This window comes from Pseudomonas sp. NPDC089918, from assembly GCF_050280605.1.
GTDB lineage: Bacteria > Pseudomonadota > Gammaproteobacteria > Pseudomonadales > Pseudomonadaceae > Aquipseudomonas.
The window spans coordinates 1-52887 of the sequence record NZ_JBNNVP010000043.1 but is presented as its reverse complement, the minus strand read 5'-3'; the positions used below and the strand labels follow the sequence as shown (position 1 = coordinate 52887).

The following is a 52887-nucleotide window of genomic DNA, read 5'->3' as shown; positions in this document are numbered from 1 at the left end:
TCACCGAGGAAGCCCAACTGCTTGGCGCGCTCGGTGGCAAAACCGGCGGGCGCCACCGAATTGACCAGAATCTGGTCCTTGGCGCAGGCCTGGGCAAAGGATTTGGTCAGGCTGACAACGGCCGCCTTGGTCGCGGCGTAATGAGCATTCTGCGGGTGAGCCTTGAAGGCATCGACCGAGGTGACATTGACGATGCGACCGGTCACGGCAGGCGCCGCCACGTAGGCCTGCATGTGTTTCACTGCGGCCACCATCATGTGGTAAGTGCCTTTAATGTTGACGGCATTCTCCAGATCCCACTCCTCGTCAGTGATCTCGAAAATATCCTTTCGTGGATAGATCGCGGCGCTGTTGACCAGGCAATCCACGCGCCCCAGTGCATCGACGATTTGCTGGAAAGCACCATGGGCAGACGCCTGACGGGAGATGTCACCCGCCGCCGTGGCAACCTCGCAACCGTCGGCGCGCAAGATCTCTGCCGCGGCCGCCATCAACTGCTCATTTCTGTCAATGATGCCGATCTTGCCTGCGCCACGCTTGCGCATCAGCTTGGCCGTTTCCAGCCCAAGCCCCGAAGCGCCACCTACGATTACGACCGTTTGCCCATCCATAAAACACCTCCGCGATTAGTCTTTACGTAAGATGCCTGTTGTCTTACATTTGGTCAAACGCGATTTGCTCGACCAAGGTCGACAGACTCCCAGTTCGAGAACACAGGACTCACAATGCGTGCGGGCACCCTCTCCTCAAGACCAGTACCAAACAATCCCCGCGACCGTCTTCTCGATGTAGCGCTGGAACTCTTCGCGACACGCGGTTATCAGGCGATAGGTTTACGAGATTTGGCAAGCCCGTTGGGGCTACATGCAGGATCGCTTTACGCCCATATCGAGAACAAGCAGTGCCTGCTGTTCGAGCTGATAGAGGGCGCACTCTCCGATCTCCTGGCAGATACGAAACGCCGCATGCGCGGTGCCAGGACCCACCGTGATCGCTTGCACAGATTTGTCCATGCGTTCGTCGCGTTCAACCTGGCAGAAAAGCACCGGTTGCTGTTGGTGACCCGAGAATTCATCAATCTGACGGACGAGCAAAAGCAGGAGATCAACCACCTGAAGACTAGTTACGCCGCCTTGCTGAACACAATTATCGCGGCCGAATGTGGTGAGAAAGGTTGTATCAGCAAACGGACGGGGCTGATTACAGAAGCAGTCATTGGGATGCTTTACGGACAATCCCAATGGCGAAGTATCGAGCTCACTGAGCAGAACCTGACTGACACACTGACCAAATTTGTCATAGGCATCATCACCTGCGATAAAGACACAGCGCTCCGGGCTTAAACACAATGCGCCCTCTACGACATTCGCTGCTCAACGAATTGTAGACCCGGCTGTCACTGTATTTCAACGAGCCGGGCTATCTCATCGAGCGCAACCTCTGACGTTTAACAACATCGAACAACCCGTTTAAAAACCCAAAACCACTCAGCTTTCGTGGACTGAGTGGTCTTGGGGCTGTCTTGCGACAACTCGTTCAGGGCTGCGTTTCTAACTCACGGGCACACCCCTTGTGCAATTCGGCCGCGAGCTTCTCCTCATCCAGTGCCCCTTCCCACTTGGCAATGAACAGCGTGGCGACACCGTTACCGATGACATTGATCAACGCCCCGCCCTCGGAAATAAACCGGTAGACCCCAAGTACCAACACCAGCCCCGCCGCCGGAATCACATCCAGGCTGCCGAGAGTAGCCGCGAGGGTGATGAATGCACCGCCGGTGACACTGGCCGCGCCTTTGGAGGTCAGCAGCAGAATCAACAACAAGGTGACCTGGTGCCACAGGTCAAGCGGGATATCCAACGCCTGCGCGATGAAAATCGCCAGTACCGTCATGTTGATGCAGCTGCCATCGAGGTTGAAGCAGTACCCCGAAGGCACCACCAGTCCCACCACCGATTTTTCGCACCCCAGGCGCTCAAGCTTGCCCATCAACCGAGGCAATGCCGACTCCGAAGATGAGGTACCCAACACCAGAAACAGCTCATCGCGGATGTACTTGAGAAACTGCCACAGGCTGAAACCGGCCAGGCGCGCGACCAGATTGAGGATCACGAACACAAAAAACAGCGCCGTGACGTAGTAGCAGATCAGCAAATTGCCATAGGCCGCCAGGGAACCAACGCCGTACTTGCCGATGGTAAAGGCCATGCCGCCGAAGGCCCCGAGCGGCGAGACATACATCACGATCTTGACCATGCGGAAGAACGCCTGGGCCACCAGATCGATCAGGTTCAGCAGTGGCTTGCCGGCAGCACCGAGCATCTGCAAGGCGAAGGCAAACAGGATGGAAATGAACAGCACCTGGAGAATATCGCCTTCGGCAAACGCGCCAAACACGGTACTGGGAACGATATGGGTGAGAAAGCCCACCACACTCTGTTCATGGGCCAACTTGCTGTAGCTGTCGATGGCATGGCTATCGAGGGTCGCCGGATTGATGTGCATGCCCGTACCAGGCTGCATCAGGTTGACCCCGATCAACCCGATCACCAGCGCCAGTGTGGTCAGCACTTCGAAGTACAGCAACGACTTGAAGCCGACCCGACCGATGCGCTTGAGGCTCTGCATACTGGCAATGCCGCTGACCACGGTGCAGAAGATGATCGGTGCAATCAGCATCTTGATCAGCTTGATGAACGTATCACCCAGGGGCTTCATTTCTTCGCCGAGGCTGGGGTAGAAATGACCGAAGATGATGCCCAGCACAATCGCCAGCAGCACCTGCACATACAGGTGGCGGAACACTCGGCGCAGTCGTGAATGGCTCGGTTTTTTTTCGGCAATCGAGGGTGTAATTGTTGTTGTCATGATGGCTTCCTCGCAGGCGTGATGCATTTCCCCAGGCCGCCGACCGCCACATCGATGCACGACCGATCGTCTGGGAAAGAGTGTTTCGGGGGGATGATTACTTCTGGACGTACTCGGAAATCTCGATCAGGTTGAGATCGGGATCACGCAGGTACACCGAGCGAATGGGCCCCCTGGCCCCGGTTCGGCTCACCGGGCCGTCAACCAGCGGCCAGTTCACCGCTTTAAGGTGGGCGATGACCTGGTCCAGCGGCACGCTGGCGATTACACATAAGTCCAGCGAGCCTGGTGCCGGCAGATGGGCCTTGGGTTCGATTTCATGACCGCGCACGTGCATGTTGATTTTCTGGTTGCCGAAGGTGAAGGCCACCCGGCCCTCGCCGAATTTTTCCAGGTGCATGCCCATCACCTCGGTGTAGAAGTGAATGGTCGCTTGCGGGTCGGTGGCGGTCAGGACGATGTGGTCGACGTGATCGATCATCCCTGCCACCGGGGCACCGGGCGGCACGATGGCCGCCGCCCCGGCAGGCGTCACCTGCAACAATGCGCCCAGGGACAGTGTGGCAATGAATAACGAGACAAGCTGACGGACCGGTGTGATTGTTATTGTTTTCATGAGTGGACCTTATTGTTGGGTGGTGAAGCATTTACGACACGAGGTTGATCAGGTTCCCCGAGTGGTAGCCCTCCAGGTTTCCAAGGATGCCGTCGGCCAGCCGTTGCAGGCTGCTCTGGCTGGCCCAGGCCACGTGGGGAGTAACGATCAGGTTGGCATGGCGGCTATTGAGCAAAAGGTGATCGGCCGCAGGTGGCTCCTGGCAAAGCACATCAAGGGCCGCGCCACCGAGGCGGCCGCTGTCCAGCGCATCGAGCACCGCCGCTTCATCCACCAACGGCCCGCGAGCGGTATTGATCAGCAACGCGCCGGGTTTCATCTGCGCCAGCTCCAGGGACCCGATCAGGTGTCGGGTACGCTCGGTCAGCGGACAGTGCAGAGAGATCACGTCGCTTTGTGCGAGCACCGTTTCAAACGACTGGTACCCCTTGCGCACCGGGACCACGCCACGGTGTTCGGCAAACAGCAACTGCATGCCCAGGGCGCTCGCCAGACGTGCCGTGGCCAAGCCGATACCACCTCGGCCGATGATGCCCAGCACGCTGCCCTGAACATCCCGGATCGGCGCGCGATGGACGCAAAAATGCCGCGAATCCGGCCAGTCCCGCAGCGCGGCGGCCTGATAGACGAACAACTGTCGACGCAGGGCGAAGATTGACGCGATCACCGACTCGGCGACGCTTTGCGCCGAGTAGGCCGGGACATTACACACCGTCACGGCAAAATCGCGGCAAGCCGCCAGGTCAATGCAGTCGTAACCGGTGGCCGCGACGCAAATGAATCGCAGGTTCGGCAGTTGCTCAAGTTCGGCCCGGCCAATGCGCACCTTGTTGGTGATCACGGCATCGGCATCCCGGGCGGCGTCCACCACTTGGTCCGGCGTCGTGTCGGGGCGGTCCTGCCAGTCCGTGACCCAGGCCGGGCGAGCAATGCTCACGGGCAGGCTGTCGCTGTCGAGAAACACTACTTTCATGCTGCACGCTCCGGCTGGGCGGGTTCGGAAATCTCGATCAGGTTCAGGTCCGGATCACGCACATACACCGAACGGATCGGCCCGGTGGCACCGGTGCGCAACACCGGGCCTTCGATGATTGGCCAGTCGACACGCGCCAGGTGAGCAATCACTTGGTCCAGGGGGATCGAGGCGATAAAACACAGGTCCAGCGCTCCCGGCACCGGCAAGTGCGCCTTGGGCTCGAACTCGTGGCCACGCACGTGCAAGTTGATTTTCTGCTGACCGAAAGCGAACGCCTTGCGCCCACCGGCGAAGGTTTGCACCTGCATGCCCATGACCCGCACGTAAAAATCCTCGGCAGCCACGGGGTCGATGGTGGTCAGCACCAGATGGTCGAGATGATCGATCATGGGTGCAGCTCCGGGGTGCGGGCCGACGGCACCTGTTTTTCCAGGCTGGCGACGTGGGCGGGTATCGGGTGCAAGTCCAGGCGTTTGCCGGCCTTGAGGATCTGGCTCGGAATGTCGTGACCGACCAAACCCGGCAACTGCTCGGCAACCGCCAGCACCCGGTCCAGATCAACCCCGGTGTTGAAGCCCATCAACTGCAACATGTGCAACAGGTCTTCGGTGCACACATTGCCGCTGGCCCCCGGCGCATAAGGGCAACCGCCCAAGCCGCCAAGGGACGAATCGAAGCGATCGACCCCGGCCTCAATGGCCGCCAGCGCATTGGCCAGGGCCATGCCACGGGTATTGTGGAAATGCAGGGTCAGTTGCAGCGCCGGAAAACGCTCACGGACTGCCCGGGACAGCGCCTCGACCTGACTCGGGTACGCCATGCCCGTGGTGTCGCACAGGGTCACGCCGCGAGCACCCAGGTCGGCAAAACGCTCGACCCAGTGCAACACCTCCCCCACCGGCACATCGCCCTGCATCGGGCAACCGAACACTGTCGACAACGACACATTGATCGCCACCGGCCCCTGACCGATGACGCTGACCACTTCGCTGAGCTGGGCAAACGACTGCTCGCGGCTCATGCGCAAATTGGAACGGTTGTGCGGTTCGCTGACCGACATCACCAGGTTGGCTTCATCGATGTTGCACGCCAGAGCCCGCTCGGCGCCGCGCACGTTAGGCACCAGCACGGTGTATTCCACCGCCGGGTTGCGGCGGATGCCTTGCATCACCGCCTCAGCATCGCGCAGCGCGGTAATGGCCTTGGGCGAGGTAAACGAGGTGACCTCGATCTTGGCGAAACCACACTGACTGAGGGCGTCGATCATGGCGATCTTGTCGACGGTTTCGATAAAGCGCGCTTCATTCTGGAAGCCGTCACGGGTCGCGACTTCCTGCAAGAAAAGACGTTGCATGTTCATTCTCCGGTTCAAATGATGCCGCGTTGGCGCCAGTCGGCTTGCTGTGCAGCGTCGATGCCGAGCTCGCCCAGAATCTCGGCGGTATGCTGGCCCAGGGTCGGTGCCGAGCGCGTCACGCTGCCAGGCGTGGTACCCAGCTTGGGGACGATGCCGGGCAAGGTCACCGGCGTGCCGTCTTCCAGCTGGCTGTCGAGCAGCATGTCGCGCGCCCGGTAATGCGGGTCCTGGGCAATGTCGGCGGCGTTGTAAATCCTGCCGGCCGGAATGCGCGCCTCGGTCAGGATCGACAAGACTTCGTCGAGGCTGAGCCGCGCGGTCCATTCGGAGATGGCGGCATCGATGCGCTCGACCTGCAGCACTCGGCCGTGATTCTGCGCGAGCTCGGGATCGGCCCCCAGATCACGGCGACCAATCACTTCCATCAGGCGCTGATAGATGCTGTCGCCATTGCCGGCGATCAAGGCAAAACCACCGTCACGGCAGCGATAGGCATTCGTCGGGGCGATACCCGGCAAACTGCTGCCGGCGGGCTCACGAACGGCATTGAACACCGAGTATTCGGGCAACAGGCTTTCCATCATGTTGAACACCGACTCGTACAGCGCCACGTCGATCTGCTGGCCGTCACCGCCGTTTTGCTCGCGATGACGCAGGGCAAGCAAAATGCCGATCACCCCGTGCAAGGCCGACAACGAGTCGCCAATGGAAACGCCCACCCTGACCGGCGTGCGCCCGGGCTCGCCGGAAAGATGCCGCAGCCCTCCCATCGCTTCACCGATCACGCCAAATCCGGGGCGGTCACGGTAAGGCCCGGTCTGGCCGTAACCGGAGACCCGCAGCATGATCAGTTTCGGATTCAGGGCGTGCAGTGTGTCCCAGCCCAGCCCCCAGTTTTCCAGGGTGCCTGGGCGAAAGTTCTCGATCAGCACATCCGCATCGGCCAGCAACTGGCGCACGACCTGCTGGGCTTCACTCTGGCGCAGATCAAGGGTCAGCGAGCGTTTGTTACGAGATTGCGCGGCCCACCAGACGGAAGTACCGTCATGCAGCAGGCGCCATTTGCGCAATGGGTCACCGGTGACCGGAGGTTCGATCTTGATCACGTCGGCGCCAAACTCACCGAGCATTTTCGCCGCAAATGGCCCGGCAATCAGTTGACCGAGCTCCACGACCTTGACACCTTGCAGAGGTAACCTCATGACGTTTCCCGTTCTTGTTGAGTGCTTGTGGCATGGATAATCGACACAAACCGGGCAGATGAAAATTTCATATTTCGCCACTACTCTTTCCAGAATGGAAAACCTTGGATCCCTTTGATGATCAACCCCCTGCATTTCGATCTGCTGTCCTTACGCCTGCTGATCTTCGCCGCCGAATCCGGCAACCTGACCCGTGCCGCCGAAAAGGCCAACATGACGGTCTCGGCGGCCAGTAAACGGTTAGCCGAGCTGGAGCGAACCACCCAGTGCCCGCTGTTCGTGCGCCTGCCAAGGGGGCTTGAACTGACTGCGGCGGGACAAGGGATCGTTGAACATGCCAGAACGATTCTGGAAGGCGTGAACCGGATGGCGTGCGACGCCAGTGATTACGCGGTCGGTGTGCGCGGGCATGTGCGCTTGTTCGCCAACACATCCGCCGTCGTCCAGTTTCTGCCGGATGACCTCGCGTCGTTCCTGCGCGCCAACCCGAACGTGCGTATCGGATTGGAAGAAGCGCTCAGCGAACCCATCATTCAAGCCGTGGAAAACGGGCGTGCCGATATCGGTATTTTTGCCGATAACGTACCGGCAGAGGGACTGTACAAACTGCCCTACCGTGATGACCGACTCGTGCTGTTGGTGCCGGTCGGCCATGAACTGGCCAATGAGCGCTGCGTGTCCTTTGCCGACACGCTTGGCTTCGATTATGTAGCACTCAACCAAGGCAGCTCGTTGCTGCGCAGAATCACCGATGCCGCCGTGAGTGCGGGCAAGATCCTCAAGGTGCGGATTCAGGTCAGCAGCTTCGACGGCATCTGTCGCATGATCGAAGCAGGCTTGGGTATCGGGATCTTACCGTTGCCATCCGTGCGTGCCGAACTGCTCGGTACACGGCTGATGGCTGTCGACTTGAGTGATGACTGGGCTCATCGCACCTTGTTCGTGGGGGTCGCGAGTCAGGCGCAACTTGCGCCGGAAGCGGCCAAATTGTTTGAGTATCTGAGCAGCGTGCATGGCTGACAGTGGCGTAAAGGTCCCTGTCCACGCACTTGGATTACGGGTGGCCAAATCATCAAAAAACCACTGCCTCATGTGTGCGTGGCACATGCGACAGTGGCAAAAGCGCAGTAGTTACCTCACGTCTAATTTACGAGTGCACACTACGACCGTACCCAGGCGACTTCGCGAAATTGTCCTCGACCGTTCCAGTGCCATCCAGATACCCGTGTTTACGCAAATCAGGCATTAATACCGAAGCAATGAACGTCACGCATACCAATGCAGCTACGTAATAGAAGAAGTAACTTTCAATCCCCATCGACTTAAGCATCAACGCCACGTACTCCGCGGTACCGCCACACAATGCATTGCCGATCGCATATGGCAGACCAACGCCCAACGCCCTGACCGAGGCGGGATAAAGATCCGCTTTAAGTACACCTGTGACGGGCGTATAAAATGCAGCAACAAGAAGACCAGACATAATTAGCACAAAGGCCGCATACGGGCTCGATACCGTCTTTAACGTGGTTAAGATCGGCACAACTAACACTGTTGCCAAACCACCAAATATCATCATGCTTTTTTTCACGCCAATACGGTCTGCCAGCAGGCCGAAAAATGGCTGACAAATCATGAAGCACACCAAGGCAGACGTCATGATAAAACTTACTGTCCCTGCATCCATCCCCACTGACAGCACTAGGTATTTCTGCATATACGATGTGAACGTATAGTAGTACAGCGAACATCCCATGGTGATAGCCACCGTTAAAATGACGGCCCGCTTATGCTTTAACAACGCGCGAATAGAGCCGGCTTCCTTACTCTTCATTTCTTTTACTGAGGCTGTTTCAGTCATGGATCGACGTAGAAACACGACTACGATGGCGCTAATCGCTCCGATAAAAAATGGAATTCTCCAACCCCAGGCTTTCAAATCTTCCGGAAGCAATACGTGCTGAAGAACAGCAACCGTCAGCAGCGCAAGCAGCTGACCTGCAATGATTGTGGTGTATTGGAATGAACCGAAAAATGATCGGCGCCCGGCAGTCGACATTTCACTGATGTAAGTGGCACCCGTTCCGTACTCCGCGCCCACTGAAAGGCCCTGCATCAGCCTGGCTATAACCAACAGGATGGGAGCCGCGACACCAATCGACTCATACGTTGGCATGATCGCGATCATCAAAGACCCACCGCACATCATGAAAATCGAAATGATCATTGATATTTTTCGACCGCGCGTATCCGCAATGTAACCAAATATCCAGCCACCGAGGGGGCGCATAAAAAAGCCGACAGCAAAAATCCCCGCGGTCGCTAACAGTTGACTGTTTTGATCTCCTGCCGGAAAAAACAGCGAAGCAAAATAGATAGACGTATAGGCATAGATGAAAAAATCATACCATTCAACCAAATTGCCCGAGCAAGCTCCGAGTATCGCTCGAACCCGTGTTTTATTGGTGACGGGAGGACATTTGACAGCACTGTTATCAGCATTACTTATTATTATCATTTCAATCTCCACGAGCGGAAATAATCTGTTGACGCACTTACGCGCCAAACCACCAGCCCAACAACAGTCTGCGCGAAGACAAAAGCCACTCGCACAGACTGCCTGCTTGATCATCTAATCAACTAACAAAACCATTTAGGATAAAGTCCACTTCAACTGAAACGTCAAACGCCTTGATGTGACTTCATCGTGTATTTTTCACTGCAATGCAGATTCAAAAACTGGCGCGCGCCTGCATCGAAACTGCGCCATCAGGAAAACTGACCCATAACAGCAAGTCGTCACCTTCATGGACAGCATTTAATGTTAGCGTTGCTCCCAGTAAGGCAGGACGAACGCCTCGATAATTAAATAGTTTTACTGGTTTTCCCGCAATACGCTCGGCATAGCCTGCCAGCAAAGTCGCGTTCAGTGGACCGTGTATTACTTGACTCGCATAACTTTCAACATCTCGACAGTAATCAGCGTCATAGTGAATACGATGACCATTGAAAGTCAGTGCTGAATAGCGAAACAACGTGGTTGAGGTAGGCAGCCATTCATAAGAATGAGTGGCTTGCGGCATCTCGGCGAAAGGTTTGTTTGAGTCGGCTGGAGTTGCCTCCTTGTAGACGATGTCGTGATGTTCAGAAATGGCAACTTCACCGGCATGCAAAATTTCATGCAATACGGTGACAAACACCAGCTCGCCACTACGACCTTGTTTGTGCTCGATCGAAACAATACTGGAGCGTTTCTCGACGCTTCCATCCAGCGGCAACGCTTTCTTGAATTCAAGCTGTCCACCGGCCCACATACGATTCGGCAACGGCACGGGAGGCAAGAAGCCGCCTCGCGCGGGGTGACCGTCACGCCCTAACTCTTCAGGCGGCAGTCCGTCAAGAAAATACAACCAGTGCCACAATGGCGGCAATGGATAACCCGAGACCAAATCGCTTTGTGGGATGCCCAGCGTTGCAGCCATCAAACGCGCATGGCGTGAAGACAGGACATCGTGGTCGACATGGGTCTTGCCGATCCATTGGCGCAGGTGTTGAAGATCAATAGTGCTCATGCAGGGACCTCCTCTTGTTTGTTCTGTGTTGCTGTCGCCTGGAACTCTTCGCGCAAGCGATCACTGTGTTCGCCCAGGAGCGGAGCTTTTTCGAATCGTTGTTCGTCCCAAGGAGCGCGTACCGGAGGAGCAATCATCTCGACGTCACCGGTCTCGACTGCCATCGGCCATTTACGAAGGCCCGGATGTTCTGCCATCTCGGCGACGGAGCGCACCTGACCAAAAGCGGTATTGGCCTGACCCAGTTTGTGAATCGCCTGTTCGGCGCTCAGGCTGGCGAAGGACGCGCTGATAAGCGCATCCAGAGCGTCTCGGTTACGGACGCGTTCTGTGTTGGATGCAAAACGAGGATCAGTAGATGCGCCAGTGCCTTCAAGGAACAGGTTAGAAAACTGCTGCCATTCGCGTTCGTTCTGAATGCTGATCACGATGTCTCGCTGATCGCCAGTGGTATAAGCGCCGTATGGAGCAATTGAGGGGTGGCGCAGACCCTGGCGTGTAGGAGCGCCATTGCCATAAATCTCGTGCAGGTAGGGAATTGTCATCCAGTCCGCAGCACCATCGAACAGCGAAACGGAAATCCCGGAGCCCTGCCCGGTTCGCTCTCGTAACTGCAACGCCGAAAGCACGCCAATCGCAGCATTCAAACCTGCCCCGATATCGCAAATCGACACGCCGATGCGGCCATAGCCCTCAGGTGAACCGCTGATGCCGGCCAGACCGCTTTCGCATTGGACCAACAGGTCATACGCTTTCAAACCACTAGCGGGCCCCTCAGTACCGTAACCACTGATGTCGCAAGTGATCAATTGTGGATTCAGTGCACGCAGTTCCGCACTGTCAAACCCTGCGCGAGTAAGGGCGCCGGGCGCCAGGTTTTGCACGAATACATCAGCGCTGGCGATGATCCGTTTCAATAGCATCGCGTCGTCGGCATTCTTGAAATCCAGCACAAGCGATTCCTTGCCTCGGTTGGTCCACAGGAAATACGAAGAGTGACCTTTGGCGGCATCATCATAGCCCCGCGCAAAATCCCCTTCTGCACGTTCGACCTTGATCACCCGCGCGCCCATCTCCGCCAAACGACAGGTACACAAAGGTGCCGCCAACGCCTGTTCGATGGAAACGACGGTAATGCCTTTTAAAGGTTTTGTAGTGGACATCAGGTTCTCCCATTGACAGTTTGCGTGCACAAGTATGTGCAAATCACGGCCAGGGGAGCAGCGAGCTTTTACGAAGGCAACGTTTGTAAAATACAAACACTCTGGGACTTACGAGAGGTTAAATTAGACAAAATCCTCATGATTTTGCCGGAGACTAACGCAATGATGTACGACTTGATCGACCTGAAGGTCTTCTTGGCGGTCGCCGAGGAAAGCAATCTGTCGCGCGGCGCCGAGCGCTGTAATCTGGCCCCCTCCTCAGTCAGTTTGCGCATAAAAGGGCTTGAAGCCAGCCTCGGGACACCCTTGCTGCTGCGCCAGGCCAGGGGGGTGGGATTGACCCCGGCGGGTCATGTGCTGGTCGAACATGCAAGACGCTGCATGGCACAGCTGGAGCAGATGACCACTGACTTGCAACCTTTCGCCAATGGCTTGATCGGCCACGTGACCTTTTTTGCCAACAACAATGCCATCAGCTCATATTTGCCGGATGACCTGGCGCGCTTTTTCTCCAAGTACCCCAATGTCCGCATCACCCTTGAGGAGCGATTGAGCCATGACATTATTTCAGCCGTGTCCTCAGGCCGTGCCGACATCGGAGTCGTAGCCCTGGAGTCCGACCATCCAGATCTGGAATTTCTGCCCTACCGGCAGGACCAGTTAGTCTTGTTAGCACCGCTAAACGGTCGATTTGCCAACCAACATTCGGTCAGCTTTACCGAATGCCTGGGGCTCCCATTTATCAGCCTTCAATCGGGCGCGGCACTGCATACCTTTTTGATGAATCACGCCAGCGCCCTTGGCGGGCGATTAGATGTGCGCGTCCAGGTCTCCGGATTTCGGGCGATTGCCCGTCTGGTCTCATCGGGAGCGGGTATCGGTATCGCCCCACGCTCAGCGTTAGAGGCCGCAGACCTGGAGCGCCTTCAGGTTATCGAGCTTGTAGAAGGATGGGCCAAGCGAGATTTGCGAGTATGCGTACAGCGCAACCCGCGTGAAAAGAACGCGTTGCGAGACAACCTGATAGAGATTCTTTGTCCGCCGAGCAAATAAAAAACCTTTGGGTCGATTACAACTCAATAGATTGGCCTGACCGGGCCAATACGCGTCGAGCTTTGCGAGCGACCGCCTCATCGACCATGAAACCGTTCACCTGCCCGACACCCCGTTGGTTTTCGATCAGAATGGCCCGTGCCTCATCGATTTCATCGGAGGTCGGTGTGAACGCGAGATTGATTGCCGCCACCTGACTCGGGTGGATCGCCGCTTTACCGGCAAACCCCATGTCAGCGGCCTGGAACGCCGCCCGTTCAAGCCCGGACAAGTCGCGAATATCGAAAAAAGGAGAATCGATAGCAGCGATAGCCGCTGTCGCGCACGCGCTCACAAGCGATACACGTGCGAACGTGAGATTCGCTGCAAAGGGTCCACAGCCTAGATCCGCCGCCAGATCCGCCGCCCCGAACATGAGTGCGGCGAGTCGGGGCGTTGCATGAGCGATGTCTGATACCGCCTTGAGTCCGACCGCGCTTTCGATCAAGCCGATCAACTTGGTGCTCAGTCCCTTTTCGCTGAGCAGACGGTCCACTATCTGCAAATGTGCAGCGGATTCGGTTTTGGGAAGCAGCAGAAATTCAGGCTGAACCGGACTTGCCAACAGTTCAAGCACGTCACAAAGCCCCGCAGACGTATCCAGCCCGTTGATACGAATAATGCAAGGGAACGGCGTTTTTTCGGCCGCGTTGAGTGTGGTGAACGCGGTAGCACGAGCACTTTTTTTGTCTTTAGGCGCTATCGCGTCTTCCAGATCAATGATCAAAAGATCGGCGCCCACCTCCTCGGCTTTGGCGAAACGTTCAGGGTGTGTTGCCGGTGTGAAAAGAGCACTGCGCAGACGTACGGACATTTTCTACTCCAGAAGTGGGTGAGGTGCCGCAAGGCGTGCTGTGATCCTTGCCGGCGTGAACCACCATAGCTAGACGAGTCCCAATGGACTATTGTATGGAGCTGTCGATCTTCATATGTTTTACAGATACCTATGGAGCTCCTACCTATGGAACTACGTCACATCCGCTACTTTCTAGCCGTCGCTCAAGAGCAGAATTTCACCCGCGCGGCTCAGAAAATCGGCATCGGACAACCTCCATTGAGCTTGCAGATCCGCGACCTGGAGCGTGAGGTGGGCACCCGGTTATTTCACCGAATTCCGCAAGGCGCAGAATTGACTGCGGCTGGGCAGGCGTTTCATGACCTGGTTCGAAACATACCGGCTCAGGTAGAGCGAGCAACGCATGCGGCTCAACGAGCTGCTCGGGGCGAGTTGGGGGCGCTGCGCATAGGTTTCACTGCCTCCGCAAGTTTCAATCCGGTCGTGGCTACGGCGATTCGCAATTTTCGGCGGGCATACCCGGATGTCGATTTGACCCTGGAGGAAAGCAATACCATTCAATTAATGGCAGGCCTCAAGGAAGGTGACCTGGACGCGGTTTTTATTCGCCCAGGAATAGCTGAAGCTGATCATTTGACGATGCGAACGCTCTCGGAGGAACCGTTACTCGCGGTTCTACCAAAAGATCATGTGGCTGCACGCCAGAAAAAATTGAGCCTGAAAGATCTCAGCCAGGACCCTTTCATTCTCTATCCCAGAGAAGTAGGACCTACCTTATTCGACACCGTTATCGCTGCTTGCCGTGATGCAGGCTTTGATCCGATTTTGGGACAAAGCGCTCCACAACTTGCCTCTGTCGTGCATTTGGTAGCAGCAGAACTGGGAGTTTCGCTTGTGCCGGCTTCGATGCAGCAAGTGCATGCCGCGGGGGTGGTTTTCAAAGAGATAAATGATGTATCACCCATCGCCCGGCTTACGCTCGCCTGGCGTCGCAGTGACAACTCTATTTTCCTGCAGAACTTTATTAATTGTGCAGTCAGTTAACCACACGCTCTGCGCCGGCATGGGAGCCGACTGCTTTCGAAAGCAGTCATTGTGAAGGGCTAAAAAATTTATCCTGTAGTGATCAGTTTTTTCACACCAGCCGAATGAGCAAAAACACCAACAGCACATTCAATACGGCCAGTGAACTCAGGCCCGCTAGCACACCGCTAGCGCCCCAGGTCTGCAACAGGTATCCGCCAGCGAGTGGGGTCAAGGCTTGTCCAATGAGCGAAGGCCGCGCCATACGCCCCATCAGCAAAACATAATGGGTGGGCGACATCAGGGTCAGTGGCAGCAGGCCTCGCACGATCGCCCGCAAACCATTACCCGCGCCGTAGATCACCAGCCCCAACGCAGTCATTGCCGGCGCGATGGTCACCAGCAACAGACCGATTGCCACGAATACCACGCTGATCAATGTCGTCCAGATAGGGTGTCGCTTTCGCGAAAACACTTGTAGAACGCGTGAGCCGACCTGGCTCGGCCCCAGCAAGGCGCTCAGTCCGATGGCGGCTGCAAGCGAGTAGCCCTGCCCCTGCAACAATGAAATCAGCTGGACAGATATCGCCGTCATGATCACTGCACCCAACGCAAAAATCAGCGTGAGCAAAAGATAGATCCGCCGGTCGACAGAGAGGTTTTCATCACTCATGGCATGGCTTTTTGCGAGTTGCCCCGCGCCAGGCGCCAGCACCCAGAGATAAAGCGGTGCCACAGCAATGACCAATAGCCCCCCATAAGCCACGCACGTCGCGCGCCAGCCAATGTGCTCGATGACCAGCGCGACCGCAGGCCATGACAGCGTTGTCGCAAACCCTGAAATAAGCGTGATCCCGGTAATCGCACTGCCCGCGCGCTCCCCGTATAGAGAACCTAAAGCAGCGAATAGTGCTTCATACAGCCCCAGCGCCATACCGACGCCAATCACTGCCCAAGACAAAAGAAACATCGGCAATGAGGTTGAGCTGGCCATCAGAAACAGCCCGATGGCGACACCCAGGCCGCTACTGGCCAGGATGGGGCGGCCGCCATAGCGAGCAATAAGCCGGCTGGTCAATGGCGCCAGCATTGCAGAAACCAGAATGCTCAGCGACAACGCGCCATACACCCATTGGCTGGCCCAACCGGTCTCTCTCATGATCGGATCGGCCATGACGGCCATGAGGAAGAACGAACCTCCCCAGACCAGAACTTGCAGCATCCCCAATATAAAAATGCCGAATACGCCAGGCAGTCGCGTTTGATGGTTCAAGGCAGTGTCATCAGTGGTGAGAAGCTATTACACAGAGGGGCTAACAGATCGAAGGAGAACTCAAAGCATGTGCCCGGCCCAAATCTTGCGACTGACCAAATCGGCAGCAATCTCGATGAAGGCATCCCCGACAAATTTGGCGGCCGGACTGACACGCCTGTCGGCAGGAAAAACCTGAACCAGTTTGCGCATGGGAATGGGGTCGACCAAGGGGGCGGCACTGAGCACGCCAGCTTCGATTTGCGTGTAAATCGATGCCAAAGGCAAAGCGGTCAAGCCGAACCCATTGCAGACCAAGGCGATCATCGCGCCAAAAGAATCCGCTTCGACACTGGTCTTGAGCTTGATCCCGACTTCACGCGCACAATCATCCAGAATCACGCGAAGGCTATGTCGAGCGCTTGGCAATACCAATTGCTGCTCAGCCAAAGACTCGAACGACACCGGCGTATCAAGACGCAGGTTGGCACTGGCGGGACCAACCAGCAGCAAATTCTCCATCATCACCGGTACGATTCGCAGCGTATGCACCGGTTGAGGATCGTAGGAAATGGCCAGTTCCAATTCACCACGCTGGACCCAATCCAGCAAGTAACCGCTGAAGGCCGAGGAAAACCTGACGGCGAGATTTGGATGCTCCTCTCTGATCTTGCGCACCAGAGGGACTGTGACAATTTCCGCCACCGTTGGCGTTGTACCGATGACGACCGTTCCACGAAAAGAAGACCTTCCACCCACCACCGAGCTTCGAATGGACTCCATTTCTTCCATGATGCGGGTGGCATGCGCCAGTACTTCTTTGCCGACATCAGTAATCTCCATGCCTCGCCCATGTCGGTCAAACAGGTAGGCACCGAGTTCTTTCTCCAACAATCGAATTTGTCGACTAAGCGCCGGTTGCGCGATGTGAAGCCGATCGGAAGCTTTGCTGAGACTGCCCAGCTCAGCCACATGAATCAGGGTTTTAAGTTGAACAACATCCATTACCAGGCCAGTCAGAATCGGGCTCGGCGCGATATGCGTCGAAAGTGCTATGAGTGTAAACGCATTTGCGAACCTTGGAGTGCTCCGCAAACCGTGTGTCGTAAGGGCTAGTGTTCTTCGAGCCGGCTGTATCCCCCGGCCCGTCGGGGCTGCAGCCAAGCTATAGAATTTCGACATATCAGTTAGGCCTGACTAACGACTTATTACTCCCTCCACTCTGCGGTAGTTTGCAATCAACGTCGACACCAAGCGCGATCGACTTACTACAAGAATAAGATTCGAGGGTTTGCACCATGATATGCAACGTTTCTCCTTACTCGACCCGGTCGGTTTACCCAGGCAGCGAACAGCTTGCCTCTCGCGTACATCCCCCCTCTTCATTTGCTTTGATCGTCAACAGGCCAAAGCCGCTGCGTTAAGCACATCAATCCGTCGAGCTAACAACGTCGGAGACGCCTCAGTGTGCTCCTCGTATCGTCTCGCCTTGAAGAAAGGGTGAACATCATGTCCGCATCAACCACAGACTCAACCAACCACGCTGCCAAGACCGATCCGGAGAAAAGTCCGAATCGCGTCAAAGCCATCATGGGTGCCTGCTCAGGCAATCTGGTGGAGTGGTACGACTTTTTCATCTACGCCTATACCGCCATCTACTTTGCGGCTTCGTTTTTCCCCAAAGGCGACACCACCACCCAACTGCTCGCAACCGCCGGAGTCTTCGCCGTCGGCTTTTTCATGCGCCCTCTTGGCGGTTGGATTTTCGGCTGGATTGCCGACACTCGCGGCCGCAAGGTTTCGATGATTATCTCGGTGTTCATGATGTGTGCCGGCTCCCTGATGATCGCCGTCATGCCGACCTACGACACCATCGGTATGGCAGCCCCGGTTTTGCTCGTCGTCGCTAGGTTGATTCAGGGGCTGTCAGTCGGCGCGGAGTACGGCACCGGCGCCACCTACATCAGTGAAATCGCGACACCTGGGCGTCGCTGTTTCTATGGCTCCTTTCAGTACTTCACCATCATTGCCGGGCAGCTCATGGCATTGATGACCGTGGTCATTCTCCAGCAAACCCTGACCGGCGAAGAATTGCGCGAATGGGGCTGGAGGATTCCGTTCTTCATCGGCGCCATGAGCTCAATCGTCGTGGTGTATCTGCGGCGCGCCATGCATGAAACCGCCACCAAAAAAGACATGAACCGCAAAGATGCCGGCTCGTTGCGCGGCATGTTCAAGCACAAACGGGCGGTCGCGCTGGTGGTAGCGTTCACCATCGGTGGTTCTTTGTACTTCTACACCTTCACCACCTACATGCAGAAGTTCCTGGTGATCTCCGCTGGCTTCAGTCCGGAAACGGTGAGCTTCATCATGACCGCGGCCCTGGTCGGCTTCATGTTCTGCCAGCCGCTCTTTGGCTTGCTCGCGGACCGTATCGGGATCAAGGCGCACATGCTGATGTTTTCCGGATTGGCCATGCTGCTGGTGATTCCCCTGCTCTATTCACTGCAATCGGTCAGCAGCCCGTTTACGGCGTTCCTGCTGGTGTTTGGCGGTCTGGCCATTGCGTCGCTTTACACCCCGATTGCCGGGATCGTCAAAGCCGAACTGTTCCCGCCGGCAGTGCGTGCTCTGGGCGTGGGCTTTCCGTATGCCGTCGGCAACGCGGCATTCGGCGGCACCGCTGAGTACGTGGCCTTGTCACTCCGGTCCCAAGGCATTGAGGAGTATTTCTTCTTCTATGTCGCAGCCGTAGTGAGCATCACTTTCATCGCCGCGATGCTGATGCCAAACCTGTCGCGCTACGGGTACATCAGCGGTTCCGGTGAGATCGAAGAGCGCACCGGTTTGAAGGGTTGCGCAAAGTCGCACGCTGCGAGCGTTTGAAACACTGACGATTACAGCAGGTAATTGAAAAGGGCCCATGAGATCCATGGGCCCTTTATTGCATCACGATGCCGCGGATTCGGGTAATCGGGGGAAATCTGAAACACCGCCCCATCCGTGAGGAGCGAGACACCGCCGCGCTGAACACTTTGGGTGGCGTGGGGAAGAAACCACTGCCAGTCTCTCGCCCCCCTAAAAGCTTTCGAACAGGTTCAAAGTCCTTGTCATATTGTGTCACGACGCTGAGTAATATTTCGGTGCCACGGTGCACAATTTCAGAATCTTTCGGGCTTCATAAACAAATTTCACCTTCAAACACCACTTGGTCGTTTTTACCTTCCGACGCCGCTCCCTGATTCGCTCAAGGAAAGCATTGATCCCCTACAATTGCGCAGTTGATTCGATGGGAGCAGGGAACTGTTCGCGCACGATATCGACAAGCGCGTCGACCAAAGGATTACTACGGGCAGCATTCCAGGCCAAGGCACTGGTTACTAGTCGAAATTTCTGCTGCAGGGGTCGTATCACTACGTTTTTGGGCGCCAACTTTTCGAGCGCATATGGCACCAGCGCAATGCCTTGGCCGCAACTTACAAAGGCTATCTGCGAACCGATCGAGCGGACCTCATGCATGATTTTTGGACGGAAACCGCATTGCTGACAGCAGCTGACAATGTAGTCAAAAAAAACAGGACTGCCGCTGCGGGCGAACATGATCTGTACTTCTCCAGCCAAGTCTCGCAGATCCACAGACGCTTCATTAGCTAGTGGATGATTTCTGGAAAGCGCTACTGCAAGCTGGTCTTGGACAAGAGCAATCGAGCGGATGGGCTCATAGTAGCCGCCTTCAATTCGTGCGAAAGCCACGTCAATGTCGCCAGACTCCAGTGATGGGATGGCCTCCCCGCTATCGATTTCCCGAATAAACACTGAGATATTCGGGAACCTCTCCTTGAGCTGCTCGATGAGATCAGGGAGCACCTCAAGTAAGGCTGCGTTGATAGCGCCTATTGTCAGGACTCCCGTTTGCCCTGCAACGGCTTCATGTACTGCAAGCTCCAAGCGCTCCAACTGCTCTGCGAATTTTCGTACTGCCGGCATGATCGCCATACCCGTTGGGGTGAGGATCGCGCCCTTGCTGGTGCGTTCAAACAGCTTTACCCGTAGGGAAGTTTCCAGAACCTTGATCTGTTCAGTCAAAGGTGGCTGTGACATGCCCAGCCTTTTAGCTGCACGACCAAAATGCTGCTCCTCGGCGACTGCAAGGAACAGCCAGAGATGCCGGATAAGTCGAAAGTTGATCATAGAAATCCTGAATCAGGCTCGCAAAGCAGGTATCAGCGGTAGCGCATTCGGCGGCTTGGAAAGCCAGACGATCATGCCCCAACGTTGCGTAGGCTTCCCTGATACGACTGGCGTATCGGGAAGTTAGCATATTCGTAATGTACCTGTGGATCATGGCCGTAAATACTTAGGCCATCGTCAACACAGGGCTCCACAATGAATAAGCACGAACGTTTAAGACGACTCGCCGACCTCGACTCCAATACTGTATCCGACGCCCTGGATTTTCTGGGACTTCCTGGAGCTACGAATGGCCTTATGCCTCTTTGGAGTTGCGTAAAAATCGTCGGCCTGGTCAGTACCGTACAACTAGGTCCCAAGGACGGAGACGCTCCTACGGTACATTTGATCAGCCCTGTCATCGACAGCATTACTGATGATGATCGTGTACTTATCATTGCAGGTGGAGTCAACGGTATATCGAGCTGGGGCGACATCCTGGCCAATGCGGCAAAACGAAAAGGTATTCGCGGAACTGTCATTGACGGATTCAGCCGCGACATCAGCGGCAGTGCGTCCATCGACTATCCCGTCTACGGCCGGGGCGTGACGATGATCAGCGCACGCAACCGCCTGGTTCAGATCGATTCCGGAAAGCCTGTAACAGTCGCGAATGTCGAAGTCGCAGAAGACGACTATGTCATTGCCGATGAGTGCGGAACGGTCTTCGTGACAAAAGCTGCAATTGACCAGGTCCTGGATTTGGCAGATCGAATTGCTGCCCGGCAAAACCGAATGGTCGAGGCCGTACGCGCCGGCCAATCCGTTGAGCAAGTGATGCACGACAGCCAATTTGACGCCATCAAAAAGGAGAGCCAAGCATGAGCCAAGTGGAACAGGATTACCTCGTATTGTTTGAAGGGCTCGATACCCCTGCCATTTCTGATGCTATGGACAAGCTAGGGTTGCCCGGTCAGTGCATGAACATCATGCCTTTGAACAACTACTCCCAGTTGGTAGTCGGGCCAGCGTTCACTGTTCAATATGTAAGCGCCAGTACCCCTCCTGGAACGGTAGGTGACTTCATCGATGACGTCAGCCCAGGTGAAGTCGTCGTCATCGCTAACGATGGCAGAACTGATTGCACTGTTTGGGGCGACATCATGACGCAATACGCACTATCTCGAGGCATCGCTGCAACGGTGATCGACGGTGTGTGCCGAGACGTCAACAAGGCATTGAATGAGAACTACCCCATTTTCAGCAAGGGGCGATTTATGCGAACAGGTAAAGATCGGGTACAGGTCGCCTCCGTCAATCAGCCCGTATCGATTGGAACTGCTCGAGTATGCAACGGTGACATCGTGATAGCTGATGCCAACGGTGTCGTCGTTGTACCTCGTGCGCGTATCCATGAGGTCGCTGAGACAGCGCGTCGCATAGAGCATGTTGAGTCACAAATCCGCACCTCTATTGCTACTGGCAAGACCCTTGCCCAGGCTCGAGCTGAATTGGGTTATCACAGTCTGCAGAGCAAGAACTCGTGAGCACGCCCTCGGCAGGCACCCAAGTTACTCACCACAAGGAAATTCGTCGTGCAAAAGTTTGATTTGGACCTGATCCTGAAGGCACAACGCCGACTTCAAGGACAAGTAGTGCGCACCCCACTTCTGAGCTCTGCGATGCTGAATGATATCGTCGGCGCGGATGTTTACGTGAAGGCTGAATGCCTGCAAAAGACCGGGGCGTTCAAGTTTCGCGGTGCCATGTTCAAACTGTCCGAACTGGCACCCAGTGATAGAAACAAGGGAGTTATCACTTATTCGGCGGGCAACCATGGCCAAGCAGTTGCTGCGGCCGCCCACCAGTGGGGCTGTCCGTCAGTAGTCGTGATGCCCGAGCATGCGCCAAAAATTAAGCAGGATAACTGCCGTTGGTGGGGAGCAGAGGTTGTCCTTTACAACAAAGACGTCGAGGATCGTGAGGACGTTACCCAGCGGCTGATTGAAAGCCGCGGCCTGACCTTCGTCTCGCCTTTCGATGACCCCCTCATCATGGCGGGCCAAGGCACCATCGGTCTCGAAATCGCGGAGCAGTTGGCTGAAGTGGGAGCAAGTCCCCACTCCGTGTGGTTGGGTTGCAGCGGCGGCGGCTTGGCATCCGGGACTTTGACCGCAATGCGCGCCAAGTGTGGCCATTTCGAGAGCGTTCTTGTCGAGGCAGAAGGCTATACGAAATGGCAAACAGCGCTGCAAAAGGGGGAACCGGTGAAACTCCAGCTGTTGCCCAAAACGCTGCTCGACGGGATTGCCGGCCCCGCTGTCGGAGCACTCCCCTTCGAAGTATTGAAACCTGTTCAACCGCGTACTGAAGTCGCTTATCTGGAAGATGCCTTCCAAGGCATGCGTGCAGCATTTCAGTACCTCAAACTCGTCCTTGAGCCGGGCGGTGCAGCCGCCCTCGGAACGCTGATTAGAGAAAAGGCGCGTTATGAGGGCAAAACTGTCGTGGTGGTTTGCTCTGGCGGGAACGTTGACCCAGACGTCTTCCTACAAGCCTGGGCCAACTGAGTCATTCATTTTTGAAGCTTTTGGCATCGCCAGAGGCGTGAAGAAAACCATTGGAGACTTTGATCATGAGTAGTGTTCTGGAAAAACTGGCCGCATTGGGTTTGGAGTTGCCGAAGTTCAATACGCGAGGCGGCAACTATCAGTTGTACACCCGTTTTGGGAACCTGATTTATACGGCGGGTCAAGTATGCCTGCAAGACGACGTCTTGCTATACAAAGGAACCGTGGGAACGGAAATTGATATTGAGACCGCCCAGGCCGCGGCGCGAGTCTGCGCACTAAATCTTCTTTCCATTGCCAATGAAGCGAGCGATGGCCAACTCGACCGCATACGTGTTTTGAAGGTTAATGGTTATGTTAAGTGCCTTCCTAGCTTCGAGCAGCAAGCGAAGGTGATTGATGGGGCTTCAAATCTTTTTATAGAGCTTTTCGGCCAAGAGCGCGGCGGCCATGCCCGGGCAGCGGTAGGCGTTGCGGCCATCCCGCGAGGGGCGCCTGTAGAAGTTGAAGCAATCTTTGCGATCGACTGATCACAACAGACGAAGCGTCTCAATACGATCCGGCTATGAAAGCTGGCTGACATAATAAAAACACCCTGCAGTTCTAGAAATCTGCCGTTGATGTACAACAAGTAGAAAATCATGCAGTTGCCACTGAGTTCATCTTGGCTCGGGCTTCATTTCTGGAGGTTTTATGCGTATTCGCAATATTGCCAAACTGATGGCATTGTCTGTTGCATTTCTGTCCCACGAAGGGATGAGTGCAGAGCTATCCGGCACACTAAAAAAAGTAAAAGAATCAGGCACAATCACATTAGCCTACCGTGATGCGGCGATTCCTTTTTCCTACCTCGCCGACGCCTCTGGTGTACCGGTTGGCTACTCCCAGGATATTCAATCCAAAGTTGTCGAAGCATTGAAAAAAGACCTCGACCTACCCAACTTGAAAATACAGTACAACCTTGTCACTTCACAAACCCGAATACCGCTGATTCAAAATGGCACCGTCGACATTGAATGTGGTTCAACGACAAACAATGCCGAACGTCAGCAGCAGGTCAGCTTTTCTGTTGGCATATTTGAAATCAACACCCGACTGCTGACAACCAAGCAATCTTCTTACAAAGATATTGATGACCTTAAAGGACGCAATGTAGTAACCACTGCGGGTACAACCGCCGAGCGACTGCTGCGCTCAACGAACGTTGAAAAACAGTTAGGCATGAACATTATCTCAGCCAAGGACCACGGCGAATCATTCCAACTGTTGGAAACTGGCCGTGCAGTTGCTTGGCTGCAGGACGACGCTCTGCTAGCGGGTGAACGCGCAAAATCGAGGAACCCGGATCGATGGGCTATATCCGGTGCTGCGCAATCTCGTGAGATCTACGGATGTATGTTGCGCAAAGGTGACGATGCGTTCAAGCAAGCAGTGGACGGTGCTATCAAAGCTCTTTATGCATCAGGGGAAATCAACGATATCTACAGCAAATGGTTTCAGCACCCCATACCGCCTAAAGGCTTGAGCCTGGATTATCCGATGCCCAATGAGGTCAAGGAACTTTATGCCAACCCTACAGATCAGCCCGCGCCTGCAACAATGCCGTAAGTCTGCGTTGTAGAGACTCAGGTAACGACTAAAACAGCTATTCAGGAGTCAACATGAATTCTTCCAGCATTAATACTGTTCAGGCGATCACCCCAGAATCTCGCGACATCCACACTGCATTTCGCTCAGTGGTGACCCCACATATCAGCGATAACATGGGGCGTTACATTGGGGTTCGAGGTCTTAATCGCTACAATAAAACAGGAAAAATGGTCGGGAGTGCGCTGACGGTTAAAACCCGCCCAGGTGACAATCTCTACATATACAAGGCCTTGACGATGCTCGAGCCTGGCCACGTGCTTGTTGTGGATGCTCAGGGTGACACCACCAACGCCGTGATTGGCGAACTCATCAAACTCTACGCGTTACAGCGGGGCTGTGTAGGGTTTGTCGTAAACGGTGCAATTCGCGATGTCGCAAGCTTTGAAGACACCCCGTGTTATGCCCGTGATGTGGTGCATTGTGGTCCTTATAAAACGGGTCCAGGGGCAGTCAACGTTCCGGTATGCATTGGCGGGATGATCGTAAACCCGGGAGACATCATCGTCGGCGATGAGGATGGCATTGTCGGCTTTCCCGCTTCGGCCGCAGACCACCTGCTTGCCATGGCTCGCACGCATCAAGCCGCTGAGGATCGCGTAAAGGCAGAAATCGCAACGGGGGCATTCAACCAGTCGTGGATTGAAAGTGTCTTGATCAAGGCCAATCTTGCTTAAACACGAGAAGCCGATAATAGGGGCCTGCCACCGTCGGCTCCTGTTACCCGAGGGCCTATTGCTAAAAGGACGATAAAATAAAACTATACATAGAAGCACCTTGATTATGATTCGGCCAAATGGCACCTATTTTTTTGAAGCACTGCGGCCTGGAGTCAGTGAAATCGCTAAGGAAATCATAGGTCAACATCAATAATATTGATCGTTACTCTATTTAACCTTTATCTCTGGCATTTATCTTCCACTCGCAAGCTATAGCGCTTTGGCATACCTGTTATCCATCACAAGCCATACCACACCCTGATTGGCAGTGGTAGTCTAAATCCGTCATATGTCAAAACAACAACAACAGGATACGGCAATGATCACACACACTAGAAAACACCCTCTATTGCCACGAAAAGACGCTACTTTGGCAACTGAAAAAAATATAGAAGCACCTAAGTATTGGCGCCAGCACTGCATATCCTTCTACAAGCGCAGCGTCAAAAAACAGTACTTCACCCTCATCATTAAAGCCTGCCAAAAATTAAGTAGAACCGACATTAGCAAACTCGGCGCGTACCAATCGCCGTATTAGCTAGCGCATGGGTCTAGAAGAACCCGTTTAACTAATTTGAGGATTTCCTGATGCGTGTTTCCCCTAAATTATTGAGTGTCGCAATTGTAGCAGCAATCATCAGCCCGTCATTAATGGCTGCTGAACTCACCGGCACTCTTAAAAAAATCAAAGAGTCGGGTACCATTACTGTCGGCCACCGCGACTCATCTATACCGTTTTCCTACATCGCGGACGCTTCTGGGATGCCGATCGGCTATTCTCAAGACCTCCAACTTAAAATCGTCGAATCCATCAAGAAAGAGTTAGGCCTCCCCAACCTAATAGTTAAATACAACCTGATTACCGCTCAGAATCGTATCCCACTGGTTCAGAATGGCACCGTAGACTTGGAATGTGGTTCGACGACAAATAATGCAGAACGCGCACAACAGGTTAACTTCTCAGTAGGGATATTTGAAGTAAGCACTCGCCTCTTGTCCAAAAAAGACTCAATCTACCAAGACTTTGAAAACCTGAAAGGCAAGAACGTGGTCACCACCGCTGGTGGTACATCCGAGCGCCTGCTTAGAGTAATGAACGCTGACAAGCAGATGGGTATGAACATCATCTCAGGGAAAGACATTGGCGAGTCATTCCAAATGTTGGAGACCGGACGAGCCGTCGCATTCATGCAAGACGATGCCCTATTGGCAGGTGAAAGGGCCAAAGCCAGAAATCCCGGTGAATGGGCAGTAACAGGCACCGCACAATCACAGGACATTTACGGCTGTATGATGCGCAAGGGGGACGAACCTTTCAAAAAAGTGGTGGATGACGCTATTAAAGCCACTTTTTCCTCGGGCGAAATCAATGCTATTTATGATAAATGGTTCAATCAACCCATCCCCCCAAAAGGCCTAAACCTTAACTTTCCCATGAGTCCTGCACTCAAAGAACTCATTGCCAACCCTGTCGACAAGCCTGCACCTGCAGCAACTCTTTAATTACATCAATGATCTGCTCATGGCCGCCATACGCGGACATGAGGCAGTTGCATGCACGAAAATATTTGTTCGGAAGGCATTTCCATGAATTACAACTGGGATTGGGGCGTATTCTTTAAGTCCACTGGAGTGGGACATGAAACCTATTTCGATTGGTTTATTTCAGGTCTTGGCTGGACCATCGCTATAGCAGTAGTGGCCTGGATTATTGCATTGCTGCTGGGATCGGTGCTCGGTGTTATGCGAACCGTGCCAAATCGTATCGTGTCGAGCATTGCTAGCCTGTATGTAGAGGTGTTCCGTAATGTCCCACTTTTAGTGCAACTATTTATCTGGTACTTCCTGGTACCAGATTTACTGCCTGAACACCTGCAGGAATGGTACAAACAAGACCTTAACCCAACCACCTCGGCCTATCTAAGTGTAGTCGTATGTCTCGGTCTTTTCACGGCCGCTCGTGTCTGTGAACAAGTCCGCACAGGCATTCAGGCGCTGCCTCGGGGCCAAGAGTCCGCCGCGCGCGCCATGGGCTTCAAACTGCCGCAAATCTATTGGAACGTGCTGCTGCCTCAGGCCTACCGGATCATCATTCCGCCGCTTACCACCGAGTTTCTAGCCGTGTTCAAAAACTCATCAGTGGCTTCGCTGATTGGCCTGATGGAACTGCTCGCGCAGACCAAACAAACCGCTGAATTCACCGCAAACCTGTTCGAAGCCTTCACCCTGGCCACCCTGATCTACTTCACGCTGAACATGGGCCTGATGCTGCTAATGCGTATAGTCGAGAAGAAAGTCGCCGTGCCCGGCCTTATTTCCATAGGGGGTAAATGATGGAATTCGATTTCAGCGGCATCATTTCTTCCCTACCCGGACTGTGGAACGGCATGGTCATGACCTTGCGACTCATGGCGATGGGCGTCGCCGGAGGGATTATCCTCGGCACGATCCTGGCCTTGATGCGCCTGTCCCACAACAAGCTGTTGTCGCGCGCCGCCGGCACCTACGTGGACTACTTCCGCTCCATTCCACTGCTGCTAGTGATCACTTGGTTTTACTTGGCTGTCCCGTTCGCGCTGCGCTGGATCACTGGCGAAGACACCCCGATCGGCGCGTTCGCCTCGTGCATCGTGGCCTTCATGATGTTCGAAGCCGCGTACTTCTGCGAAATCGTCCGAGCCGGCGTGCAGGCGATTCCAAAGGGCCAAATGAGCGCGGCTCAGGCGTTGGGCATGAGTTACGGCCAAACCATGCGCCTGATTATCCTGCCGCAAGCATTCCGTAAGATGACCCCGTTGCTACTACAGCAGAGCATTATCCTGTTTCAAGACACCTCGCTGGTTTACACCGTTGGCTTGGTGGACTTCCTCAATGCCTCGCGTGCCAGTGGCGACATCATCGGCCGCGCGAATGAATTCCTGATCGTTGCTGGTCTGGTGTATTTCACTATCAGCTTTGCCGCCTCGTTGCTGGTCAAGCGTCTGCAAAAAAGGTTCGCTGTATGATCTCTATCAAGAACGTCGACAAATGGTATGGAAATTTCCAAGTACTTACAAAATGCAGCACTGAGGTCAAGCAAGGTGAAGTGGTGGTCGTTTGCGGCCCATCCGGGTCAGGCAAGTCCACGTTAATCAAATGCGTTAATGCGCTAGAAGCCTTTCAGAAAGGCGATATTTCCGTTGACGGCACTTCCATCAACAGTCCGAAGACCAACTTGCCGAAACTGCGTTCACGCGTCGGCATGGTGTTCCAGCATTTCGAACTGTTCCCGCACCTGACCATCACCGAAAACCTGACCATCGCGCAGGTCAAGGTGTTGGGGCGTAGCAAGGTCGAGGCCACCAAAAAAGGCCTGCAACTGCTTGAGCGCGTCGGTCTATCGGCCCACGCCCACAAGCACCCAGGCCAGCTCTCCGGTGGCCAGCAACAGCGTGTGGCGATTGCCCGTGCGCTAGCGATGGACCCGGTGGTCATGCTGTTCGACGAACCAACCTCGGCACTGGACCCGGAAATGGTCAACGAAGTACTCGATGTGATGGTGCAACTGGCCCACGAAGGCATGACCATGATGTGCGTGACCCACGAAATGGGCTTTGCCCGAAAAGTGGCGAACCGGGTGATCTTCATGGACCAGGGCCAGATCATCGAAGACTGCCCCAAAGAGCAATTCTTCGGCGACATCAGCGCTCGCTCTGAACGAGCGCAGCAGTTTTTGGGCAAAATTCTGCAACATTAAACTAGTCAATCCTGCGTCCGATTTGTCGGGCGCAGACCTGTTCAGTATGTCTCACAGCCCCTCTGCCAAATAGATGGGAATAAAGTCCGTACTGGAAACTGGATTGTGCAATCCATATTCTATTCTAAATCAGTGCAGGGAAAATTCCGGGAGATATATTCTCTTATTTTGGTTTTATTGTGGAGCAATTACTAACGGAGGCAGTACAAAGCAATCGTTTCTGACTGCACCGCCCTAAACATGCACGTGCAACGCTCGCAAAACACCAATGTAACAGCACACAAACTCTTACTCATACAACAGAAAGACAAAAGGACTGACATTAACTACGAATTACCTCACATCAAATAATAATTTTTACATCCTCGTGCTATTTACACAAAAAAACAAGGCTTCTGAAGATCCTCCACTTCTATCGTGACGGACTGGAAAGCTCTTGCACTTGCTGATGTTGCCTAACACAAAAAGACGGAGCGCTATTGATGAACAATAAAAAAACAGTCGCAATCTTCATGCTTGGTGGTATTGCCCTCAGTACCCAAGCGCACGCCGACTTCCTGAGTGACAGCAAAGCCACCCTGGGGATGAGAAATTTCTACTTCAATAACGACAACCGCGACGGCACGGCCGTGCCTTCGAAAACCGAAGAGTGGGCACAGGGTTTCATGCTCGATTACAAGTCGGGCTACACCGATGGCACGGTGGGTTTTGGCGTCGACGCACTGGGCCTGATGGGGATTACGCTGGACAGTGGCAAGGGACGTCACGTCGGCAGCTCGATGATTCCTTCAGAGAGTGATAACAGCGCTGTCGACGAATGGAGCCGATTGGGGTTGACCGGCAAGGTCAAAGTCTCGAAAACCGAACTGCGCCTGGGCACGCTGATGCCCAAACTTCCAATCCTCGTCTCCAACGACGGCCGACTGCTGCCGCAGACCTTCGAAGGTGGCCAGATCACCTCGGGCGAGTTCAAGGATTTGACCCTCACAGGAGGCCGAATCGAACATGCAACAGGTCGGGGCTCAAGCGATCAGACCGGGTTGGCCGCCACCGGCGGCACCCGTGAAAGCAACGCGTTCGACTTCGCCGGCGGCGACTGGAAAATCACCAAGGACCTGACCGCCCAGTATTACTACGCCAACCTGGACAACTACTACACCCAGCAGTTTTTCGGCCTGATCCACACGCTGGCAATCGCGGACGGTCAATCGCTGAAAACCGACTTGCGCTACTTCAAGACCGATTCATCCGGTAAAAACAGCTCAGGCACTTCAGGCTACAAAATCAGCGGCTACACCCAAGGCAATGATGGCGAGATCGACAATCGAACCTGGAGCGCCGCGCTGATTTACACGGTGGGTGGCCATGGCCTCACAGCGGGTTATCAAAGCGTTTCCAGTGGCAGCAACTTCACGCAGCTCAATCAGGGCGGCCTGGCCAACAAGGGTGCCGGCGGGACCAGCCTGTACCTGTATACCGATCGCTTGATTCAGAGTTTCACTCGTGCGGGCGAGCGCACAGCCTTCGGCCAGTATGCTTATGACTTTGCCGCCATGGGGGTGCCCGGCCTGAAAGCGTCCGTCATGTACCTCAGCGGCGACGATATCAAGACCACCTCTGGCGACACCCAGAAGGAATGGGAGCGGGACATCAGCCTGGATTACGTGATTCAGTCCGGTTCGCTTAAAGGGGTCGGATTCGGATGGCGTAATGGCAAGTCCAACAGCGAAGCGGCGCGTGACCAAGATCAGAACCGGGTATTTGTAAGTTACAGCCTTCTGCTTCTCTAATTTAATACCGTAAAGTACTGCGCGCATTTTCGAGGATTCTAGTCTGGTCGCTCTGCCTCAGCGCTGGCACTTAACCAGCGCTTTTTTATATTTTAAATATACCAACCGGTTTCAGGGAGATTAGGCCTGCGATGATCACAAACCTACGCTTCGTCCATAAAGTACTTTTAGCAACTTCATTGATCGTATCAATAGCCTTTGCGGGCTTCGCGAGCTTTAGCTCCTACATTCAAAAGCAAGGTATTCGCAGCAGTTTAGACGCGTCTTTGATTGAAGTAGGAAAACTAACCGCGGAGAACATATCCTATTGGCTTGATACTCGTATCAAATTGATTGAGGCTACTACGCAAAGCTTGGAGAAGGACAGCACTCCCCTAATATTACAAACCGTGTTAGAGCAGAAAATTTTTAAAGATATTTTTGAAAAAGTGTACTATGGACAAGCGGATAAGAAGTTCACCATACACCCTAATCAGTCTGTACCCGCGGGATATGATCCAACCTCCAGACCCTGGTACCTGTCCGCCGCCACCTCTAGCTACACCATAATTACTCCACCTTATATTTTTTCTACGAGTGGAAGTCTTGGAGTGACAGTCGCGGCCCCCTTGTTGCGTAACAATAAACTTGAAGGTGTGTTTGCAGGAGACCTGACGCTGACCGCACTTGTGGACATTATCAAATCCTTGAATGTAGGTGGATTAGGTGATGCTCTACTGGTTGATGAAAACGGAAAAGTACTAGTAAGTTCAAGACCTGAAGAAATACTGAAAAAACTTCAAGATGTTTTCCCTGAAAATACGCCTGCGATAACGGCCGGATTCAGTGACACCAAACGTGATGGACGCTCTCAGATCGTACTATTCACTCCAATACGAGGCCTAAAATCCGCCAATTGGTATCTGGTTTTATCCATTGATGCAGAAAAAGCTTTTGCACCAGTTAGTCGCTCACGTGACATCGCAATAGCCGCAACGATAGTGGCAGTGACGATGATAACCATTTCACTCGGACTTCTGATGAAAGCGTTGCTGGCCCCCTTGCTCCTACTAACCCAGGCAATGGTTAATATCTCCGAGGGGGATGGGGACCTAACCCAGCGACTACCCCAGCACCGTCGAGATGAATTTGGTATTTTGGCTAAAGCTTTTAACCGATTCATCGAGCGTATACATAGTTCAATACGGGATGTGGCTCAAAGCACCACTTCACTCTATGGCGTGAGCCAACAAGTTTTGTCAGCGTCTACCGAGTCAATGCAACAATCAGATACTCAAGCATTGCGGACGAATAGCATGGCCACCGCCATAAACGAGCTTGGTGCAGCTTCTCACGAAATAGCTGGCAATGCGACACACGCTGCAGGTGAGGTTTCATCCGCACGGGAACAGGTCGAGCTGGGAAAATCCACACTTCATCAAGCCTTACTGGCAATGCAAGTACTTTCGCAAAAGATCGCCTTATCTTGTAAGCATATAGAAGCTCTACATAGCAAAACGGCAAACATAGGAGTAATCCTTGAAGTCATTCGAGGAATATCTGAACAGACTAACTTATTGGCACTTAATGCGGCTATTGAGGCTGCTAGAGCGGGTGACGCTGGAAGAGGGTTTGCAGTTGTCGCAGATGAGGTAAGAAGTCTTGCTCAGCGAACACAAAGTTCGGCTCAGCAAATCAAGCAAATGATTGAGGAGCTTCAAGCAGGGTCGCTTGAGGCCGTAACATTGATGGTGGACAGTCAACGACGAAGCACCGACAGTATGAAAATCGCTAAGGATGCTGGAGACCGACTTGAGATTATAACGACACGAATTGGTCAAATAGACAATCAAAATCAGTCGATAGCTACTGCAACAGAAGAACAGAGCTATGTTGTCGAGGCAATAAATGTGGATGTGACAGACATAAACATACTTATTGAAAAGGGAGTAGTTAACCTGTGTACAACACTTGACGCCTGTAGATCCTTAGAGAGTGAAGCACTCACACTTCAAAAAATAGTACTAGGCTTCAAAATATAAGGAACACGCTAACAAATACTCCAATTTTAGTGCGGTTTTTTTCTTAGAGCCTATATAGATAATATTGTGTAGATTGCCACCTCAAACATATGCACAAGAAACTGAGCAACACACCAAACACCTGCCGCCCAACCAAATAGGGCGGCAGTTTTTTTACTGAGCCAACGAACCAAAACCCTGACTGACATGGACATCAAAAAAGAGAAAAGCTCTCTGTATCAATAGACCTCAGCATTTGGGTTATATTGTCGCATCCTACAAACAATTTAAAGACCACAATATTGTGCAGCTAACTTAACGTAACGCAAATACCGCTTCGACTTCCACAGGGGCGCCACGAGGTAATGCTGTTACACCAATAGCAGCACGAGCATGCTTCCCGCGCTCTTCGCCAAAAACCGAGACCAACAGATCAGATGCACCATCCAGCACCTTTGCCTGCTGTTCAAAGGCCGGGAGGCACTTTATGAATCCATTAACTTTCAAGACCCTAACTTTACTAAAGTCACCATTGCAAGCCTGGTTCACTATTGCAAGCAGATTTAGCGCACAAATTGACGCGGCATCTTGAGCCTCTTTCATTGAAAGATCGACACCCACAGTTCCTTTGTATTGCAGAATATTGTCTCTTAAGCACACCTGCCCCGCCACGAATAGTAGATCTCCGTGAATCGTGAAGGGGGTGTAGTTTCCACCCTTTATATTAGGGCCTGGCAACGCCAGACCCAGCTCATCGATTCGACGCAACACTTCATCCATTTTACCTCCTCCAATTAGTTGATAAAACTATTGATTCACAGCGGAAGAAATCCACCCATGATTTAGAGCCTTGGTGAACACGTCAGGATCCACGTTTCCTCCTGAGCATACGACTACAACAGTCTGACCGTGAAATTTTTCTTTTTCTCTTATTAAAACTCCAAGCGCAGCGGCGCCACCTGGCTCTACAACTATTTTCAGATGACGGTATGCTGCACTCATAGCAACGAACACATCTTGCTCGGTAGCAACGGTGCAGTTAAGGTTTTTTGTTTTCAGAACCTCAAACGGTTTGACTCCGACGGACGGACCCGCAATTCCATCAATTATCGTAGGCGACAGAGTCTTTAATTTCTCAGGCTTACCACTTTTTAATGATAATGACCACTTTTCATAGCCTTCTGCTTCAGTCAAATAGCAATTAGCCAATGGGTAATTATTATTAATTACAGTGATTACGCCAGCAGCGAGGCCTCCACCACTGCACCCCAAGAGTAACGAATCCGGCACTTTACCAAGAGCTTGAAGCTGATCAGAAATTTCGACCCCTACGGTGCCCTGGCCAGCCATTACAAAGTCATCATCAAAAGGCGGAATAAATGTAAGCCCCCTGCTTTCTATGAGCTCTGCCACTACCTCCTCTCGATCTTGAGTTTGCTTATTATAAAGGACGATTTCTGATCCCCACCAACGACAGTTATCCTGTTTTATCTTGGGGGAGTCACTCGGCATTACTATTACGGCTGAGCATCCAAGTACCTTGGAAGCCGCAGATACCGCATTTCCATGGTTTCCGGCAGAGTATGTAATAACTCCACTTTTGCGCTGTTGAGAAGTGAGCGAAATCATTTTGAATAGTGCGCCGCGAATCTTAAATGCGCCCGTCTTCTGCAAACACTCAGCTTTGACATACACATTTGCACCGACCAACGAATCCAAAACTGGCGAGTTAAGCAAAGGCGTTTTTATTACTTGGGTAGACAACTGCTCTGCCGCTTCCCTAATCAAATCCATACTGAATATCGACATCACACCCCTCCAAACTTAAAGTTCACACAACCAACTAGTAGATTTAGCTTGAAAGCCATAAAAAAATATTATTCCACCTAAATCCGATGTAATGGCCCGCCCATATGCTATTTTGCTATAAAAATCTTTTTTACATTCGCTCAACCCACAGAAAGCTGCTAACCATATATCTAGATAGATATAGCCCAAGGTCTCTAATTCAGCCATAGACTGTAAAGAATGTTGATTTTAAACTACCATTGTTGTCTGCTGCCAGGCAGGTGACTTATCATCTATCAGATAGAACGAAATTGAATAGCTCAGTTAAAAACATTGGGTTACGTAGCATCACGAGCAGTCTTACAATTATATCAATAGACTGTATTCAATTAGCGGCACACCATTCAAATCTGATGTTTTGATTGCTGGTAAATCACCCCAGACTCAATTGCTAGAATTTAATTAGGAGTTGAATAAACACAGACATGGCATAACCGGTGCGATCCCGGAGCACTCGCGACAGCGCCTAAGGCGTTTCGCATCGCATCCCTTGTCCGTCCGCGCGTTATAGGTCGTCGAATAGGCATGAGTAATTAACAGGCATGCAAGAATTCTACATCTTGCGCAAAAAGCTAACGCAGAAAAGCTAATTAGGTGATGGGTGACTCAGAAATTATTGAAAATGTGCTGAAACGTAAGTCATCCAATCATTTTGGTCCGTTGGTGGTAAAGCCTGAGGTAAATATCACGGGCTGGTATCAAATGTGCTGAACACAGTTCTACCAAACGCTCTGTATCCCCAACGCTGATCGCCTCGATAATGTCCCAGTGCTCCTGGCGTGCACGCTCCATCTGCTCGGGAAAAACCAGTGAATAAGAGCGTATGGAGTGACAGCGTTGGGCATGGTGCTGTATCGCATCGACCAGAATCTGATTATCGGAAAGGGAAAACACTTGGCGATGAAAGCGCATGTTCGCGCGAAAGGCACTACGAAGGTCGCAGCGCTGAACGCTGGTGTCGTGAGCTTTTTGGATTTGCTTCAATTGCTCCATCGCCTGCTCAGGGACAGGGAAAACGATTAAACGGGCACATTCCGCTTCGAGCAGCATGCGCACGGCGTAAAGGTCTGTGACTTCCTTGGCGCTGTACGAACGCACCACCGCGCCAATATTGCGCTTGCGCTCAACCAGCCCCATCCGCTCCAGCTCAACCAAGACTTGCCGGATGACATGACGCTTCAAGCCGAAGCGTGCCAAGAGTTCATCTTCAACCAGACGTTGGCCTGGGTGGAGGAAACCCAAAACGATCTCTTCCTCCAGTGTAAGAACTGCCTGTTCAAAGGCGCTGAACTTCTCGATAACCGCCATGAATCCTTACTACCCTGCTTGCCTGATGAATAGCCTGCCACATATTCCGAGCAACCGCTCGACCGATTAGAGAAATTTCTCTTTGCACAGGTCGGAGTGCTGTGCTTTCCTAAAAAACGGATTATCAATAATTCTATTAACAATAACTTCAACAATAGGAATTTGCCATGCCGAATCGAGATAGCAAAGCCTGCGGCCTAGAAAAAGGGCTCGCCCAGTATGGTGACCCAGGTTTTTCCCTGTTTCTGCGCAAAGCCTTCATCAAGGGCGCGGGTTACAGCGATGAAGCCCTGGACAGAACCATCATCGGTATTGCCAATACGGGAAGCGGATATAACCCATGTCATGGCAACGCACCCCAATTGATTGAGGCAATCAAACGTGGGGTGATGCTCGAGGGCGGCTTGCCTATCGATTTTCCAACCATCTCTGTTTCGGAAGGCTTCTCCCAGCCCACCAGCATGTATTTGCGCAACTTGATGGCCATGGATACCGAAGAAATGATCCGGGCTCAGCCGATGGATGCAGTGGTTCTAATTGGAGGTTGCGATAAAACGGTTCCGGCCCAATTGATGGGCGCGGCCTCGGCCAACGTTCCGGTAGTCCAGGTCGTCACCGGCAGCATGCTAACCGGAGGCCATCGAGGCGTGCGGGTGGGGGCCTGCACCGATTGCCGACGTTTTTGGGCTCAATATCGAGGAGAAGAAATAGAAAATGCGGAAATCACCGAGTTGAATAATCAACTAGTAGGTAGCGTGGGGACCTGCTCGGTGATGGGCACGGCAAGCACTATGGCGTGTATCGGCGAGGCACTAGGCATCATATTGCCAGGTGGCGCTTCGGCACCGGCCGTCACCGCGGACCGTATGCGAATCGCCGAAGCCAGCGGCCGCGAAGCTGTAAGGATGGCTCGCGCCGGGTTGACACCCGATAAAATTCTCACCCCCAAGGCTTTCGAGAATGCACTACGTGTGCTGCTGGCCATCGGTGGTTCGACCAACGGCATCATCCATTTGACAGCCATCGCTGGTCGCATGGGCTATGAAATTGATCTTCAAGCCGTTGACCGCATGAGTCGTGATACACCGATGCTGGTTGATGTGAAACCTTCCGGGCAGTTCTACATGGAAGATTTTCACCGTGCAGGTGGTTTGCAGACGGTACTCAAAGAATTGCGGCCTCTACTTCACTTGGATGCGTTAACGGTCACTGGCAGAACGCTGGGCGAGGAACTGGAGATGCACCCTGAACATGTCCAGCAAGTGGTCAGACCTTTTGATAGGCCGCTGTATCCGGTCGGAGGACTCGCATACCTTCGCGGCAACCTCGCCCCTAATGGGGCAATCATCAAACAATCGGCGGCTGATCCACGGCTAATGGAGCACGAAGGCCGTGCTGTGGTTTTCGAGAACATCGAGGACATGGTGGCGCGCATGGATGATCCTGATCTGGACGTCATGGCGGATGATGTACTCGTCCTGAAAAATATTGGACCGATTGGTGCGCCCGGCATGCCCGAGGCCGGCTATTTGCCTATTCCAAAAAAGCTGGCCAAAGCCGGAGTTAAAGACATGGTGCGCATTTCTGACGGACGCATGAGTGGTACGGCCGCCGGCACGGTCGTTTTGCATGTCACTCCCGAATCCGCACTGGGCGGCCCCCTTGCGCTAGTACGCACCGGCGATCGCATACGCCTCAGCGTGCGCGAACGTGCATTGCAACTGCTGGTGTCTGACGAGGAACTGGCTATCCGTGCGGCAGACTGGGAGGCGCCGCCGCGGGCGGATGCAGAACGCGGCTACCGAAAGCTGTTCTTTGAACAAATCACTCAGGCAGGCGAAGGTTGCGATTTCGCTTTCTTGCGAGCGCCTCGCATGATCGCAAGGGTACCAGCGAGCGATAGCTGAACCTTGCGCCAAAGCCCGCCATTGGCGGGCGTTCCTGCGTCCCTTACAAAAACAAAAAAAGGTGACTTGAGATGGCCAGACCCACCCGTGTGCGTTATGTAATCCTCCTGCTTTTGTTCGTTGTTACAACTCTGAACTATGCCGACCGTGCCACCCTTTCCATTGTCGGCTCCGCATTACAAAAAGACCTGAATCTGACCCCGGTGCAAATGGGTCTAATTTTCTCGGCCTTCGCTTGGGCATACGTGGCAGGCCAAATCCCTGGCGGTTGGCTGCTCGACCGTTTTGGGTCTAAACGCGTCTATGCCTGGAGTATTTTTCTATGGTCATTCTTCACGTTGCTACAGTCGTTTGTCGGATGGATGAGTGTGACTTGGGCAGTCGCAACACTATTCACCCTGAGGCTGTTGGTGGGGGTAGCAGAATCTCCATCTTTTCCAGGTAACAGCCGAATCGCCGCCGCGTGGTTTCCGACATCTGAACGGGGTACCGCCGCGGGCATCTTCACCTCTGCCCAGTACTTTGCCACGGTTTTGTTCGCACCACTGATGGGTTGGTTGACATATCACTACGGATGGCACTCCGTCTTCGTCATAATGGGTCTGCTGGGCATCGCTATGACGGGCGTGTGGTGGAAAGTGATGCACGAGCCCGATGAACACCCACGTGCCAATATTGAGGAATTGACGCTGATCCGCGCAGGCGGTGGCCTGGTGGAATCCTCTCATGGTGCGCAATCCGAAAGCCGAAACCCGGTGCGCTGGGGAGACATCCGTCAGGTCCTGGGTCAGCGACTCATGATCGGGGTGCTGCTGGGCCAATATTGCATTAATACGCTTTCCTACTTCTTCCTGACGTGGTTTCCAGTTTATCTGGTTCAGGAACGCGGGATGTCTATTCTCAAAGCGGGTTTCATCGCCTCCATTCCCGCACTTTGTGGTTTTGCCGGTGGAATCTTGGGTGGGATCCTTTCCGACAGCCTTGTTCGGCGCGGTTACTCCCTGACCTTCGCTCGCAAAGCACCAATGGTCATTGGCATGCTGATGTCGACGAGCATGGTGGCATGCGTCACTGCATCCGCCGACTGGTTGATAATCATGCTGATGGCTTTCGCTTATTTTGGCAAAGGCTTCGGCGCCGTGGGTTGGGCGGTAGTGTCGGACACTGCTCCTAAACGCATCGCCGGCTTATGTGGTGGTGTGTTTAATGCAGCTGGCAACATTGCCGGGATCACTACGCCGATTGTTATTGGGCTAATTTTGCAACAAACCGGCTCATTCAATGGAGCGCTGATCTTTGTCGCCGCAAACGCGCTGGTCGCTATGTTCTGTTACCTCGTGGTGATGGGTCCGATCAAACGACTAGAGTTACCGGAATCCACTACGACTGATTCCGGGGCTATCAAAGGTCTGGAAGTAAAAAGACCTGTTTCCAACTAAGTTCCGTTTGAAGAAGCGGCGGGGACTGCCTGCCGCTTCGGTGGCGGCGATCAGTAAATTGAGCACTCCTGAGCTAATGCAAATATATTCTGCACTCAATTGGGAAAACCCGCCGCCCCTCAACGAGTACCAGAGCCAAGTTCGCGAGACTGCCGAGCGGGATGGGCAATCGATGACAGCCAGAAGTATCACAGCGTTACCGCTGTGGCATAGTTGATTGCTGATGCTTTAGGTGAACCTAGGTTTGGTATCAGTGCCGTCATGCTGACCAGCCGTCACACGCTCGATGTTCTTCAGGCTATTTTGAATTCCGTCCCCGTGCTGCAGATGCGTAGAGCGATCATGAGTCCTATCAGGAGTTGTAGAACCTTGTTTATCATCTGGTTTCTAGCCTAGCAGATCAGCGTGTATCCAGGCCGCGAAAACGGTAGCCTATTCGGGCTACCGGTATTTCTGCCGGCCCTGCCTACGCAGATAAATACTGATGATCCTGTAAACGTTAAAGATATACGGGCTCAACCTAACGGTTCAACCAACCTCGCGCTTTACTCTGCTTCGAAGCAGTTTAACTTTCACTGATGCTTTCCATGACAAGTCGATATGAGAATCGTCTCAAGATATGCATCGAGTACCTCGCTACCGCCTTCAGAACCGAAACCGGAATCCTTGACACCACCAAAAGGGGTCTCAGCAAAAGCCACAGCGTGGTGGTTGATCCCGATAATTCCAGCCTCGATATCCTGAGCTACTCGACTTGCATTCGCCAGAGAGCGCGTATAAACGTACGAGGCCAGCCCATAGCTCAATCGATTGGCTTCAGATATGGCCTCGTCATAGGTCTCAAACTTGTTAACCAGCGACACGGGCCCAAAAGGCTCATCGTGCATTATCCGCGCATCCTGTGGCACGTCAGTGAGCACTGTCGCCTGAATAAAGCTTCCTCGCTCTCCATGCCTCCTACCCCCTGCAGCGAGGGAGGCGCCTCGTTCAACCGCGTCATCGATCAAAGCTATGATTGAGCCAAGTCTGCGTTCGTTAACAACCGGCCCCATCTCGGTATCAGGAGCAAGCCCATCTCCCACCTTGATCGCCTGCACTTCACTGCAGAATCGGCTGAGGAATTCGTCATATATCCCGGACTGGGCTAAGAGCCGCGTAGGAGATATGCAAACTTGACCAGCATTTCTATATTTGGCGGCCTTGAGCGCAGGGATGCACAAATCCAGGTCCGCATCATCGAATATCAATACCGGAGCATGCCCACCCAGCTCCATTGTGCAGGGCTTCATCTGCGCCCCTGCTTGTGACGCTAGGAGTTTCCCAACAGCCGTAGAGCCCGTGAAGGAAATCTTTCTAATGACTGGATGATTGATCAAGTAACTTGAAATCAAGGCCGGATCACCAAATACAAGGCCTATAGCCCCATTCGGCAAGCCAGCATCAACGAACGCCTTAACGAGTTCGGCACAACTTGCCGGCGTTTCTTCAGGACCTTTGACAATGATTGAACAGCCCGCCGCCAGCGCGCCCGAAATCTTGCGCACCGCTTGGTTAACCGGAAAATTCCAAGGCGTGAATGCTGCAACAGGACCTACAGGACGCTTGATGACCTTCTGCTCAACGACAACCGATCTTGACGGAACGATACGGCCATATGCCCGGCGCCCTTCCTCTGCACACCATTCGATAAAATCAGCGGCCCCATGAAGTTCAGCGAGCGCTTCCTTGATGGGCTTACCCTGCTCACAAGTCAGTTTTTCGGCAATGGCCTGACTACGCGTCCTTAATAACTGCGCAGCCTTCCTCATGACCGCCGAACGGTCATATGCACTTTTTTTGCTCCAGACTTTGAATCCCTCAAGAGATGCGTTCACCGCCCTCTCCAGGTCGGCTTCAGCGGCACAAGCAACAGTACCGATTGTCTCTGCAATGGCCGGATTTACTAACGGTAAGACTATTGCATTTGCCCCGTCACACCAGCTCCCATCAATCAACAACTTGACATGCTCACCCATCATTTCCTCCTGATATATTATCTCCAAAAGCAAGCCCGCAACGGTCTATCCAAACGGGCGCCTTCAGATATCTCTCAATTGAAGGTGCGTTAAAAACTATAGGTAATCGCCGCACTCGCATAATCATGATCACGGAAAGGATCATATTTAGCACTGTCAGCAAACGTTACGTAGTTAAGGTCAAGACCAACAGACGAATAGAAAAACTTAACGCCTAGCCCAAGTTGCTTGCGCCCTTCAATCAGTTGGCTATCACTGGAAAAACCTTTGACATCATGGGCCCAAAAGACATTTGGAGAGATCCAGAGGCCAGCAATGGAATCCACGCTGTAGTCCAATTGCGCCTTCAACCTATACCCCCAAGAAAACTTAGTGACATAGCCATCGTCTTTACATCCATCAGGCTGAGGGTTCGTACTCAGGCAATCGCCTCCACCGAGGCTTTCATGGGCACCGTTGCCGAATATAAAACCCCGGCCATAACGGATCCCTGAGAAAGAGTCTCCGACATCCGTATATTGCACAGCCACTTCACTCGCAAACAAACCTTTCTGCGCATTTAACATAGGAGGAAGCGCAGTCACGCCGTTAACCAACAGCTGAGCTTTTTTCAAGCGGTCATACCCCCCGATATCCGTCCCATTCCCAGCCTGGCGGGCTGCTAAGGCTTGTTCAGCTAGAGGCCCCTTACCTTGAAAGATCGCGAGTACGATATCGTTGGCATTGCGCTGAACAGGTTGATTTGGCGTATAGCTCAATTCACTGCCCACGGCCCATCTGCCCAACTTGGTCTTGGTCGTAATACCAAAGGTTCGCACGTGATCAGGGTAGGCCCAAAAACCCTCTGCGGGACTCAAGCCAATGGCCTCCACCGCTTTAGGGCCATTAAGCAAAGCACCCGGCGGATCATCCCCCATGCGAGCACTGATAATGGGCATGCGCGAGTTAACTTGAGTGGCATAAAGTCCTAGGTCGGTGGCAATACTGTCAATCAAGAAGTGATAAGCAAAACCAAATTGCCCACCGTCACTTCCATCTTTACCCTTCCCCAGCGGTAAATAATTGCCGTTAGCAAATTGCGTCTCAGAGGTGGCTCCGGACAACAATGCAGCGCCCTCACATGCCGAACCTGACTTCGTCGTCAGCCCCATTTCCAAAGGTGCCCAGTAAGTGCTGCACGAATCCATCACGCTGGGTTCCCACTTCAGCTGATAAAACGCCTCAAGCGTCCCGCCCAGGATATTGGTTAACTTTCCATAGGCGGACCAGATAGGCACAAACATTTCTTTTTGGACATCAACGCCTGGTTTACGCAACGCTGAAACGTTTAAAGGGTTGATCTGGTTGATGCCTTGGAAGAAAACACTCCCTCCCCAAGGGATACTCTGCCGCCCCAAACGCGCCTCTGCGAGGCGATCATTAATAGCGAACTTCGACCAGACATAGGAATCCAGTGCCTCAACCCCCTTGTAGCGGGCCAACCTCGAGGCTCCACTGTCATCCAGGTTAGCACCTCGCTGGTAGCCGTTGGCCTGGTTCCCGGCATGCACGCTAGCGTTCTCCATGGCATCGTCATACCAACCTTTTAACCGGAGAAAACCGCCATAAGTACCATTGCTCAGCTGAATATCCGAAAGCAGTTTGTATTGAGTGGAAAAACGATCACCTCGATCATAATTGAGGTTACCGGAGTCGACGTTCGCGCCCCCTTGGCCGCCCGGCTTACCTACTCTCTCGCCGTTGAGCTTGGTAAACAGTTTTTTATCTGGGGACTCCGTCCTCCAGCCAGCGCCAACGGCAACACTACTGTCGATCTTTGCCTCCCAGCCATCGCCAAACTTCAACTGCACAGCGTAACTGCTTTCCGCACAGACGCCAGAGACCGTCGCTGTTGCAAGGCATACAAAGAGACGTCGCATCGCTATATTCATAATAAACTCTCTTTTTTATATTTTTTTTGAGAAATACGCACACCACAACGCCAAGCTCTTGCCTACAAGAGCTTTTACTCAGAAACCTACCCGAACCTAAAACCGCACCCAAGAATAACGGCATCACTTATCTAACTACAGCATGTACAGCGCCCGGCGTATAACAACTCTACCTATTGGTAATCCGCTTTACCCGCCAGAGTTTCTCTACGAGCACGGTGCACATCAAGAGTCTTTATAACCTGCATCTCCAGCAATTTTTTATCACTGCTTACAAGTGCACGACGGTATCGGTTAGCGTCAGCAAATACCGGAATTAACGACCCCAACTGTGTTTTTTCAATGCCGAGCATTTCCGTTAGTTCTGCTCCATGAAATGCAAGGCAAAGCTCATTTACCAGGTCTTTTGCGACGGATGCAGGCAAACTCATTGACGCCGCCACTGTTTTCGCCACAACCTCTAAAGAAGCGTGCGTCAGCTTTCGAGAGTCATCACTGACAAGGCCACATGTCATATCAATCAAGTCCAGCATCTCCTTAGCACTTTGCAGCCCGTCGACTAATCGATAGAGCTCAGGAGACACACCGATAAGATGCGCGATGTAGTGATACATATTAAACAGGACCGCCACTTCATCAGTCGAAAAGTCTATACCAACTTTAGGTAGCGCCAGCATAGGAATAGCGATTGTACTGAGCCATGTTCTCAGCATTTCAACCTGGTTAATTGGCTGCCCGACCTTTTCCGCATCCCAGCCCTTGCGTAAAAGCCCAAAACGCACATTAGAGTGCAATACTCGAACCTGAATAGTGCTTACATAACCATCAGCGCCAATATTTAAGCCACCTCGCGAAACAGCCGAGTTTCGCCACAGAGATGTTTCCAGCATACGACGTTCAGTGTTTTGGCTCAGGTTATCAGTGGCTATCAACACCTTAGCAATACTGGGAGAGGTATAAGTGTGAAGCAACCCGCCCAGGCCCAACGCCAAGCCAATCCATGGTTCGCCCACAGCCAAATAGGTGTCTGATCCAGCTCTGAATTTCGAGGCGTCAATCCAGTCCGGGATGGTTTCAGACTCCCGCAGCAGGCATTGAATTGCATCGGGAGCGTCAGCCAAGCTGGCCAAACCGTTTGCAATCCCCCTGTTGAGGTCTGCTCGGGAAAAACCCGAATTCATGTGGAGAGCCGCTACTGCGGCATCAGAAACAGGGTCTGCAACATTCAGCATGCGCTCTATGAGCAAAACCCTGTCTTTTCCAAACCGATCGATAGCGCGATCACGATTCAGAACGCCACCACCGTTGAGCAATTGTGAATTCTGCATGAGCCATCCTGCTTGTTATTGTTTCACTTGATGAAATGCAGTTTCATGATAATACGATTTCGACAAAATTTCTACTGTTTTGCAGGCTCAGGCTGTCCTTACATATTCGGATACGTCGGCCCACCCGCACCTTCCGGGGTGACCCAGGTGATGTTCTGCGACGGGTCCTTGATGTCACACGTTTTGCAGTGCACGCAGTTCTGCGCGTTGATCTGGAAGCGCTTGGCGCCGTCTTCCTGGGTCACCACCTCGTACACACCCGCTGGGCAATAACGCTGCGCAGGCTCGTCATACTTGGGCAGGTTGACGCTGATCGGGACGCTCGGATCCTTCAGCTTCAGGTGGCACGGCTGCTCTTCTTCATGGTTGGTGCCGGAGATGAACACCGAGCTGAGTTTGTCGAAGCTCAGCTTGCCGTCCGGTTTCGGGTAGTCGATCTTCTCCGAGTCGGCCGCCAGCTTCATACACGCGTAGTCTGGCTTGTTGTCGTGCAGAGTGAATGGGATCTTGCCGCCGAACAGGTTCTGGTCGATGAAGTTGAACGCGCCCCCGAGCACCGGACCGAACTTGTGAATCGCCGCGCCGAAGTTGCGGCTGGCGAACAGCTCTTCATGCAGCCAACTGTCTTTAAAGGCGTCAACGTAGCCGTTCAGGGCGTCGCCGCCTTCACTGCCGGCGATCAGCGCATCGGCCACCGCGTCGGCCGCCAACATGCCGGATTTCATCGCCGTGTGGCTGCCCTTGATCTTGGCGAAGTTCAGGGTGCCCAGGTCACAGCCGATCAGTGCGCCACCCGGGAAGACCATCTTCGGCAGCGAGTTCAGGCCGCCTTTGCAGATTGCCCGCGCGCCGTAGCTGATGCGCTTGCCGCCTTCGAGGTACTGCTTGAGGATCGGGTGATGCTTGACGCGCTGGAACTCGTCGAATGGCGACAGATATGGGTTGGCATAGGACAGATCGACGATCAGGCCGACCACCACCTGATTGTTTTCCAGGTGATAAAGGAAGGAGCCACCGGTGTTCTCGGTGCCCATGATGTCCAGCGGCCAGCCTGCGGTGTGCACCACCAGACCTTGCTGATGCTTGGCCGGGTCGACTTCCCAGATTTCCTTGAGGCCGATGCCGTAGTGCTGGGCATCGGCGTCGCTGTCGAGGTTGAAACGCTTGATCAGTTGCTTGCCGATGTGGCCACGGCAACCTTCGGCGAACAGCGTGTACTTGCCACGCAGTTCCATGCCCGGGGTGTACAGGCCGTCTTTCGGATGGCCTTCGCGGTCGACGCCCAGGTCACCGGTGATGATCCCGCGGACCACGCCGTTTTCGTCGATCAGCGCTTCCTGGGCAGCGAAGCCCGGGTAGATTTCCACGCCCAGGTTCTCGGCCTGCTGGGCCAGCCAGCGGCACAGGTTACCGAGGGAAATGATGTAGTTTCCTTCGTTGTGCATGGTCTTGGGCACGAACGCGCCAGGAACCTTGGTGTCAGCGTCGCTGCTGGTCAGCACATAGATGTCGTCGCCTTTGACCGGAGTGTTCAGCGGTGCGCCGAGTTCTTTCCAGTCCGGGAACAGTTCGTTCAGAGCGCGAGGTTCGAATACCGCGCCGGAGAGAATGTGGGCGCCGACTTCAGAGCCTTTCTCCACCACGCAGACGCTAATTTCCTGGCCAGCTTCGGCGCCCTTCTGTTTCAGACGGCATGCGGCGGACAGCCCGGCGGGGCCGGCTCCGACGATGACGACGTCGAACTCCATAAATTCGCGGTTCATTACTTGCTCCTCATAAAATGGCCGTCCCGGTCTGTCACCAGAGCGGTAGGCTGTAACTAACGATAAGCCGGGAATCATCCATGGCCCGGTCGAGATTGCGTCGCAGCTGCATGCGCCATTTGAAACCACGCTTCTTCAGAGGGCCGCTCTGGGTTGCCTATCCGATGTCCATGTCACGCTCGTGTTCACGACCTTTATTGGCGCCAGACACCAGCGTCCAGATAAGGGTCGGTCCCTTTAGCCGGTAGCCGGTGCCACCCTTCATTTGCTGTTAGGCCGCTCCCAGTGCATGACTGCCAAAACGCTAGCTAAGCATGCCGTTGAACATGCAGTTGTCGATGCAGGTTGAGCTGTAGACCTTGGAGTCTGCCCAGTGAAGCTCGGTCTTATGTGACTATTGTTCGCTCAACGGCAACAAGTACCGTAAGTGTCAGGGTCGTGCGGGATACTCGCTGCTTGGCAGTCAGGGGCATTTCGCCGTATTCGTCTTCGACACGTCCCTCGCTGCGGCGTTTGAGCAGTCCGGTGCCGGCACGGCCGCCCCGGCCAGCAGATAGCCGACGAACAGGCAAGGGAGCAACCGAAAGGCGATTTTGCGGTATACCGAATCACGCCACTGCACGTGGCTGATTGATGCAGCGGTGGTTCCATTTTGATTAGAAGACATGAACTTCACCTTGGATAATTATTCTTATGAGTTGGCGTACTCGCATCAGACATGAGGCTTACGTGTGCCTGTTAATCAGCCGTAAATGCTGGATTTGCGTATCACCTTCTCTGTTACAAGCCCGCAGAACGTGCCAACGCATCTCGAAAGTCCGGATGTGCGATGGCTGTCATGCGGCGGGCGCGCTCACGCAAGCTGCAGCCACGCAGGTCGGCTAGACCGTACTCCGTGACGATGATGCCGGCGTCCGCCCGTGGCGTACTCACCGGCCCCGACAGTCGTTCCACTAGTCGGCTCTGCGATCCACCCAGCGCCGTGGCCGGCAGCACGATAATCGGCAGACCGCCACGGGAGGCATGTGCGCCGCGCATAAAATCCATCGCCCCACCGACTGCGCCAACGTATGCTCCCCCGGCCACCTCGGCATTGATCTGTCCGGTGAGATCGACTTCAATGGCTGAATTGATGGTTACCAGTCGGTCGATGCTGGCGAGCACCTCCAATGCATGGGTGTAGGCGGTCGAACGCATCTGCACTTGCCGATTACGATGGGCGAATTGGTAAATACTCTGCCCCCCGAACAGTACACCGGCGACCGTAACGCCCGCGTCGATGGTCTTTCGGGCGTTGTTGATCACCCCCTGTTCCATCAGTTCCGCCACCTTGTCGCCGATAGCACCGGAATGGATGCCCAGGTTGCGGTGCGATCGCAGCCCGTCGAGTACCGCCTCCGGCAGGCTGCCCATACCCAATTGGAGAGTGGCGCCATCTTCCACTAGCCCGCCGATGTGCCGGGCGATTGCTTTTTCCACCTCACCGGCGGTCGCGTTCGGCACCTCCAGTGGAAGAAGTGAGCTACGAACCACCAGATCGATGTCAGCCGGGTCCAGGCGCTCACCGTATGTCCAAGGCGCCTGGTCATTGATTTCGGCAATGACCAGGCGCGCAGACTTCACCAGTGGCACCAGGTACTCAGCGGCAATGCTAAAACTCAAGCCGTCGGGCCCTTCAGCCACTTGGAGCAGCAATACGTCAACCGGGGCCAATGCCCGGCTCAATTGGGTGTAATGGCACGGCAGGATTTCCAGTCGCTGCTCCCGCGTCATGGCTCGATTGCGCCCGCCGCCACAGTAGGACTGGAACTGCACCTCATCGGCATGAGCCGGGCTTACCGCGTCCGAAAGGCTCAGACCCACAAACGCGCGGAAATCGCCAATCGTCTTGCGCTGCTCCATCAGGCGTTCGGTTAGAGCCCGTGGTTCGGCCCCTCCCTGCCCCCACACCACCCGGTCACCCGGGCGGATCAAGGAGGAGAAATCGATTGCCCGCAAGCTGATTTCTTCCATCATTGTTATTGCTCTCTAATGTCAGGCACGCTCAAAGATCGCAGCCATGCCCTGGCCACCGCCGATGCACATTGACTCCAGCGCGTAGCGTCCCTTGCGACGTTCCAGTTCGTGCAGGACCGAAGTGAGGATGCGCATGCCCGTAGCGCCTACTGGATGCCCCAGGGAAATCCCCGAACCATTCACGTTAAGCCGGTCAGGATCGTTCCAGCCGAAGCCTTTGAGCACCGCGAGTACCTGGCAGGCGAACGCCTCGTTGACCTCCACCAGGTCCATCTGATCGAAGCCAAGGCCCGTTCGCGCAAACAGCTTTTGCACAGCCGGTACCGGGCCGATACCCATGGTGGCCGGATCACAGCCTGCCGCAGCCCAACCCACGAGATAGGCCAGGGGCTCCAGGCCCAGCTCTTCGAGCTTGTCCTCAGCCACCACCAGGCAGCCGGCGGCCGCATCGTTCTGCTGTGACGCATTGCCGGCAGTCACTGTACCGCCAGCGGTCAGAGCACGCAGGGTAGCGAGCTTCTCAGCGGTGGTGTCGGCGCGCACGCCTTCATCGCGGGTAACGATCACCGGGTCACCACGGCGTTGCGGCACGCTGATGGGCACGATCTCCTTGTCGAAATAACCGGCGTCCCAAGACGCCGCCGCACGTTGCTGGCTGCGCAGGGCGAAGGCGTCGGATTCTTCACGGCTGACTCCGTAGTCACGAGCCAGGTTCTCGGCGGTCTCGATCATCCCCGAGATATGGCCGAAGCGATGCTCCGGTTGCGAGCGTTCACGGCCCCGATCAAGGCGGTCATGCAGGGTCACTGATCCTGCACGGGAGCCCCAGCGCATATCGGTAGTGTAATACTCGATATTGCTCATGCTCTCCACACCGCCGGCCAGCACCACATCGGCAGCACCCGTCTGCACCATCATCGCAGCGGTGGCCAGCGCTTGCAGTCCGCCGCCGCAACGCCGATCCAGCTGCATCCCAGGCACGCTCACCGGCAGGCCGGCCTCCAGGGCAATCCAGCGACCGACACAGGGAGTCTCGGAGTTGGCGTAGGACTGGGCAAACACCACATCATCAATGCGCGCCGGGTCCAGACGTGTCTGCCCCAGAATGGCCTTAACCACCTCGGCGCCCAACCGTTCCACGGGTACACCACGAAGGCTTCCGCCGAATGCCCCCACAGGTGTACGACGCGGTGCAACTATCGCTGCTCTTCTCATTTCATCTCTCCTCAGAGTGCGGCTTGCAATTGCGGAACGAGCTCGAAGAGGTCGCCTACCAGGCCGTAATCGGCCACCTGGAAGATCGGCGCTTCTTCGTCCTTGTTGATCGCCACAATAACCTTGGAGTCTTTCATGCCGGCCAGGTGCTGGATTGCACCGGAGATACCGACGGCGATGTACAGCTGGGGCGCAACGATCTTGCCGGTCTGGCCGACCTGCATGTCGTTGGGTACGAAACCTGCGTCGACCGCGGCGCGGGAAGCACCGACGGCAGCGCCCAGCTTGTCGGCCAGGGTGTACAGGTGTTTGAAGTTGTCGCCGTTCTGCATGCCGCGGCCGCCGGAAACGACGATCTTGGCAGCCGTCAGTTCCGGACGTTCGGACTTGGCCAGTTCTTCGCCAACGAAGCTCGAAGTGCCCGCGTCGTGAGCAGCCGCAACGGCTTCAACGGCAGCCGAACCACCTTCAGCCGCCACCGGGTCGAAACCGGTGGTACGCACGGTGATCACTTTGACCGCAGCGTTCGATTGCACGGTTGCGATGGCGTTACCGGCGTAGATCGGGCGCTTGAAAGTGTCAGCGCTTTCGACCGAGATGATCTCGGAGATCTGGTCGACGTCCAGCTGCGCGGCAACGCGCGGCAGGATGTTTTTGCCATTGGATGTCGCGGCTGCCAGGACATGGCTGTAAATCGACTGCTGCTCCAGGACCAGGCTGACTACCAGCGGCGCTACATTTTCGGGAAGCTGATGTGCATAGCAACCGTTATCGGCCACCAGCACTTTCGCCACGCCAGCGATTTTCGCCGCGGCTTCAGCCACGGCGCCAGCGCCCTGACCTGCAACCAGCACGTGGATGTCACCACCGATCTTGGCGGCAGCCGCAACGGTGTTCAGCGTGGCCGGGGCCAGTACTTTGTTGTCGTGTTCAGCAATAACCAAGATAGTCATTTAGATTACCTTCGCTTCGTTTTTCAGTTTCTCGACCAGTTCAGCCACCGACTTGACCTTGATACCCGCGCTGCGTGCAGCCGGCGCTTCGACTTTCACGGTCTTGTGGGTGGAGGCGGTGGAAACGCCCAAAGCGTCCGGAGTCAGCACTTCGAGAGGCTTCTTCTTGGCTTTCATGATGTTTGGCAGGGACGCGTAGCGCGGCTCGTTCAGACGCAGGTCGGTGGTGACGATGGCCGGCAGTTTCAGGGAAACTGTCTGCGCGCCGCCGTCGACTTCGCGAGTCACGGCAACGGTGTCGCCGCTGATTTCGACTTTGGACGCGAACGTGCCCTGACCGTAGCCGCTCAGTGCAGCGAGCATCTGGCCCGTCTGGTTGTTGTCGCTGTCGATGGCTTGTTTGCCAAGGATCACCAGCTGAGGCTGTTCCTTGTCGACAACAGCCTTGAGCAGCTTGGCAACGGCCAGCGAAGTCAGGTCTTCAGCGGATTCGACGAGGATGGCGCGGTCGGCACCCAGAGCCAGCGCGGTGCGCAGTTGCTCTTGAGCGGTGGACGGGCCGATGGAGACGACGACGATTTCAGTCGCAACACCTTTCTCTTTCAGGCGTACGGCTTCTTCCACTGCGATTTCGCAGAACGGGTTGAGGGCCATTTTCACGCTGGTCAGTTCAACCCCAGAGTTGTCCACCTTGACCCGGACTTTTACGTTGAAATCAACCACGCGCTTTACCGCAACGAGAATTTTCATGCTTTGATTACTCCAGTAAGGCTGGATCGGGAAAGAATGCGGTGGGCACGTTCGATCAACGGACGATCGACCATCGCCCCCTCGACCTTGACGGCCGCACCGCTGCCGATGGCCGCTACGACTGCTTGTGCCCAGCGAAGGGCCTCGTCGTCGGGCAGAAACGCCTTGCGCACAGGGACAACCTGACGCGGATGAATCAACAGCTTGCCGCCGAAACCTAGATCGCACGCGAGCCGTGCGTCTTCACTCACCTGAGCGGGATCGTCGATGGAGGTACAGACGCCATCCAACGGCGCGGCCAGCCCGGCCAGCCGGGATTGCAGGACCAGCGCACCACGGCACCAGGCCAAGGCCAGCCAGTTCGGCTGACACCCCAGATCCAGTGCCAGATCCAACGAGCCAAACGCTGCTTGAACCACGCCTGGAGCGCACAGTAGGCCAACGAGATTGTCAAAGGCTGCAGCGGTTTCAACCAGTGGGATAATCGGAACCGGACGTCCTAGCAGGTCGTGAATTAGTCCTACGTCAGCCGCTGTTTCCGCCTTGGCAAGCATTAAGCCATCAACATCAGCGTCACGTAGCGCGGTCAGGTCGGCCAGGAAATCTTCACTACTCGTAGCGTTGATCCGGACGATGACGGGGATCCTATCAATGCCATGACTGGCCACTGCCAATCGTGCAACTGCACGGTTTTCCGGAGCCACGGCGTCTTCAAGATCGAGAACCACCGCGTCGGCGCCACTGTCGGCAGCCTTGGCGAAACGTTCGGGCCGGTCGCCTGGAACAAACAGTGGTGCTATCAAAGGTCGGAACGGTGTATTCAGCATGCCGCACTCGCCTCCATGCTCAGCTTGCCTTCAGCGTCCTGGGTCCATGCCCGCAGGTTGTTTTCCTGATGCCGGGACACTGCCATCCGGAATGGCTGCCCGCTGATTAACGGCGCCATGCCCCGGTAGCCAAAGCGCGTGGGTACTTTTTGCGCATGCCGCGCCGCCAGATTGAACAGCAGGCTCGCTTGCAACGGGCCGTGAACAACCAACCCCTGATAACCCTCCACCTCTGTGGCATAAGGAAGGTCGTAGTGGATGCGATGGGCGTTGAACGTCAAGGCGCTGTAGCGCAGCAGCAAAGTCGAGGGGGTTTGCACCCATTCTTGCGGCTCGCCATTTCGCGGTGGTTCACTGCCAGCCAAAGCGCCGCCCGCTGAGGTTGCGTTCCGATAGACAATGTCCTGACGTTCGCGGATGGCGACCGCTCCGCGACAAGACAGTTCATGCTGCACGGTGACGAAGCAAAGCTTGCCGCTGCGCCCCTCTTTGAAACGGATGTCGGAAATGGTCGATTCACGCCGCACGATTTCGCCGACAGGCAAAGGCGCTAGGGTTTGCACTTCGCCTCCGGCCCACATTCTGCGCGGCAGCAGCACCAGAGGTAGGAAGCCGCCACGACGGGGATGGCCATCTTCACCCAGTTCGTCTATCGCTGCCGTCACGGTCATCGGCGCCAAACACCAGTGCAGACCCGGCGGCGCAATGCCCTCCACTTCCCACAGGTGCGGTGCCAGTGTGGCACGGTAGGCGTCCAGCATCTGCTGCGTGATCATCGCCTCGCAGTGCTCCTTGCGACCGAGCCAACGCTGCAACTCACCCAGATCGTTATCAGTCATGTCCTTGGCCTCAGTAGGAACGAGGCATGCCCAGCAGATGCTCGGCGATGTAGCTGAGGATCAGATTGGTGGAGATCGGTGCTACCTGATACAGGCGGGTTTCGCGGAACTTGCGCTCCACGTCATATTCGCAGGCGAAGCCAAAGCCACCGTGAGTCTGCAAGCAAGCATTAGCCGCTTCCCAGGAAGCTTTCGCCGC

49 protein-coding genes and 1 pseudogene are annotated in these 52887 nt (G+C 54.4%); 20 read left to right on the top strand and 30 right to left on the bottom strand.

The features are described from left to right. Positions 1–611: SDR family NAD(P)-dependent oxidoreductase (locus ACQKPC_RS24755; RefSeq protein ID WP_427626957.1), on the bottom strand; the 611-nt coding region annotated here is incomplete at its 3' end. Between the two features lie 114 nt (positions 612–725). On the opposite strand from ACQKPC_RS24755, the gene ACQKPC_RS24750 reads away from it, so the two are divergent. Continuing rightward, positions 726–1343, top strand: coding sequence for a TetR/AcrR family transcriptional regulator (locus tag ACQKPC_RS24750; RefSeq protein WP_427626955.1), 618 nt, complete (start codon positions 726–728; stop codon positions 1341–1343). 193 nt (positions 1344–1536) lie between these two features. Here the strand turns inward: ACQKPC_RS24750 and ACQKPC_RS24745 are convergent, their stop codons facing one another. The 6 genes from ACQKPC_RS24745 to ACQKPC_RS24720 all read right to left on the bottom strand — a co-directional run bounded on the left by ACQKPC_RS24745 (position 1537) and on the right by ACQKPC_RS24720 (position 7019). After that, positions 1537–2868, bottom strand: coding sequence for a dicarboxylate/amino acid:cation symporter (locus ACQKPC_RS24745; RefSeq protein WP_427626953.1), 1332 nt, complete (start codon positions 2866–2868; stop codon positions 1537–1539). A gap of 97 nt (positions 2869–2965) precedes the next feature. Then, positions 2966–3349, bottom strand: coding sequence for a VOC family protein (locus ACQKPC_RS24740; RefSeq protein ID WP_427626973.1), 384 nt, complete (start codon positions 3347–3349; stop codon positions 2966–2968). Positions 3350–3515: 166 nt separating this feature from the next. Continuing rightward, positions 3516–4457: a D-2-hydroxyacid dehydrogenase gene (locus ACQKPC_RS24735; protein WP_427626951.1), complete on the bottom strand. Its 942-nt coding sequence runs from the start codon at positions 4455–4457 to the stop codon at positions 3516–3518. Next, positions 4454–4849: a VOC family protein gene (locus ACQKPC_RS24730; RefSeq protein ID WP_427626949.1), complete on the bottom strand. Its 396-nt coding sequence runs from the start codon at positions 4847–4849 to the stop codon at positions 4454–4456. Before ACQKPC_RS24730 ends, ACQKPC_RS24735 begins: the two co-directional genes overlap by 4 nt. Beyond that, the gene (locus ACQKPC_RS24725) at positions 4846–5814 is read right to left on the bottom strand and encodes a hydroxymethylglutaryl-CoA lyase (RefSeq protein WP_427626947.1); all 969 of its coding nucleotides are present in this window, start codon (positions 5812–5814) and stop codon (positions 4846–4848) included. Before ACQKPC_RS24725 ends, ACQKPC_RS24730 begins: the two co-directional genes overlap by 4 nt. A gap of 14 nt (positions 5815–5828) precedes the next feature. Continuing rightward, entirely contained in the window at positions 5829–7019 is a 1191-nt protein-coding gene (locus tag ACQKPC_RS24720; protein WP_427626945.1) for a CaiB/BaiF CoA transferase family protein, read from the bottom strand. Positions 7020–7136: 117 nt separating this feature from the next. Here ACQKPC_RS24720 and ACQKPC_RS24715 point away from each other — a divergent pair, with 117 nt between their 5' ends. Continuing rightward, a complete protein-coding gene (locus ACQKPC_RS24715) occupies positions 7137–8039 on the top strand; it encodes a LysR family transcriptional regulator (protein ID WP_427626943.1) in 903 nt (300 codons plus the stop codon). Positions 8040–8166: 127 nt separating this feature from the next. On the opposite strand, the gene ACQKPC_RS24710 is transcribed toward ACQKPC_RS24715, so the two are convergent. The 3 genes from ACQKPC_RS24710 to ACQKPC_RS24700 all read right to left on the bottom strand — a co-directional run bounded on the left by ACQKPC_RS24710 (position 8167) and on the right by ACQKPC_RS24700 (position 11754). Then, positions 8167–9537, bottom strand: a complete 1371-nt coding sequence (locus ACQKPC_RS24710; protein ID WP_427626941.1) for an MFS family transporter — start codon at positions 9535–9537, stop codon at positions 8167–8169. Between the two features lie 214 nt (positions 9538–9751). After that, the gene (locus ACQKPC_RS24705; protein WP_427626939.1) at positions 9752–10591 is read right to left on the bottom strand and encodes an FAS1-like dehydratase domain-containing protein; all 840 of its coding nucleotides are present in this window, start codon (positions 10589–10591) and stop codon (positions 9752–9754) included. Continuing rightward, positions 10588–11754 (bottom strand): CaiB/BaiF CoA transferase family protein, encoded by a 1167-nt coding sequence (locus tag ACQKPC_RS24700; protein ID WP_427626937.1) that lies wholly within the window; start codon positions 11752–11754, stop codon positions 10588–10590. The genes ACQKPC_RS24705 and ACQKPC_RS24700 overlap by 4 nt, the downstream gene beginning before the upstream one ends. Positions 11755–11778: 24 nt before the next feature. On the opposite strand from ACQKPC_RS24700, the gene ACQKPC_RS24695 reads away from it, so the two are divergent. Then, a complete protein-coding gene (locus ACQKPC_RS24695; RefSeq protein WP_427626935.1) occupies positions 11779–12807 on the top strand; it encodes a LysR family transcriptional regulator in 1029 nt (342 codons plus the stop codon). A gap of 16 nt (positions 12808–12823) precedes the next feature. On the opposite strand, the gene ripC is transcribed toward ACQKPC_RS24695, so the two are convergent. Continuing rightward, positions 12824–13660 (bottom strand): itaconate degradation C-C-lyase RipC, encoded by an 837-nt coding sequence (gene ripC, locus ACQKPC_RS24690; RefSeq protein WP_427626933.1) that lies wholly within the window; start codon positions 13658–13660, stop codon positions 12824–12826. 147 nt (positions 13661–13807) lie between these two features. Here ripC and ACQKPC_RS24685 point away from each other — a divergent pair, with 147 nt between their 5' ends. Beyond that, the gene (locus ACQKPC_RS24685) at positions 13808–14686 is read left to right on the top strand and encodes a LysR family transcriptional regulator (protein ID WP_427626931.1); all 879 of its coding nucleotides are present in this window, start codon (positions 13808–13810) and stop codon (positions 14684–14686) included. 91 nt (positions 14687–14777) lie between these two features. Here the strand turns inward: ACQKPC_RS24685 and ACQKPC_RS24680 are convergent, their stop codons facing one another. Continuing rightward, positions 14778–15887, bottom strand: coding sequence for an MFS transporter (locus ACQKPC_RS24680; protein ID WP_427626971.1), 1110 nt, complete (start codon positions 15885–15887; stop codon positions 14778–14780). A gap of 111 nt (positions 15888–15998) precedes the next feature. Then, the gene (locus ACQKPC_RS24675) at positions 15999–16940 is read right to left on the bottom strand and encodes a LysR family transcriptional regulator (protein WP_427626969.1); all 942 of its coding nucleotides are present in this window, start codon (positions 16938–16940) and stop codon (positions 15999–16001) included. A 486-nt stretch (positions 16941–17426) separates the two neighbouring features. Between ACQKPC_RS24675 and ACQKPC_RS24670 the strand changes: the two genes are divergently transcribed. Next, positions 17427–18803: an MFS family transporter gene (locus ACQKPC_RS24670; RefSeq protein ID WP_427626929.1), complete on the top strand. Its 1377-nt coding sequence runs from the start codon at positions 17427–17429 to the stop codon at positions 18801–18803. Between the two features lie 381 nt (positions 18804–19184). On the opposite strand, the gene ACQKPC_RS24665 is transcribed toward ACQKPC_RS24670, so the two are convergent. Then, the gene (locus tag ACQKPC_RS24665) at positions 19185–20108 is read right to left on the bottom strand and encodes a LysR family transcriptional regulator (protein WP_427626927.1); all 924 of its coding nucleotides are present in this window, start codon (positions 20106–20108) and stop codon (positions 19185–19187) included. 195 nt (positions 20109–20303) lie between these two features. Here ACQKPC_RS24665 and ACQKPC_RS24660 point away from each other — a divergent pair, with 195 nt between their 5' ends. The 13 genes and pseudogenes from ACQKPC_RS24660 (at position 20304) to ACQKPC_RS24600 (ending at position 32570) form a co-directional block, all read left to right on the top strand. Further along, positions 20304–20972 (top strand): RraA family protein, encoded by a 669-nt coding sequence (locus tag ACQKPC_RS24660; RefSeq protein ID WP_427626925.1) that lies wholly within the window; start codon positions 20304–20306, stop codon positions 20970–20972. Next, entirely contained in the window at positions 20969–21634 is a 666-nt protein-coding gene (locus ACQKPC_RS24655) for an RraA family protein (RefSeq protein WP_427626923.1), read from the top strand. Before ACQKPC_RS24660 ends, ACQKPC_RS24655 begins: the two co-directional genes overlap by 4 nt. A 48-nt stretch (positions 21635–21682) precedes the next feature. Further along, positions 21683–22657 (top strand): threonine ammonia-lyase, encoded by a 975-nt coding sequence (locus ACQKPC_RS24650; RefSeq protein ID WP_427626922.1) that lies wholly within the window; start codon positions 21683–21685, stop codon positions 22655–22657. A gap of 65 nt (positions 22658–22722) precedes the next feature. Beyond that, positions 22723–23187 carry a RidA family protein gene (locus ACQKPC_RS24645; RefSeq protein WP_427626920.1) on the top strand — a complete coding sequence of 155 codons (465 nt, stop codon included), beginning with the start codon at positions 22723–22725 and terminating at the stop codon, positions 23185–23187. A gap of 190 nt (positions 23188–23377) precedes the next feature. Then, positions 23378–24265 (top strand): transporter substrate-binding domain-containing protein, encoded by an 888-nt coding sequence (locus tag ACQKPC_RS24640; RefSeq protein ID WP_427626967.1) that lies wholly within the window; start codon positions 23378–23380, stop codon positions 24263–24265. A gap of 53 nt (positions 24266–24318) precedes the next feature. Further along, the gene (locus ACQKPC_RS24635; RefSeq protein WP_427626918.1) at positions 24319–24981 is read left to right on the top strand and encodes an RraA family protein; all 663 of its coding nucleotides are present in this window, start codon (positions 24319–24321) and stop codon (positions 24979–24981) included. 630 nt (positions 24982–25611) lie between these two features. Beyond that, positions 25612–26526 (top strand): glutamate/aspartate ABC transporter substrate-binding protein, encoded by a 915-nt coding sequence (locus ACQKPC_RS24630; RefSeq protein ID WP_427626916.1) that lies wholly within the window; start codon positions 25612–25614, stop codon positions 26524–26526. A gap of 84 nt (positions 26527–26610) precedes the next feature. Next, positions 26611–27357 (top strand): amino acid ABC transporter permease, encoded by a 747-nt coding sequence (locus ACQKPC_RS24625; protein WP_427626965.1) that lies wholly within the window; start codon positions 26611–26613, stop codon positions 27355–27357. Further along, a complete protein-coding gene (locus ACQKPC_RS24620; protein ID WP_427626963.1) occupies positions 27357–28028 on the top strand; it encodes an amino acid ABC transporter permease in 672 nt (223 codons plus the stop codon). The genes ACQKPC_RS24625 and ACQKPC_RS24620 overlap by 1 nt, the downstream gene beginning before the upstream one ends. Further along, positions 28025–28759 (top strand): amino acid ABC transporter ATP-binding protein, encoded by a 735-nt coding sequence (locus tag ACQKPC_RS24615; protein WP_427626914.1) that lies wholly within the window; start codon positions 28025–28027, stop codon positions 28757–28759. Before ACQKPC_RS24620 ends, ACQKPC_RS24615 begins: the two co-directional genes overlap by 4 nt. A 482-nt stretch (positions 28760–29241) precedes the next feature. Then, entirely contained in the window at positions 29242–30549 is a 1308-nt protein-coding gene (locus ACQKPC_RS24610) for an OprD family porin (RefSeq protein ID WP_427626912.1), read from the top strand. A 131-nt stretch (positions 30550–30680) separates the two neighbouring features. Next, positions 30681–31712 (top strand): annotated as a pseudogene (locus ACQKPC_RS24605) (cache domain-containing protein); the annotation flags it as partial. 93 nt (positions 31713–31805) lie between these two features. Next, positions 31806–32570, top strand: coding sequence for a methyl-accepting chemotaxis protein (locus ACQKPC_RS24600; protein WP_427626961.1), 765 nt, complete (start codon positions 31806–31808; stop codon positions 32568–32570). Positions 32571–32864: 294 nt separating this feature from the next. Here ACQKPC_RS24600 and ACQKPC_RS24595 read toward each other — a convergent pair whose 3' ends face one another. The 3 genes from ACQKPC_RS24595 to ACQKPC_RS24585 all read right to left on the bottom strand — a co-directional run bounded on the left by ACQKPC_RS24595 (position 32865) and on the right by ACQKPC_RS24585 (position 35705). Continuing rightward, positions 32865–33329 (bottom strand): RidA family protein, encoded by a 465-nt coding sequence (locus ACQKPC_RS24595; RefSeq protein ID WP_427626910.1) that lies wholly within the window; start codon positions 33327–33329, stop codon positions 32865–32867. A 27-nt stretch (positions 33330–33356) separates the two neighbouring features. Next, positions 33357–34358, bottom strand: a complete 1002-nt coding sequence (locus ACQKPC_RS24590) for a threonine ammonia-lyase (protein WP_427626908.1) — start codon at positions 34356–34358, stop codon at positions 33357–33359. Positions 34359–35036: 678 nt separating this feature from the next. Beyond that, positions 35037–35705, bottom strand: coding sequence for a GntR family transcriptional regulator (locus ACQKPC_RS24585; protein ID WP_427626906.1), 669 nt, complete (start codon positions 35703–35705; stop codon positions 35037–35039). A 167-nt stretch (positions 35706–35872) separates the two neighbouring features. On the opposite strand from ACQKPC_RS24585, the gene ACQKPC_RS24580 reads away from it, so the two are divergent. Continuing rightward, on the top strand, positions 35873–37612 hold the full coding sequence (locus ACQKPC_RS24580; RefSeq protein ID WP_427626904.1) for an IlvD/Edd family dehydratase: 1740 nt from the start codon (positions 35873–35875) through the stop codon (positions 37610–37612). 71 nt (positions 37613–37683) lie between these two features. Then, the gene (locus ACQKPC_RS24575) at positions 37684–39051 is read left to right on the top strand and encodes an MFS transporter (protein ID WP_427626902.1); all 1368 of its coding nucleotides are present in this window, start codon (positions 37684–37686) and stop codon (positions 39049–39051) included. 572 nt (positions 39052–39623) lie between these two features. Here ACQKPC_RS24575 and ACQKPC_RS24570 read toward each other — a convergent pair. The 13 genes from ACQKPC_RS24570 to ACQKPC_RS24510 all read right to left on the bottom strand — a co-directional run. Beyond that, positions 39624–41066 carry an NAD-dependent succinate-semialdehyde dehydrogenase gene (locus ACQKPC_RS24570; RefSeq protein WP_427626900.1) on the bottom strand — a complete coding sequence of 481 codons (1443 nt, stop codon included), beginning with the start codon at positions 41064–41066 and terminating at the stop codon, positions 39624–39626. A gap of 89 nt (positions 41067–41155) precedes the next feature. Beyond that, a complete protein-coding gene (locus tag ACQKPC_RS24565) occupies positions 41156–42997 on the bottom strand; it encodes a DUF1302 domain-containing protein (protein WP_427626899.1) in 1842 nt (613 codons plus the stop codon). Between the two features lie 173 nt (positions 42998–43170). Next, a complete protein-coding gene (locus ACQKPC_RS24560; RefSeq protein ID WP_427626898.1) occupies positions 43171–44325 on the bottom strand; it encodes an oxygenase MpaB family protein in 1155 nt (384 codons plus the stop codon). A gap of 98 nt (positions 44326–44423) precedes the next feature. Next, positions 44424–46088: an electron transfer flavoprotein-ubiquinone oxidoreductase gene (locus tag ACQKPC_RS24555; protein ID WP_427626896.1), complete on the bottom strand. Its 1665-nt coding sequence runs from the start codon at positions 46086–46088 to the stop codon at positions 44424–44426. Between the two features lie 386 nt (positions 46089–46474). Further along, complete coding sequence (locus ACQKPC_RS24550; RefSeq protein ID WP_427626959.1) at positions 46475–46609, bottom strand: hypothetical protein; 135 nt, start codon at positions 46607–46609, stop codon at positions 46475–46477. Further along, positions 46552–46755 carry a hypothetical protein gene (locus ACQKPC_RS24545; protein ID WP_427626975.1) on the bottom strand — a complete coding sequence of 68 codons (204 nt, stop codon included), beginning with the start codon at positions 46753–46755 and terminating at the stop codon, positions 46552–46554. The genes ACQKPC_RS24550 and ACQKPC_RS24545 overlap by 58 nt, the downstream gene beginning before the upstream one ends. A gap of 113 nt (positions 46756–46868) precedes the next feature. Further along, a complete protein-coding gene (locus ACQKPC_RS24540; RefSeq protein ID WP_427626894.1) occupies positions 46869–48104 on the bottom strand; it encodes an acetyl-CoA hydrolase/transferase family protein in 1236 nt (411 codons plus the stop codon). 18 nt (positions 48105–48122) lie between these two features. Further along, positions 48123–49319, bottom strand: coding sequence for an acetyl-CoA C-acetyltransferase (locus ACQKPC_RS24535; RefSeq protein WP_427626892.1), 1197 nt, complete (start codon positions 49317–49319; stop codon positions 48123–48125). An 11-nt stretch (positions 49320–49330) separates the two neighbouring features. Then, entirely contained in the window at positions 49331–50272 is a 942-nt protein-coding gene (locus ACQKPC_RS24530; protein ID WP_427626890.1) for an electron transfer flavoprotein subunit alpha/FixB family protein, read from the bottom strand. After that, positions 50273–51022, bottom strand: a complete 750-nt coding sequence (locus tag ACQKPC_RS24525) for an electron transfer flavoprotein subunit beta/FixA family protein (protein ID WP_427626888.1) — start codon at positions 51020–51022, stop codon at positions 50273–50275. Then, entirely contained in the window at positions 51019–51849 is an 831-nt protein-coding gene (locus ACQKPC_RS24520) for an HpcH/HpaI aldolase/citrate lyase family protein (protein WP_427626886.1), read from the bottom strand. Before ACQKPC_RS24520 ends, ACQKPC_RS24525 begins: the two co-directional genes overlap by 4 nt. Next, positions 51843–52688: an FAS1-like dehydratase domain-containing protein gene (locus ACQKPC_RS24515; protein WP_427626884.1), complete on the bottom strand. Its 846-nt coding sequence runs from the start codon at positions 52686–52688 to the stop codon at positions 51843–51845. Before ACQKPC_RS24515 ends, ACQKPC_RS24520 begins: the two co-directional genes overlap by 7 nt. Positions 52689–52698: 10 nt before the next feature. Beyond that, positions 52699–52887: acyl-CoA dehydrogenase family protein (locus tag ACQKPC_RS24510; RefSeq protein ID WP_427626882.1), on the bottom strand; the 189-nt coding region annotated here is incomplete at its 5' end.

Excerpts from the sequence above, each read along its gene's own strand:
- ACQKPC_RS24750 (WP_427626955.1), top strand. The coding sequence starts at position 726 with ATGCGTGCGGGCACCCTCTCCTCAAGACCAGTACCAAACAATCCCCGC.
- ACQKPC_RS24745 (WP_427626953.1), bottom strand. The coding sequence starts at position 2,868 with ATGACAACAACAATTACACCCTCGATTGCCGAAAAAAAACCGAGCCAT.
- ACQKPC_RS24740 (WP_427626973.1), bottom strand. The coding sequence starts at position 3,349 with ATGATCGATCACGTCGACCACATCGTCCTGACCGCCACCGACCCGCAA.
- ACQKPC_RS24735 (WP_427626951.1), bottom strand. The coding sequence starts at position 4,457 with ATGAAAGTAGTGTTTCTCGACAGCGACAGCCTGCCCGTGAGCATTGCT.
- ACQKPC_RS24730 (WP_427626949.1), bottom strand. The coding sequence starts at position 4,849 with ATGATCGATCATCTCGACCATCTGGTGCTGACCACCATCGACCCCGTG.
- ACQKPC_RS24725 (WP_427626947.1), bottom strand. The coding sequence starts at position 5,814 with ATGCAACGTCTTTTCTTGCAGGAAGTCGCGACCCGTGACGGCTTCCAG.
- ACQKPC_RS24720 (WP_427626945.1), bottom strand. The coding sequence starts at position 7,019 with ATGAGGTTACCTCTGCAAGGTGTCAAGGTCGTGGAGCTCGGTCAACTG.
- ACQKPC_RS24715 (WP_427626943.1), top strand. The coding sequence starts at position 7,137 with ATGATCAACCCCCTGCATTTCGATCTGCTGTCCTTACGCCTGCTGATC.
- ACQKPC_RS24710 (WP_427626941.1), bottom strand. The coding sequence starts at position 9,537 with ATGATAATAATAAGTAATGCTGATAACAGTGCTGTCAAATGTCCTCCC.
- ACQKPC_RS24705 (WP_427626939.1), bottom strand. The coding sequence starts at position 10,591 with ATGAGCACTATTGATCTTCAACACCTGCGCCAATGGATCGGCAAGACC.
- ACQKPC_RS24700 (WP_427626937.1), bottom strand. The coding sequence starts at position 11,754 with ATGTCCACTACAAAACCTTTAAAAGGCATTACCGTCGTTTCCATCGAA.
- ripC (WP_427626933.1), bottom strand. The coding sequence starts at position 13,660 with ATGTCCGTACGTCTGCGCAGTGCTCTTTTCACACCGGCAACACACCCT.
- ACQKPC_RS24685 (WP_427626931.1), top strand. The coding sequence starts at position 13,808 with ATGGAACTACGTCACATCCGCTACTTTCTAGCCGTCGCTCAAGAGCAG.
- ACQKPC_RS24680 (WP_427626971.1), bottom strand. The coding sequence starts at position 15,887 with ATGCTGCAAGTTCTGGTCTGGGGAGGTTCGTTCTTCCTCATGGCCGTC.
- ACQKPC_RS24670 (WP_427626929.1), top strand. The coding sequence starts at position 17,427 with ATGTCCGCATCAACCACAGACTCAACCAACCACGCTGCCAAGACCGAT.
- ACQKPC_RS24665 (WP_427626927.1), bottom strand. The coding sequence starts at position 20,108 with ATGATCAACTTTCGACTTATCCGGCATCTCTGGCTGTTCCTTGCAGTC.
- ACQKPC_RS24660 (WP_427626925.1), top strand. The coding sequence starts at position 20,304 with ATGAATAAGCACGAACGTTTAAGACGACTCGCCGACCTCGACTCCAAT.
- ACQKPC_RS24655 (WP_427626923.1), top strand. The coding sequence starts at position 20,969 with ATGAGCCAAGTGGAACAGGATTACCTCGTATTGTTTGAAGGGCTCGAT.
- ACQKPC_RS24645 (WP_427626920.1), top strand. The coding sequence starts at position 22,723 with ATGAGTAGTGTTCTGGAAAAACTGGCCGCATTGGGTTTGGAGTTGCCG.
- ACQKPC_RS24640 (WP_427626967.1), top strand. The coding sequence starts at position 23,378 with ATGGCATTGTCTGTTGCATTTCTGTCCCACGAAGGGATGAGTGCAGAG.
- ACQKPC_RS24635 (WP_427626918.1), top strand. The coding sequence starts at position 24,319 with ATGAATTCTTCCAGCATTAATACTGTTCAGGCGATCACCCCAGAATCT.
- ACQKPC_RS24630 (WP_427626916.1), top strand. The coding sequence starts at position 25,612 with ATGCGTGTTTCCCCTAAATTATTGAGTGTCGCAATTGTAGCAGCAATC.
- ACQKPC_RS24625 (WP_427626965.1), top strand. The coding sequence starts at position 26,611 with ATGAATTACAACTGGGATTGGGGCGTATTCTTTAAGTCCACTGGAGTG.
- ACQKPC_RS24620 (WP_427626963.1), top strand. The coding sequence starts at position 27,357 with ATGGAATTCGATTTCAGCGGCATCATTTCTTCCCTACCCGGACTGTGG.
- ACQKPC_RS24615 (WP_427626914.1), top strand. The coding sequence starts at position 28,025 with ATGATCTCTATCAAGAACGTCGACAAATGGTATGGAAATTTCCAAGTA.
- ACQKPC_RS24610 (WP_427626912.1), top strand. The coding sequence starts at position 29,242 with ATGAACAATAAAAAAACAGTCGCAATCTTCATGCTTGGTGGTATTGCC.
- ACQKPC_RS24600 (WP_427626961.1), top strand. The coding sequence starts at position 31,806 with ATGCAACAATCAGATACTCAAGCATTGCGGACGAATAGCATGGCCACC.
- ACQKPC_RS24595 (WP_427626910.1), bottom strand. The coding sequence starts at position 33,329 with ATGGATGAAGTGTTGCGTCGAATCGATGAGCTGGGTCTGGCGTTGCCA.
- ACQKPC_RS24590 (WP_427626908.1), bottom strand. The coding sequence starts at position 34,358 with ATGTCGATATTCAGTATGGATTTGATTAGGGAAGCGGCAGAGCAGTTG.
- ACQKPC_RS24585 (WP_427626906.1), bottom strand. The coding sequence starts at position 35,705 with ATGGCGGTTATCGAGAAGTTCAGCGCCTTTGAACAGGCAGTTCTTACA.
- ACQKPC_RS24580 (WP_427626904.1), top strand. The coding sequence starts at position 35,873 with ATGCCGAATCGAGATAGCAAAGCCTGCGGCCTAGAAAAAGGGCTCGCC.
- ACQKPC_RS24575 (WP_427626902.1), top strand. The coding sequence starts at position 37,684 with ATGGCCAGACCCACCCGTGTGCGTTATGTAATCCTCCTGCTTTTGTTC.
- ACQKPC_RS24570 (WP_427626900.1), bottom strand. The coding sequence starts at position 41,066 with ATGGGTGAGCATGTCAAGTTGTTGATTGATGGGAGCTGGTGTGACGGG.
- ACQKPC_RS24565 (WP_427626899.1), bottom strand. The coding sequence starts at position 42,997 with ATGAATATAGCGATGCGACGTCTCTTTGTATGCCTTGCAACAGCGACG.
- ACQKPC_RS24560 (WP_427626898.1), bottom strand. The coding sequence starts at position 44,325 with ATGCAGAATTCACAATTGCTCAACGGTGGTGGCGTTCTGAATCGTGAT.
- ACQKPC_RS24555 (WP_427626896.1), bottom strand. The coding sequence starts at position 46,088 with ATGAACCGCGAATTTATGGAGTTCGACGTCGTCATCGTCGGAGCCGGC.
- ACQKPC_RS24545 (WP_427626975.1), bottom strand. The coding sequence starts at position 46,755 with ATGTCTTCTAATCAAAATGGAACCACCGCTGCATCAATCAGCCACGTG.
- ACQKPC_RS24540 (WP_427626894.1), bottom strand. The coding sequence starts at position 48,104 with ATGATGGAAGAAATCAGCTTGCGGGCAATCGATTTCTCCTCCTTGATC.
- ACQKPC_RS24535 (WP_427626892.1), bottom strand. The coding sequence starts at position 49,319 with ATGAGAAGAGCAGCGATAGTTGCACCGCGTCGTACACCTGTGGGGGCA.
- ACQKPC_RS24530 (WP_427626890.1), bottom strand. The coding sequence starts at position 50,272 with ATGACTATCTTGGTTATTGCTGAACACGACAACAAAGTACTGGCCCCG.
- ACQKPC_RS24525 (WP_427626888.1), bottom strand. The coding sequence starts at position 51,022 with ATGAAAATTCTCGTTGCGGTAAAGCGCGTGGTTGATTTCAACGTAAAA.
- ACQKPC_RS24520 (WP_427626886.1), bottom strand. The coding sequence starts at position 51,849 with ATGCTGAATACACCGTTCCGACCTTTGATAGCACCACTGTTTGTTCCA.
- ACQKPC_RS24515 (WP_427626884.1), bottom strand. The coding sequence starts at position 52,688 with ATGACTGATAACGATCTGGGTGAGTTGCAGCGTTGGCTCGGTCGCAAG.